Genomic DNA, 53,727 nt, shown 5'->3' on the forward strand with positions numbered 1-53,727 from the left:
ATTTGCTCATTTCGTTCCCGGCCCGGCGCCCCGCGGGGGGCGCGCACCGCCAACCCCAGTGCGAGCGCCTCGCGTTGCGAGGCGCGGCCGGGCTCCGCCCGACCCGGCGGCCTCCGCTGCGCTCCAGCCACCTGACAAAACGCCAGCAACAAGCAAGGGGCGAGTGGGGGCATGGAGCGGGACACGGGCCTGACGCTGGAAGGGGAGCAAGGGCAGGGAGGGGTGACAGGTAGTCGGGAGAGCGGAAGGCCGAACCACGGAACGCGGGGCCGAGGTGACCGGCCGTCAGGGTGCTTTCGGGGGTGGCCATAGGGCAACAGTAACAGAATTCAGCCACATTCGAGGGATTTTCAGGGTTCTGAATGCTTCACTTTGAAGTAGTAGATAGACTCTGGACTCAGCTAGCAGCACCACTAAGGGAGCTGGACCGGTTTCCGATCATGCTTCCGCGCTACTGGTCCGAGGCCGTGACCCGGTTCCGGTGAGGTTCACCGTAGCCGACTACACGACATCTACGTGCAGGTTTCCCGTTTCCTGCCCAGGTAAGAGCCCAGGAGAAGGCAGACGGATATGTCGACCACAAGCCGAACCGATCAGCGTGAGGCGGCCCAACAGGAAGCCGTTGACGCGGTTGTCCGCGCTCTCGAATTGCCTGCAAGATCGCTTGCGCCCGAGAGGGGGCTCCGGACTCAGGTGATCATGGCGACCGGGTCCGGCAAGACCCGGGTCGCGGCCCGCAGCGCTGAGAAGCTCCGTGCGGGCCGGGTGCTGGTGCTCGTGCCCTCGCTGGACCTGCTCACCCAGACCGAGGCCGCGTGGCGCGAGGGAGGCCGTACGGGGCCGATGGTCGGGGTCTCGTCTCTGCGGGGCGAGGACGTGTCCTTCCCCAACACTACGGACGTGGAAGAGCTGGTCGACTGGGTGCGACCGTTCGACAAGGTCACCGTGTTCGCCACGTACGCCTCCCTCGGGCTCGGCACGCTGGAGCGCACCCACAAGGCCGGCCTTCCGGGCTGGGACCTGATCGTGGTCGATGAGGCGCACCGGACGTCGGGTCGGCTGGGCAAGCCCTGGGCGGTCGTCCACGACAACACCCGCATCCCGTCCCTGCGCCGCCTCTACATGACCGCCACGCCCCGTCTGTGGCAGCTGGATGAGGATGCCGAGGGCGCGCCGGGCGAGCTGGTGGCGAGCATGGAAGACGACCCGGACGGGCCGTTCGGCAGCAGGGCGTTCGCCCTGACCCTCTCGGAGGCGATCGACCGGGGAATCTGTGCCCCCTACCAGGTGGTGTGCGTGGACATCACCGACACCCAGCTCCAGGCCGCGCAGCTCCTGGGCGCAGAGGGGCGCTCGGACGAGGTGCGCGGGGCCCGGCTCGCAGCTCTCCAGACCGCGCTGCTCAAGGCGTCCTCGGAGGAGAACTTCCGGCGCACGCTGGTCTTCCACCATGTGGTGAAGGAGGCCGAGGCGTTCGCGGCCGGCCTTCCCGACGTGGCCGCGCAGCTGCACGCCGCCGACCCCGAGCTGTACCCGCGCACGATCTGGGCAGACTGGCTGTGCGGCGAGCACAAGCCGAACCACCGCAGGCGCCTGCTGGGCGAGTTCGACCGGGGCGTCGCCACGGACGGCACGGTCGTGGAGAAGTGCTTCCTGTGCTCGGTGAAGGTGCTGGGCGAGGGGGTCGACACCAGGAACTGCGACTCCGTGTACTGGGCTGACGTCCGCGGCTCGATGCCCGACCTCGTCCAGGCGGTCGGCCGCGCGCTGCGGATGCAGCCCGGCGAGGGCAAGGTCGCCAGCCTGGTCGTGCCGGTGCTGCTCGGGCCGGGCGAGACGGCGGACAACATGCTGACCAGCCGAGCGTTCGGCGGGCTAGCCAAGCTGCTGGAGGCGCTCAGGGCGCACGACGCCCGGGTGGTGGAGCAGTTGGCGCAGCAGCAGGCACCCAGCGCCTACAAGCCCGCCTCGAAGGCCGCGCAGGGCCAGGAGAGCCGGGGCGAGGGGAACGGGTCCGGCGAGTCGTCGACATCCGCGCGGAAGCTGCTGAAGTTCTCCGTGCCGCGCGACCCGGCGCAGCTGGCCGCGTTCATCAACCTGCGGGTCCTCAACCCCGAGCACGAGCACTGGCGGCGCGGCATCGAGGCCGCCGTCATCTACGCCCGCGTCCACGGCGACCTCAAGGTGCCCTTCACCTACCGGGTACCCGGCGGCGAGGACCAGGCGGTGGAGGCCGAAGGGTGGCCGGCCTCTCTGGCCGCGTTCCCCCTCGGGCAGTGGATCGCCGACAACCGGCGCTTCTACGCCCGCGGCGACATGGACGAGGACCGCGTCGAGCAGCTGGAGAAGCTGGGCATGGTCTGGTCACACTTCGACGTCGCGTGGGAGGAGGGCCTGTCCGCCGCGCGCGGATGGGCCGAGGTGAACGGGCACCTGCTCGCGCCGCTGGACGCCACCCACCAGGGCTACAAGGTGGGCATCTGGTTGAAGAACGCGCGGGCCGCCGCCCGCAAGGCGGCCCAGATCGAGCAGCGGCGTGCCGAGGGCCTGCCGGTGGAGTCGTCGGCCGGGGCGCTGTCGGACGAGCGGCGCGAGCAGCTGGAGGACATCGACCCGTCGTGGTGCCCGGCCTGGCCGGTGGAATGGCAGCGCGCCTTCCACCTCGTCCGGCTCCACCTGGAGACCGGCCGCCCGCTGCCCACCGAGTCCGGCGACGTCGTGCACCAGGGCGAGGACCTTGGCCGGTGGGTGCGCTCCGTCCGGTTCGGCTGGGACAACCTGACGACCGTGCAGCAGTGGATGTGCGAGCAGGTCCTCGGGATCGAGCCCGCGGGCGAGGACGAGAAGCCGCAGCCGCGCCGTACGCAGGCCGACAAGTGGGTCGCCAACCTCGCGGCAGCCCGGCAGTTCTTCGAGCGTGAGGGACATCTGAAGGTGCCTCGGAAGCATGTCGAGACCGTGCTCTCCGAGGACGGCTGGGAGCTTCAGTTCCGCCTGGGGGCATGGGTCAGCAACCAGCGGAGCAGGGCCGCCATGCTGCCCCCGGAGCGGGTGGAGCAGCTCTCCGCCATCGGCATGCGTTGGGCGTAGACGTCGCCCGTCACATCTTCCGCTCCCATACCCATAACAACATCGTCGGTACGAAAGCCCGGGCCAGGAGCGCGGGTCTTTTCGGCAGGCAATCGACTCGCTATCCCTATGGAGAAGAGGTGTGAGGCCCGGACCAGGCGTCCGGGCCTCTGGCATGCCCCGCAACTTTTTCTCCGGCCGCTGCTGTCCGTGCGTCGGCTTCCGGCCTTACGGGGTGAAGACGCCGATCCCAAGAGGCCGCGACGCAAGCGCCTGAGACCTGCGGCTGTCCCGCTCTCTCAACCGACTCACCCCGGAGGCAGTACCGATGACCACCCGCCAGACACCCAGGGCAACGAACGCGCCGATCGCCGCTACGCTGAACACGCCACCCTGGGCCAGGGCCGAGCCCTTACAGGGATGCTCTCAGGCAGAGAGCTGCAGGACCGCCGACCGCGAGGCGCCCCCCACGCGGACGACACCGCCAGTGGTGTCCGCCGTTTCTGTTCCTCCGCGTCGTAGGAGACTCTCGATGGCTCGGGACCCGCGCTCCCCCATACCCGCCCGCCCGGAACCGCCCAGCCCGCCCAACACCGGGCTGCCGTCCGAGACGCCGCCGCTCCTGTCGCTGCACGCCACCGTGGTGCTGCTCGTGGCAGCGTTCTTCGGCGTGATCATGGGCGGGCTCATGTTCCTCTCCGAGAAGTCCGTGCCCAAGGCCGTCGCCACAGGCTTGGGCACCTCCGGATTCATCGTTCCCGTGCTCCACAAGCTGATCGGCTGAACGGGCGGCGGGGCCGGGCAGGACGGTCCTGTCCGGCCCCGCCGCCTCTCGGACGTCAGGCGTCGCCGTCGTCCAGGTCATGCCGGCGCTTGGTCGTCAGCCCATCGCGGACGACGTCCTCAAGGGAGAGCTCGCCCAAGCCGCGTTGCGGAGCAGTGAGCTTGTCCACCGGCACATACTCCGGCCAGCTGCCGACATCGCCCGCGTACAGCACGAGCGCGAGGGTGGGCAAGGCGTGCACGAAGGGACGTCTGCTGAGGCGGTCCGTCGGCCACGCCGGTTCGCGCAAGGTGGCTGACCGACGTACGGACTGCATCCACCGCGGCACTCGGTTGTCCCCGAGCCTTCCCGGCTCCTCCGCCCGATCCGGCCGCTTCACCTCGGATTCCTTCGGCTATCGCGTGGGGAAGAGGTGTCGCCACCGCGGACCAGGTTGCCCACGGGGTCTGACCTGCAGAAACGATCGGTGTCCGATTTGGGAGACTCACACCTCCGGTCGTACCTTCGGTCCCCCACTGGGTGCAACCGCCCAGCCAACGGTTCAGCCAACCTTCGGTACACCCCCCTGCCAGGGCCGTTGAGCTCCAACGGGACGGGGCTCGTCGCCGTTGCGGTCCGGCCCGCCGCCGTCGGCCAGGCAGCCGACCAGCGGCCGCCGCAGCCCGCTCCCACGCCTCGTCGGCGCCCAGATCGCTGCGCATAGCCAAACGGGCGCCGGACGGCCGCGCGGGTGAATTTCTCCCTCACGTACGCGGGCGCGAATCTAACCGAATAAGTCCAACTTGCCTTGGTTCATGCGTGCTTGACAGATTTTCAGGTGTTCTGTCACGGTCGTGTTCGCCCGCTCCGGGCTGACCACGAGAGAGGAAGATCCCCATGGCACGACGCACCGAGTACGACGAAAGCCAGGCCGCCGGACGTCTCCGAGTGGCGATCACGGCCTTCCGGTGGGCGCGGCACACCGGCCTCGTCCCGGTCCCGGACGCCTCCTCCTACCAGTGGTCGCGGGCTGCCGTGGAGGCGATGGACCCGGACGAGATCCGGTCCGCATTCCCTCGCGAGCCGATCGCGGGCAGTGCGGCCGCGGACCGGATCGCCGAAGCGCTCGGCTCGCCGAACCCGGCCGTGTACGGCGAGCGGGCGAACGTGACCGCGTTCGTGGTCCGCCGGCTCATCGCGCACGGCTTGCTGACCGAGCTCAGCGGCAACCCGGACGGCTCGCTCCTCAACCCCGACCAGATCGACGCCGTGTGCCAGCACGAAGACCTGGCCGAGCTGGTCGCCGCCGCCATCCCGCTCGGCCCCGATCAGGCCGCCGAACGCCTCGGGGTGAGGCGAGTCGACTTCGACTGGATGCGGCGCCTGGGCTGGATCGAGCCCACCGAGTGGCGCGAGGTCCGGTTCGGCACATCGCGGGCCGGGGCGGTCGACGTACCGATGTTCACCACGGCGTCGGTCGACGCGGTGGTCGCCGCGCATCCCGAGGTCGACTGGGAGCAGCTGCGCAACGTCGGGAAAGGCCGGCGCTCCCCGCTTGCCGCCTTGGTGAAGGCGAAGGAGAGGGAGGCTGCTGCGGCTTGAGCACTGGCAGCCGGATGTACGGGGCGCGGGAAGGATCTCCTTGTCCGCGTCCCGCTGTCGTGCGGCGGTCAACCCTCACCGGGACTTGCCCGGGGTCAGAGCCACGACGCTGTCCCGGTGCGCATGGAACAGCTCTCCGCCACCGGCATGCGGCAGACGTAGCGGAGTACGGACGAACGGCGGGGCCGAGCATGACGATCCGGTCCGGCCCCGCCCGGTTTCACCCGTCCCCGCCCTGACGGGTTGTGCCCCAGTGTTGGAGTCGCTCAGCGTCGTTGTGTCTCACGCTCCGACGGAAGCTTCGTCAGGCAGCGACGCCAGCGGACGAGGAGAGATTCCGCACGTCATCCACAGCCGCAGGGCGTGGTGGGAGAGGAGATGTCCCGTGCCCATACCGTCCTCTCCGAAGCTGAGGACCTTGAGGACCGCGCGTTGCCGGGTGCCTGAAAGGTGTCCCAGGTCGAGGTAGATGGTGCGGCGGCAGGCGCGCAGATTACGCCGGTGGTTCCGCCAGCGGAAGGTGACCAAGCCCGCGTGGACACCGGTCAGGGTGAGCTGGCCGGAGAGGTACGCCGAGCGAGCGTCCCAGAGCCAGACCATGTGGCCGTGGTCCAGTTCGCGGCCACCGATCTTGGTCGGTGACATGCTTGCGTGCTGGACCTCCACCACGCATCCCTCGATGGTGACGATGTCCGCGATGTGCGCGCCGCGGCGCTGCTCCCGTTGGTTGGTGGGGACCATGTTCTTCCAGTAGTCGTGCCAGGCCGCGGAGGAGAGCAGCATGGAAGGCGTGGCCATGGTCACAGCATCACCTCGAGGTTCTCGTCGGCTTCTACCGCGTACGGGTCGAGGCCGAGCTTGGTCAGTTCGTCTTTCCCGGTTTCCGGTGCGGCTTTGGTGCGATTCTTCGCCGCGGTGAGATCGGCAAGCTCGTCTTGCAGGAGCTTCTTCTCGGCCCGAAGCATCTTGCGGACTTCACGGCTGTCGTGCTCCTGTTCCAGCAACCGCCGGTGCTCGGCGTTGATGCGCGCCAGCCGCTCCTTGACGTCCCTGATCTTGGCGTCGATGACATCGATCGGGAACAAGGCTCGCTGTGTGGGCAGCGGCGGGCCACTGCAGGAGATGATGTCGCTGCTCCCGGTCCCCTCGGAGATCGTTGCCGTCGTGGCGATCGCGGTGTCCACGGCGTCGGCGAGCGTGGCCTCGCCGAGCTTGATGCAGCGCTCGGCCATCTCCTTTTCCAGGGCTGCGAGCCCTGGAGCGGTCAGGGCCCGCAGGTACTCCAGGGCGTTGAGCTCGCCATTGCCGGCGCCTTCGATCAGGGAGTCGAAGATGGCCCGGCGGCGCTGGTACTCGCCCGGGTGCTGCGCGAGCAGCTGAAGGTAAGTGTCCATGACCCACTGGCGGGTCGAGGCCGACAGGGCCGACATGCGGGAGGCGCTCACCGGGCGGTCTCCTTCTTTCCGTTCTCGATGGCAGCGAGCCAGTCTGCAAGGGTTCGGAAGATCTCGGTGAGTTCGTCGAGTGTCTCGTGGTCGGCGATGTTGAGGACCTGCTCTGGGTGCATCCGCACCACCTCGCGCACGGTGTTGACGCGACGGCGGAGGCGGTGCAGGAGCTGCTCGTCGCCGCTGTCCGCGCTCTGCTGGGAGGGCAGTGCCGTCTTGCGGGTGGCCCGCTCGACGTGGGCCAGGCCTTCGCGGATGTTCACCTCGGCCATGGGGTCAGTGAGCAGGGTCTCGCGCAGGAAGTCAGGACGGGTCACGCAGGCGAGGACCGCGGCCCGGACATCCTCGCGATCCATCTGCTGCAAGACCTGCTCCGGGGTCAGGTTCAGTACGGGCTGTACCGTCGGCTGGCTGCCGAGCGCCTGGCGGTATCGAGGCACGGTGACCCGTTCCCCACTGCCGGCGGCTTCGTCCAGCAGCTGGAACAGCGTCTGCCACCGCCCGGCGGCGGACGCGCTCCCATCGTCCACCGCTGCCTCACGGATCACCGAGTAGGGGACCAACACACCGGCTTGGGCAAGACGATCCCTGATCTCGCCCGTGCAAGCGGCGGCGACCCTGCGGTACTCCCGGGCTGTATCCAGGCTGATGCCGAGGACTGCGGCGAACCCCTTCAAGACCTCGTAGGTACCGGAGTTCACCCCGTTTCCCGCGGGGGGAGCGACCTCCAGGAGGAGGTCGCCGAGCGCCAGCCGGGTCGTCTGCCGCTCACCGGTGAGCAAATCGTCGCGGGCCACCAGCTGCCGACCCCGTTGCTCCTGCTCAGGATTGAAGCCGTTCTCACGCCGAGCCCGAGGCTCGACCCATTCGTCTTCCATGGCTCGGAAGGTATTGATGGCTACCGACAATTCAGGGCACTTCATCACTCGGATAGTCCAAGCTGTCGCTCAAGCGGCGGCATTTCCGTGCCGCGATTCACGCATACGGCCGAATGATCGCTCCGATTCAGCGCTGCGTACTGCGGCACGCCCACCGGCGAGAGCACCGAAGTCCCGCCCCAGACACCCCCACGATGACCGCGACCACCGCCCCAGCGGTCAGCCCAACGGCCGGCGGTACGCGCCTGGCCGCCTTCCCGCCACCCCCGCAGGCTTCCGGCCGGGCTTACTCGTTCAGCGCGAGAGCCTGCGCATCGCCGAGCGGCTGGCCAGCGAGACGGCAGAGCAACTCCCGGCACTCCGCCCTACCGCGGCGGCACCGCTCAGCGCGGTGCACCGTGACCTCGTCCGGGCTCGCGCGGAAGCTGGCGCTGCGCGTGCTGCTCGTCCTGTCGGCGCCCAGCCGAAGCGTCCTGCTCCTGCGGTGGACTGCTGTTGGCGGCCTGGTGCGTGTCCTTCCTCAACGCGGCGAACCGCTGGCCGACGCGCTCAAGGTGGCTGAGTTGTTCGGTGGTCAGCTCCAGCGCCTCCAGGTCGGTGCGCAGGGCCGCGACATCGACCACCGGGCGGGCCCTCGTCGCGGGCCGCTCCTTCTGGGTGAAGAGGGTCAACTGCTCGGGCATCGCGGCCTGCTGGTGCGCGACCGTGTCGTACAGGGGGCGGCCAGCGCGACGCGCGGTGCGCAGCCGGGCGGTGAGCACAGTGATGGCGATGACGGCGCGGTAGTGGCGCAGCGGCACGCGCGGGATGTCCCACTCCCCCGGCTCCATCGGCAAGACGGGTGCGGCCGGGTCGCCGGCCGGTGGCCGGTCTCCGCCGAGCGCGGCGGCTAGTGCCGGTGAAGGTGGTGGGCTGGTGGGTGCCCAGCGGGCAGTGTAGAGGCGGTAGCTGGGCGATTGGCCGCGCGCGGTGCGGGGCTCGGTGATGTCGGTGCAGTGCTCGGCGAGCGCCTCGTTCACGATGCGGTCGTCCAGGCCGGGCTCGCGGCGCCGGCCGCGCAGAACGAGGGCGAGGTGGCGGCGGGCTTCGGCGAGCAGGTGGCGGCGGTGGAAGTAGCCATCCTTGTGCATCACGAACACGGTGGCGGTCACGGCGACGGCCGCCAGGCCAACGTCGACCATGGCGGCGACGCGGGCCCGGATCGCGGCAGCCGCGGCGCGGGCGCGCTCGAGGAGGGAGTCGATGACGTCGGCGCCGGCGGCGAGGAACGCGCGCGCACTCGTCTTCCAGTCCTCGCGCAGCTGCACGAGGGAGCGGGCCCGCGGCTTGGCCGGGCGGGTCTTGCGGGCGGCGATCCGGTTCAGCTTCGCCCGGGCCCGCTCGGAGACCTGGGGCGCGAACTTCAACTTCCCGTCGTCGTCGGTGGCGGTGACGTACTCGTGCTCCAGGTCCTTCAGACAGGCGGCGATCTGCTCGCTCCGGCGAGCGGTCCAGCCGATCAACTCGTGCGGAACACCAGCCACCTCCATCACCGGGCGGCGCCCGGCGGTGACGATGCGCGGCTCGGAAGCCAGCCCCAGCGCCTCACACGCCTCAGCCATCACGACTTCGTTGTAGAGCGCCGACGCGGCGACGGCCGACTCGTACAGGGCCTCGGTGTGAACCGACCCCCAGGCACCGCCCTCGTTCGGGTGTTCCTCGTCCGGGCGTTGGGCTTTGACCGACAACAGGAGGTGATCGTGCAGCAGCGGCATCCCGGAGCGGGCCTCGTAGTGGCGGAAGCGCGCGGCAACCAGGCCGTGCGCGGGACGGGTGCGTTCCACCCCGTCGGCGCCGTAGCGGATGACGGCGACCTCGTCCTCGATCCAGGCGAGCACCACGGCGATGGCCCGCTCGTGCGCGTCCTCGATCGCCTTCCGTGTCTCCTCATCTCCCAGCGCCCACAGCAGTTGCAGGGTCGGCTGCAGGCGGAAGACCAGATCGACCCCGGTGACCTTCACCTTGCGGCCGAGCGCCCCGGCCCGGCGCGCGGACGCGGGGGTTTTCCCCGCTGCCAGTTGGCCGGCCTCGATCTGGTCGGCGTGCGGGTGCCGGCCTTCGCCGAACAGGCTGCGCAGCTGCTCCTCGGTGGCTTCCTCCCCGAGCGCGAGGCCGAGAGCGGCAAGACCCCGGCCCATCCAACGCCCCACCGGGACCCCGGCCTCCTCCTGCGCCGTACGAAGCGGCCTGTGGGCCGGACGGCGCCCGTCGCCGACGACGACCTGGCGCAGGTAGTACCGGTACATCTGCCCGGCAGTGATCTTCGCGATATCCATCATGCAGACCAGGCCACACCGCCCTGAACTGCAAAAACGGGCGATCAGCTTTACGTCCCGCCAGGCGGGAGCGGCGGCTGAACTCGTCTTCCCGAGTGCCCGTCAGGCGGGAAGCGGCTCCGGCCGGCGAGCCAGTGTCATCGCTCTCCAGCACCACCCTTCACACACCACAGACACCCACCATCACCACCCACAGGCACCCACCAACAACCGTCGAAGAACACCCACCACCACCCGGCACCATCCCTCTCCCACCGACCAACCCTCAGCCCCCGGTTACCGCCGGGGGCTTCGTCGTGCTGCCCCGGAGGAGACCTTCGTGCCCACCTTCGAGACCCTCCCCCGTTTCACCGCCGACCTCCGCCGCCTCACCCCCGCACAGCGTCGACGCTTTCGCCGCGTCGTCCTCGACACGTTCGTCCCCGATCTCCGCACGGGCCGCCCCTTTCGGCCGGGCCTGCGCATCAAGGGCGTGCAGTGCGCGCCTGGGGTCTACGAACTCACCTGGGCGCCGGACGGGCGCGCAACGTGGTCCTACGGCCGGGAGCGGGTCCGCGGCGCCCGCCACATCGTGTGGCACCGCATCGGCACGCATACCATTTTCACCGGCCCGTAGCTGGGGGGTGTGGATCGGAGTTCGCCTCACCGGGCTCGGCACGCCGGTGGCCAGTAGCACTCCGGATCGCTCTCACCGGTTCGCTCCACTACCGCGCTATGGTGCTGCCGTCGCCGCTGTGGCGGCCGCCGCCCGTCCTGACGCTCCGGAGCACCCCATGGCCCCCAACAGCCCGCACGTCGTCGAGGCTGGCCAGTTGTACGTGGCCTGTACGGGGTCGCGGATCGTCCGGGTCCTCGACGACTACACCACCGGTTCCGCGGACGTGCCGGTCGAGGACGCTGAAACGCTGCTGCCGCTTCGTCCCGAGCCCCTGCGCCTGTTCCACGCCAGCCCACGTACCAGCGCGGGCCGGTTCCGCCGTATCGGGTACGCGCTGATCGGCGCGATCCCGCCGTACGACGGGCGGGTGTCCACGATCTACAGCCCGGCCCATGCCGCCCGGCGCCTGCCGGTCTCCAGCCGGTGGTGGCTCGCCTGCGGTACCGACACCGACCGCACCTCCCGGCACCTGCCGCAGGACACCCCGGTCGCCTGCCCCCGCTGCCAGGACGCACTCGCCCCGTAGCTGACGACATGCCGGGGCCCCGGGACGTAATGGCTGTTTCCCGGGGCTCTATTGCCGTTTGGCGGGTCAGTGGTGGTGCTGGAGCCACCACTCGATCCACCAGAAGCCGAAGCCCGCGGCGCCGGTGCCGATGCCATAGCAGGCGCCGCGCAGCAGTTGGGCGGCGATGGCGCGTCGGCGTCGGGCGAACCAGCGTACGAGTCGGTCGATTCGCCGGTTCCTTCCCGATGGTTCGGAGTTGAAGCTATTGTTCACGGAAGGTGCTCCTCTTCTGCGGGGTGCATCGTCGCGAGGGGCCCGTCTCGACCCTGGCCTCGGAACCGGGGGTCGGTGAGCTGGGCTCCTTCGTGTTTCCAGTGGTGTGTCAGTGGCGGCTGGCGAAGGCGTGGAGCCGGTCGGCGAGCTGCTGGTCGGGATGGCCGACGAGACCGCCGTCTTCACACGCGAGGCGATCGACTTCCGCGTCGAGGTCGGCAGTCGGGGCCGCAGCAGCTCCGTCGTGGTGGCGGATGTACCGCTCGAAGGTTTTGAAGAACCTGTCGTCCAAGGCCTCGATGCCCTCGCGGGTCCCCTCCGCGGTGTGCTGGTCCCGCTCGCGCTTGGCCTCCAGCAGCCAGTGGGCCGCTTCGCGATCCTCGCCGCGGCTGAGGTGGTGCAGGTGGAGGCAGTAGGCCGCGCCGCGGACATCCGCGCCGGCGGCCAGCTCCCACCAGAACTGGGCGCTTTCGGGATGGCCGGTCAGGTGGAGCAGGCAGGCGAAGACCTGCGCACCGTGCACATCCAGCGGTGCGATGGTGTAGATGGGGCTCGGGGCGTTCTCGTCCAGTTCGGTGACCAGTTGGTCGACGTGGGCGGCGGCCTTGGGGCTGGTGAGCCACCAGCGGGTGACGGCCTTGAGTCGCTGTCCGGTGTCCGGCAGTCGCTGCGTCTCTGGACCGGGCAGGTGGTAGCCGGCCTCCCGCGCCAGGCGCCGCAGCCCGGCGGCCACGTCGAAGTGGTGTTTGTGGACCGGCGGGGCCGCGTCGGCCAGCAGTTGGTCAATGGCGGTCATGTGCTACTCCCCCTTGTTCTGGTTCCTGGTCTTGCGGGTGGTCCTGCCGGTCTTCTTCATCCGGCCGGGCTTGCCCAGCGCGTGGGCCAGGCGCTCGCGGGCCTTGCGTACGTGGTAGTCGACGGTGCTGGTGGTGACGCCCATGTACCAGGCGACGTCCGCGGAGCTCTTGTCCATCCACGCGCGCATCACGAAGGCGTCGAACTGCCTGGGCGGCAGCTTGGCGACCGCCTTGTAGACCGGGTTGTCGATGGTGGTGAGCCGGGCTTGGGCGTCGATCAGGGCTTGGGATATGACGACGCGTCGCACGATGGCCCAGGTCTGCTGCTGGAGGTTGCCCTCCTTCAGCAGGTCCTCCCAGTGCCGCAGGATCTCGAGGAAGACCCGATGGATCGCTTCCTCGGCGGCCTCGAAGGTCTTCAGGTGAATCAGCGCGTACTGGTGGTACGCCACCTGGTTGGTGATGTAGTGCGCCTCGAACTCCAAGGGGAGGGTATGCGGCGCCCGGACGGACGGGCTCCCATCGTCGAACAGGTCGGTCACGGAGGTGGTCCTCTTCTTCGAAGACTCGTCGGGCGGCGCCCGTTATTCGGACGCCGTAGGCCAAAGGTGGCCTGGACACCAGCTAAGCCGTATTGACGCGTAGAGACGCATGAACGAGCCGACCAAAATCACTACGCGAAACACTACGAATGCGGAAGGTGATATTCATACCCTTGAGTAACCACCCGTGAACTGAGCGTTTGCATGAAACGGCCCTCTTGGGAAATCACGGGAACGCCCCCTTCCGTGGCGCACGTCACAGTCAAGCGGGGGCGCGCATGGGGCGCACGCGCCCCCTGATACCTCCCGTTCGAGTGAATTCCGGCGGAAGTCACCAGACCTGAGGGGGGGAGCCGGACGCTCAGGTGACCGCGCGACTGGCGGCCCGGAGGCGCGGGCGTTTCTCCCGGTGACGCCGGTGCCCGATACCTCAGCATCGCCATCTCGGGCGCTCAGATCCGCCCGTCGAACCCGACTCCCTCATCTTCCGCGTCCCCGCGCGCCTGGTCACGCCGATCGAGGGCACCGACTACTCGGCAGTGCCCACCAAAAGGGAACGTCTTCCTCGGCGAGCACCCCACTCTCCCGCTGCCGTCCCTCAGGGGCGCTGGAGTGTGCAGCATCTGCCCGCGCCCGCCGGGAGCGCCGGCCGCCGCGTCATTCACCACGAATCCTGCTGGGTGCCGACCGACGGCGCGGACCTCACGCACGACCAGGTGCTGCGCGAGCTCGCCCGGCCGGGCAGCGAAGCCTGCACGGCCTGCCCCGCCCGGGACCTCCTGCCCAGCTAACTCCGACGGTGCGGGCGAAGGCGAGGTACGGCCCGCCGCGTTGGGTCCGGTGGATGGTGTCCTCCAGCGCCTTCATCAGATCGACAGCGGGCTCAGGCTCGAACGGCTCGCCCCAAAACAGCCCCTGCAACTTCGCTTCGACAACCTGGTCGAGGGCCGCCCCACACTCGTCATGCAACACGGCGATGTCCACGCCGGCCAGCTGCTCGATCAGCTGGCCGTGATCAAGCTGGTGCGGCGGCGCCTCCTTGCCCCAGATCAAACGCAGCGACGGCACCGGCCCTCGACCAGCCGTCGCTGCGCCTGTCCTCCGAGCCGCCGACCAGTCTTCCGCAACACCGACTTCGGCAGCGGCCGTACAGGCCACGCCAACGGCTGTGCTCAAACGCGGGACTTCACGTCCTTGCGGTTTTGCTCTTCGAGCATGCTGACCAGCTCGAGGCGGTCCGCGAGCGAAGTGCGGTCTCGGATGAGTTCAGCGAGTGCCGACAGGTCCCTCCATGGCACCGTCTGGACAAGGTCTTGCTCATCGCAGTGATCTGCCGATTCCTTCTCTCGCGCGGCGGGCAGTGCGGGCACGGCTGCGGCGGTTGAAGTAGCCGTGGTCTTTGGCCTGGCCTCTGTCGTCCTGGTCGCTCCGCCCGACGACAGCTCTGTGGTCTTCAGGCCTGTGTCCTGCTTTATCACGGCGTGATGATCGTCGGTCTTCTGCTGCGGGCCTTTAGGGGAAGCGTCCTTGGTTGACGCCCTCTTGCGGTCTCGCTTCTGTTCTGCGCGCTGCTTGGATTCTGCAGCTCGGGCGTCCGCGGTGGCCCGTTGTTCTTCTGGAGCGAGCTTGCCGAGGTTCCGTACGTGCTCGACGTGGCGCTGTCCGTTGGCGAGTTCGGCTTGAAGGTCGGGGGAGAGCTTGAGCAGTGACAGCTTGGAGGAGATAGCTGCTTGTGAGAGGCCGAGGCGTTGCGAGGCTTTGGTCTGGCTGCCGTAGAACTTGACCAGTACCTCCAAGGCGTGGGCCTGTTCGAGGTCGGTCATGTCGTCGCGGTGGTAGTTGGCGACGAACGCGGCTTCGAGGAGGGCCTCGTCGGTTGCCACGCGGGTGTCGTCGACCATCACCTTGATGGTGTCCTTGCCTGCGCGGCGGGATGCTTCGAGGCGACGGTGGCCGTCCACGACGACGTACTTGGCGGCTTCGTCCAGGTCGTCGGCGCGGTCGGGGCGTTCTTGTAGGTAGGCGTCGATGCTGGCCACGGTGATGGCGTTGATGATGCCAAGTTCGGTGATGCTCTGCGTGAGGTCGTCGAGATCGCGCAGATGGTCGCGGGGGTTGTCGGGGTTCTGGCTGATCTGCCCGACAGGGAGCTCGGTGGGGTCGGGGACGCCTTCGGTGCGTGCTCCGGTGGCGGCGCTGATCGCGGCCCTTCGGGCGCTGACAGGTCGGGCCTGGCCGAAGGAAGCGCTCGCTCCGAGCTTCGCGGCTTTGGTGCTCATGAAATCTCCCGTGCCAGGGCGCGCATGCCGACGGCCTGGTCGCACTTGGGGGCGTAGGCGAGCAAGGGGCGCTTCATGCGGACTGCTTCTTTCTGTTCCTTGAGATCGCCGATGACGCCGACAACGCGGGGGTCCTTTATGTCCATCCAGGCGTCGAGGGAGGAGGTGGCGATGTAGCCGCGGCGGGCGTCGTAGTGGTTGACGACGATGCCGAGGTAGTCGACATCCAGGGCAAGGTCGGCTCGGAGGTCTTCGATCTGTGTGGTGAGGAGGGTATAGGCGTCGGCTGAGCTGTCTTCGGCCTGGACGACGGTGAGGGCGCCGGAGGAGCCGGGGGGTTCGTTGTCGCGGCGGCGGCCGTAGTAGACGGCGGCGTCCATGCTGAGGCCCAGGCTGGGCGGGCAGTCGACGAGGATGACGTCGAAGTCGGCTTCGACGGGAGCGAGGGCTCGTTCGAGGGCAGCTTCTCGGGCTCGGACGCCGGCGAGTTTGACGTCGAGGAGGAAGGCGTCGTTGCAGCTGGGCAGGAGGTGCAGCCGGTCGCCGAAGCGGTCTTCCTCGATGGGCACGATCAGGTCGCGCAACTTGCCTGCGGGCTCGCCGGCCATGTGCTTGGTGAGGCTGTCGCCGTCCATGGGGAGCGGGGTGTGCCCGAGTTGCTGGGTGAGGTGGCACTGGGGGTCGAAGTCCACGAGCAGGACTCGCAGTCCGAGCCCGGGCCGGTCTTCTGTGGCCAGCGGATCGGGGGCGCCGTCGCCGGGATCGCCTTCGCTCTCCTTGAGTAGGGCGGCGGCGAAGTGCTTGGAGATGCGCACCCGGTACAGGGTGTTCGGGTCCTCGGCCATGGCCTCGCCGGTGCCGGCGGCGACGGCGGTCTTCCCGACGCCACCTTTTTGGTTGCAGACGATGATGCGGCGGGCGGTCTCCGGGCGCTGCACTGTGGGCGCAGGGTGTTTCTGCAACCAGAGCTGAACGGCCTGGGCCAGGGCTTGGATGAGCGAGACTCTGCGGTCCGCTGCGGAGTCCTTGAGGGTTTCCCACTGGCCAAGGGGGAGCCAGGTGGAGAACGAGTCGGCACCAGCGGTGTCAACGGCGGGCGGGGTGGAAGCAAGGCCACACCAGTCGGTGATGCCTTGTTCAACGGCAGTCTGGATCTCGATACCCCGTTGGGCGGCACGAATTTTGAGGTCCTGCTTGAGCCACCCGGGGAGCTTGGAGACGACCTTTTCGCGGTCGCTAGCGGAAGCGGGAGAAACCATGCACGACACCTTACTAACGCTCATGATCGAATCAAGCATCGACGCGTTACCTAGGTAGGTCCATGGTGCGTCTGCTATCACGGCGTGATAATTCGCTCGCTGAGTCCGCGAACATGACGGTCGTACCTCTCCCCCATCGCCGTTCGCTTCTCGCCTGGACTATCACGCCGTGATAGTTCGCCCACCACGCCAGGACCCGCTGTCCGACAGCCCCGCTCACAGCACGAAGGCCAGGGCTTCGGCGCCCAAGCCGTCGAGTTCACGAGAACGTTCTACCGCCCGGGGCCGTCATCGACGTCGCCGGAGGCGGCCAGGGCGGCCGCGATCTTCGGCGGTCTCGTCCGCGTCGACGAGTGATGCCCCGTAGCACGCAAAAAGCGGCCCTCGCCGCCCGGATCGGTGTCCGGGCGGCGAGGGCCGCTGGCGTCGGCGAGCAGTTCCTCCAGTTCCGCCATTGGCTCAGCGCTTTTTGTGGAGGTAGTACTGGGCTAGGGAGATCGCTACGCCGGGGAGCCCCGCTAGTACGGCGGTCACGATCTTGACCGTGGCGATGAGCATGAGCGATACGGCGCATATAGCTGCTGCGACCGCAAGGATGAGAAGCGCCAGTCCGGTGTAGGAGCGGCGCTGGTGAGGTGGTGTCGGCGGCGGGGTGAGGCTGGGTGGGAGCGGGTTGACCGGGTAGTGACGACGCATGATCGATTCCTGCCGAGGATGGCAAGCCAGTAGGGCCCCGCATGGCGTGGGGCCCTGACGGAATGCGGCTTGATGATCAGTGGGCGGGCGCGGGGGCCGACGCGGTCTTGTGCCTGTTGCGGTGCATGGGCTGCTCCGACTCGGCGCGTTAGCTGGTCTCGTCTTCAGGTTCGGGGAAGGGCAGTTGGTGGAGCGTGGTCGTACGAGTGCGGCCCCGGGCGGGGCGTGGCGGGGTGGGCGGCTCGGTGCGGACGAGTTCGGTCTCGGGGAGGAGGCCGAGTTGTCCGGCGGCGGCCGCGCGGGCTGCGAGGGTGAGGGAGCGGGTGACCCGGTGGTGTCCGTGGTCGATCCGTAGATGGCACAGCTGGCAGGCGGCGAGCAGGTTGCTCTCTCGGACGTCTTCGGGGGTGTGGTTGAGGTGGGCGGTGGTGAGGCCGACTTCGGAGCCGGTGTCGGGGTGGTCTTGGCCGTGGACGGCCGGGCAGCGGCCGCCGGGGTGTTCCAGGCCGCACTGCCCGGAGCACTCGCAGCGGCTGCCCGCCCTCACGAACCGGATGCGCGCGCTGATCTCGGGCCAGTCGCGCGGGTAGCGGTGGGCGTTCTCGGGACGGATGGGCACTACTCGCCGCCGGCGTTTTGGTTCTGCTCGAAGGCTTCGAGCAGGGGCCCAAGGTCGCTCGGTTCGGGAGCGGTGCCCACCCAGGTACCGGTCTCGGTCCACACCGGCACCTGGGTGCTGTCGGCGTCGAACCAGCAGATATACGGTCCGTACCGCTCGATGACGGCCGTGGCCGCGGGGGCCGGGTCGGATAGGAGTGGCGCGGACTGGAGAACGGTCAGCGCGGTGACGATCAGCCGCATCGGTTCGTCCGGTGTGCGGGGCAGCTGGAGGTGGCCGGTGACACGTAGCTGGTCGCCGGGGGCCAGGTCGTGAAGCACGGTGGCCGCCATCACCGAGTCGGCGACGCTGCACGGCAGGATCATCTCATCGGCCCGCTCGTCCGTGGGCGAGACGATGAGGCGGATGTGGGCCGTGCTCCCGTGCAGGTCGCCGGGCACGATCTCGTCGTCGAGGAAGCCGTCCTGGACTATTGGGTCGGTTTCCATGGGTCAGCTGGCTTTCGCGGCCGGGCTCTGGTGGGCGGCGTCGTACGCCGCCATCACCGACTTGCGGATCATGCCCGCGTCGGCGACCTGGTGGCCGTTGGCGCGCGCCCAGGTCCGGATCGCGGTGAGTTCCTCCCGGGTGCGTCCGCTGCCGAGGCCGGGCCGGATCGGGGTGGGCGCGGAGGTCGCCGAGGTGCTCGCCGGGCGGGCGACGGAGTTCTTCAGCGCGCGGAGGTCCTCCTGGGCCTTCTCCAGCTTGGCCTTGAGCTTGACGACGCGTTCCTCGGCCTCGCGCTGCGCGTCGTCGGTGGCGCGCCGGGTGGTCAGCTCGGCCAGGTCGCCGCGTACCCTCACCGCCTTGTTGCGGATACCGGCCGTCGGGTGGGCCTCGGCCCACGCGAGCAGCTGCTCCACTGCCCCGTCGACGGCGGCCTCAGCGGCGGCTGTGGTGGTGTCGGTGGCCGTCGTCTGCTCGTCAGCGTCGACCGGCGCCTCGATCTTGTCCTCCTGGGCGCTGACAAGGGCGGTGATCTCGTCCTCGGACAGGCCGGTGGCCTCGGTGATCTCGGCGGTGCTGGCGTCGGCGTAGTACATGGACAGCGCCATCGCTGCGAACGCGGAGGTCTTCGGGGTCTGCTGCTCGGGCATGTCGCGGTCTCCTTCGAAGCTGGGCAGGAGGGGGAAAAGGGCAGTGAGGGTGTCGTCACCGCCGGGCAGGCCGATGACGTCCAAAAGGAGGGCGAGGTCCTCCTTGCTGCCGGCATGGCGGGCGGTGGCCCGAGCCGCGGCGGCCTGCTGCTCGGTGCTGGTGGGGTTGAGGGGCAGGCCCTCGGCTTCGAGGGCCTGCTGCCAGTCGGTGAACATCTACGCGACCGCCTTGGTGGACAGGGCCGCCTTGAGGACCGCGAGGTTCTGCGCCTGTCGGGCCGGGGTCATCGGCTCGCGCCACGGCTCGTACGGGGCGGGGCGGGTGGGGATGAGTTCCAGCTCCAGCCGGGCGAGGGCCTGTTCGCGGACCGTGGGTGGCAGGACGCGCGGGGCCTGCTGCCGCTTCTGGGCCTTGCGGTCCTGTTCGGCGACGACGCCGACCCAGTCAGGTCCGAGCCGCTCGGTGAGCTGCTTGCGCAGCTGCTTACGCTGGCGGGCGGTGGTGGCCGCCCAGACGCCGGTGGGTGTCAGCGGTTCGTTGGCGAGCGACCACTTCAGGCAGTCCTTGACGATCGGGCAGGCGGAACACGCGCCCTTCGCCTGGGCGAGCGCCTTCTCCCCCTCGACCCGGTCGGTGACGTCCTCGATCGCGAAGAGCTGCGGGTCGGTCTGGCAGCGGAGGGGAGCGTCGGTGTGAGGGAAGGGAATGCGGTCGTCGGCGAGCGTGATGGCCGGCGCGTTGGGGACGCCGGTGCGGTTGCCGCTCATGAGGTGCCCTCCGGTGCGTGCAGGTGGGGGAGTTGGAGGCGGATCTGCTCCACGAGGTCCTGGGTGGGCTTCCACGGTCCGAGCGCACCCGCTGTGATGGGGACCGGGAGGGCGAGCTCCTGGACGTCGGCGAGGACCAGGTGCCAGGCGCCGGGCTGCGCCCACCGGGAACACGGTTCGGCGCCGTCGGGGTCCTGGTGGCAGTCGGTGAGGCGGGCGACGCCGATGATCGAGCCGACCTCCAGCGGGCGGCCGCGGATCGCGGTGGCGACCAGGGGGTCCCGCAGCGGGGCCCGCTCGGTCTGCAGTCCGGCGTGCAGGAGCAGCCAGCCGCGCCAGGACCAGGGGCGCGGCCTGTTCTCGATGTCCTTGCCCGCGAGGATGCATGCCGCCCAGGGCTGGCGGATCGTGATGCCCCTGATCCAGCTGCCCGGTTCGGGAAGGGGAGGAGTGCTCATGCCGCACGCCCCAGTGCGTCGGTGCCCGGCCGTCCGGCGCGGCGCCCGTTGATGGACGGCACGGCGGCGTGCTGCGGTCCGGCGAGCACTGCGTGCCCGGAGTGCTTGCCGTCATACATCGCGGCGTCGGCGGCGCGCTGGAGCAGCGACAGGTCATCGATGCCGAGGACGTCGGGGGAAGCGGCGCCGATGGACGCGGCGACGTCGGCCAGCGCCCCGTCGTCGACCTCGACCGGCTGCGCAAGCAGCGTGGCGAGCTGCGCGAGACGCACTTCGCGGCAGGCAGGGCCGATCCGGGTCACGGCGGCGAACTCGTCTCCCCCGAGGCGGCCGACCGATGCGCGGCTGCCCGCCCAGGCAGTGAGCCGCCGCGCGATGGCGGCCAGGACGCGGTCGCCGGCCGCGTGGCCCAAGGTGTCGTTGATCTGTTTGAAGTGGTCGACGTCGACCAGGACCACCAGGGCGTTGTCGCCGTAGCGGCGAAGGACCTGCCGTGCCTTGATCGTGTAGCCGTCGCGGCCGAGCAGCCCGGTCAGCGGATCACGGCGGGCGGCGGCGAGCTGGCGGTGCAGGCTCACGGCGTGCACCGTCCAGCCGGTCAGCGGAACGGCCAGGGTGGTGATGAGCAGAGCGCGTTGCCCTAAGGGGCCCTGCACGCGCACGGTGGAGGCCATACTGGTGACTCCCTCTCGTCTCGTACGGGATGGGTGGCCCGAGGCAGGCGTCGGTTTCCAGACCTGGTGCGTCTGCCTCGGGGCGTATCTACAGCTCGTAGCTGCTCTTGCTGGTCCAGCTGAACGGGTTGGACCAAGGGCCGGCCTTCGCGGCCCGCCAGTCCGGCTCCCAGCCGTCGCGGACCCCGCTCGCTCCCCAGCCGCCGTCCTGGCGACCGGGGTTGGCGAGACCGGCCTTCCGCGCGGCGAGCGCCTGGTCGTAGACCTGGTGGGCGCGGGTCAGGGCCTCGCTGGGCGAGGTGGCCTGGCCGGTGAAGACGTGCAGCCCGTGCAGCGTGCGGGTGGTGTCGCGTATCGGGACGTCTACCTCGTAGAACTGCGGCTGCGGCATGACGCCCATCTCCTTCCTGTCGCTGGTCGTGGCGGAACACCGCGACCGCCCCGGCCGGGAGGGCCGGGGCGGCACGGAGGAACGCCGCGTCCGCGCGGGCGGAGTCAGCTGGTCACGGCGCCCGCGAGGATCTCGGCGTGGTCGAACGCCAGCTGCGGCAGGGAATTCAGAGGCCACCAGCGGGCGGTGGTGGCGTCGTCCCCCGCCGTCGGCGGAAGGGGCGAGGCCAGGGTGGCGGTGTAGGCGACGCTGACGTACCGGCCGCGGGGGTCGCGGCCGGGGGCGTCGTAGGCGCCCGCCTGCCGGAGGTCGGTGGCGGAGACGGTGATGCCGGTCTCCTCCTCCAGCTCGCGGACGGCGGCGGCCAGACTGGTCTCCCCGGCATCGCGTGCCCGCCGGGCAGGGCCCAGCAGCCCGCGTACGGGTCGAAGCCCCGCTCGATCAGCAGGACGTGGCCAGCCGCGAGCAGGACGACGTCGGCGGTGTAGCGGATCGCCTCGTCGGTGGTGCCGGTGATCACGAGGTGTCTCCCGATCTCGAAGAGGGTGGAGAAGTGGCCCGGACCCGTGCCGATGCACGGCCGTCCAGCGGTCCGTGTCGGCCTGCGTGGCCCGGGGCGGTACGGGGCGTCAGGCCGCGGTGGGGGCCGCCGTGTCGAGTCCGGCGCCGAGCAGCAGGCTGCGGATCGACTGCTCGTACTCGCCCGACCGGATCCGGTCGTGCATGAGCTGACCGGCGACCAGGCAGCGGGCCCGCAGCCGGATCAGGGCGACGGCGTGAGGTGCGGCACCTGCGCAGGTCGCGGCCTGTGCGGCAGCGTCCCCGGCGAGCTGGTTGGCCGCCTGGAGGCCGGCCGAACGGCGGGAGTACCGCGCCCGCCAGTACGCCCAGTCGGTCAGTGCGCGGGTGTCGTCCACCCGCTCCTCCCACGCCTTGTACGTGCGGCGGGTGCCCTCCGGGTCGGCGGCCCACTCCTCGGCCCACTGCCGAGCGAGGTCGGGCAGCTGGGCGATGGCGGCCAGGACCTGCGCGCCGCGGTGCCCGAACGCACGCCACGCCTCGGTCTCCGACACGACGCGGATCTGGTGGGACATCAGCCAGTACGGGGCGAAGTCGTCGCCCCAGTTGCCGGTCTCACCCAGCGGCTCGACGACGAACAGCCGCACCGGCCAACCCGACTCGATGCGCTCCAGGATCTCGCCGGGCCGGGTGTACATGTGGAAGTAGCTGAACGGCTTGTCGGTGTACCACTTCTTCCCGGGGCTGGGATGGTCGACGGTCTCGCCGATGTGGTCGGCGAGGTTGACGGTTGAGATGCTTTCGCCCCGGGCGCTGTAGTACCCGGCGAGGTGGGGGCTGGTGGGCGGGACGGTGCCGTCGGGCCGGGTCGCCATGTAGTGGACGACGGGCCGGGCGCTGCGTGTCATGACTTCCTCCGTGTCGGTCAGGATGTGCCGGGTGCGGGGTGGCTGGGTCAGCGGCGGGGGCCCTTGTAGCCGCGCAGTTCGTCCACGCGGGTGGCCCTGTGCGCGAGGTGCTGGGCGAGGGTGGAAAGCCGCTGGGCGTCGGCGGCGACGGGCTGGGACCAGACGAGGCCGCCGGCGAAGTGGGAGGCGTGCGCGGCCAGCTCCTTGGCCTGCTTGGCCAGCTGGTCGAGTTCGTGCTCCAGCGGGTTGGTATGCGCGGCGCGCTCGGGGAGGGGCTGTTCGACCAGCCGCTCCAGGATGACGGCCAAGGCGCCAGCGACCGTGTCCAGGTCCCCGTCGGCGAGCCAGCTGTCGATGGTGTCGTGGCCGGTCAGGTCGGGGGTGTACTTCGCGAAACGCTGCCGGGCGAAGTCGTCGGGGTTATCGGTCGACGCGACGACGAACACGAGCCGGTGGTTGAGCCGGTCCGGGTGGGCGGTGAGCTGCCGGTCGGCCGTCTCGTTGGTGAAGGCGGCGGGCCAGTCCGGCGCGGTGTGCAGCGTCCAGTCGGCGCCGAGGACGTCGGCGATGACGGCCGTGAGGCGTTCAGCCGGAGCCGTCGTGGTGATGGTGCGGGTCAACGGGTCCTCCTGCAGTACGGGCTGACGGGGCACCGCGCCGTCCCGGCCGGGGCGAGCTGGGGCGGCACGGTGCCGGGTCAGTCAGCGCTCTGCGGGATGACGGACTCCTCGCGGGCGGCGGCGGCCTCGGCCTGCCGGTTCTGCCGGATCACCTTGCCGACGATGTGGTGGGTGACCTTCTCGGCTTCGGTCTCCAGCTCGGCCTCGGCCCGGTACAGGCTCCGGGCCTTGCCCTTGGACAGGACGTAGGTGCCCATCTCGTGCCGGGTCAGGGCGATGCGGCGGTCCCAGGCGCCCTTGCGGCACAGCTGGTCGACTTCGACCATCGCGAAGACGAGGGTGGCGCCGAGCTCGCGGGGGCGGCGGCGCAGCCGCTTGGCGTTGAGCAGGATGCGGACCGTGTTCTTGGGGGCGATCACGGTGGCGGAGTACAGGTCGTTCGGCTTGGCGGTGAAGCTGAGGGTCTTCTCCATGTGGACCTCGCGGGGGATGCTCGCGGCCGCGCCCTGGGCCATGGCGGCGAGGCGGGCAATCCGGGTGGGGGAGGTGACCACCAGCTCCACGGCGTTGAGGGGGCGGCGGCCGAAGTGCTCCTTCACCAGCTTCTGGGCGGTGGGAGCGGCGTCGGCGATGTCGGCGGTCAGGCGGCGTGAGACGAACGCGCCGTCGCGGGCGATGGACAGCTGGCTGGGACTGGATATCGGCATGCTCGGTGTCTTCCGGCTCGGTGGGTGTGCTGATTGGCAACCGCACCGCCCCGGCCGGTGAAGGCCGGGGCGGAACGGGCAGCCCGTCAGATCGCGTGCAGGCCGGTGAGGTCCTCGGCCAGGACGTCGTCCTGGCCGCGGTCCTTGGTGGTGTCGGCGGTGGCCGGGGCGGCGGGGAGGCCGGCGGCGCGGGCGGTCAGGTGGTGGCGGATCTGCGCCATGCTGTTGATGGCCACCGGCGTCTCGCTGTCGCCGGTCAGCAGCGTGAAGTGGGGCTCGCGACCGTACCGGTCCACGGTGCTGGCGTAGTGGAGCCAGACGCCGGGGGCGAGGAAGAAGCTGGCTTCTCCGTCCTCGTAGCCGCGCCACCGGTCCTGGCCCCGCAGGAAGTTGTCGCCGTGGTCGATCCGGATGGCGGCGCTGGCGGCGCGGTACGCGGCGTCGTCCTCGGTGGCGGCGGTGACCTGGGCCAGGCCCTCGTCCAGGGTGTTCGGAGCGGCGGGGGCGGTGTGGGTGGTGGTCTGCGGCCGGGTGTGGCGGGCTGTGCTGATCAGGCGGCGCAGCGGCGCGATGAGCAGGTCCGCCATGCCGTTGAAGGCGACGGCGGTGACGACCGCGACGGCGCCGGTGGCCGCCAGGCGCCAGTCGCCGGACCAGGTGTCGGGGTAGTAGGTGTAGCCCGCCCAGGCGCCGATGGCGCCGCCGATCAGGACGGTCGTCATGTCTAGGCCCTCGGTGGCTGCGGCGGCGATGTCGAGGGTGGCGCGGCGTACGGTTCGGTTCATGATGGTGGGGCTCCTTCTGCTGTCGGATGTGCTCTGGCGAGGGAAGGGGTGGTGCTCCGGGGCGGCCGGGTTCTCAGGCCAGCGGCCGCCCCGGGCGCTCAGTGGCCGGCGGGGTGCGCGGCGGTGGCGCGGACGGTGTCGGCGAGCAGCACGGTCAGCTCGTGGCCGTGGTCGACGGCGTCCTCCAGGCGCTCGATGAGCTCCTGGGGCAGGCGCCGGTTGCGGGCGCCGACCAGCAGGCCCTCCAGGTAGAGGACCTCGTCCAGGACGAGGACGCGGGCGTTCAGGACGCCGGGCTGCACGGCGAGGGCGGTGGTGTTTTTCATGATGGCCTGGGCCGCGTGGTCGGCTGCCGCGGTGTAGGCGTTCTCGGCCTGCTCGGTGAGCAGGGCCTCGACCTGGGTGGTCTCGCCGTAGGCGCGGCGCCAGCCGAAGCGGGCGGCCGCGGCTTCCAGCAGGGAGCGGCGAGTGAGGGACAAGGGGGACCTCCAGCAAGGGGGTCGGTCGCCTGGTCTCGGATGGCCGGGCGGACACCGCGCAGCCCCGCACACCTCACTCCTGGGGGAGGGTGCGGGGCCGACGGAAACCGCGCGGATCGGTGGAGGTGGGTGGTCAGGACGCCTTGGGCTTTCGCAGGCGCCGGGGCTGGGCGCACCCTGCGGGGTTGTCTCCGGGCCGTCGGCCACTGTGGCTCCAGTCGCCGGGGCCGGTGCCTGCCGGGTTGACCGGTCCGGGGTCGGGGGCTTTGATCTCCTGGCCGCGCGAGGTGATCTCGAACCAAACGCCCATGGTGCTGTTCCTTCCTGTTCAGAGGTTCCGGGCGGACACCGCGCGGCCCCGCGCAGCCGTGAGGGGGCGGCGGGGCGGGGCCGTACGGAGAGCGCCGGGTCAGCTCTCGGGGTAGCGCCGGGCGTAGTACCGGATGCGGTCGCTGTACTCGCTGCGGTCGGTGCGCAGGATCTCCGGCTGGTCGACGGCCAGCTGCTGCAGCGCGGCATCCAGTTGGTCATCGGTGCGCTGAAGGGTGAGCCGGATCAGGTCCAGCGACTCGATCCAGATCTGCTCGTCCTCCACGCGGGTGCGGGTGCCGCTCACCCACTTGCTCAGCCGCTCGCGCACGGTGTCGTCGTCCGGGCGGGCCGGGATGTCACGGGGGAGCGCGCGACAGGTGGTGGCGTGCTCGTTGGCGGCCTCGGCCGCCTCCTTGAGTTCGAGCCACGAGCGGCTGGAGTACTTGTTGCTGGCCTTGACGAAGTGACAGCCCAGGCAGGCGACGACGTGTCGGTAGTCCTGCGTCGCGGTGTAGACGAGGACGACCGCGTGCGCCTGGTTGTAGTACCGCTCGACAACGGTGACGCCCTCGGGCTTCCAGGTCTCACCGATCTCCGGCCACGACTCGGGGGCCAGGGGTTCGACGGGCTCGGGGCGGCGGGCGAACAGGGTGAGTGCCATGGGTTACTGCTCCTTCTGGTCAAGCTGGGCGGGTATGCGAGCGACGGTGCGGCGGGCGGCGACGATGACGAAGGGAGTGGCGATGGCGCCAGCGATGCTGGCGAGGGAGAGGAAGAAGCCGACGGCGTATTCGAAGTTGCTCATGCCAGCGCTCCGATCACGGCGACGGCCAGCAGGGCAACCGCGGCGAGAATGACGTCGACCGCGCGCGCCAGTCGCTGGTACTTGCAGACCGCGAGGACCGACAGGCCCTTCACGCGGGCGCGTCGGGTGTCCTGGGCCATCGCCTCCTGGAGCTCGTTGTCCTCCAGCTGCGCCCACTGCGGGAACGTGCCCGGGGCGGGGCGGCCGCGCACGTTGAGGCAGGGCCGCACGACCAGGAGGAGCAGGACGGCCGCAGCGGCAAGGGCGAGTACGACCAGGCCACCGACGGCCTGCGTGAACAGGGGCAGGTTCTTGTCGGCGACGCTGGCCAAACCGGCGAGGACCGCGCCGTCGAAAGCCAGCAGCAACGACGCCTTGCTGTCGGTGCGCCCGATCTCGTTGGTGACCGAGGCGCACGCGGCGTCCAGGTTCCGGTCGGCGGTGGGAACAGGGGCGGTGGTCACGGGCGGCTCCTGGGTCGTCCGGGCCGGGCTATCCGGCTCCCCGTCACCACCCGTCCCGCGCTGGCGCACGGTACGGGTGGATCAGGCAGCCGTCAGGACCGGTGGAAGACGTTGACCACAGGGCGCAGGGAGAGGCCGCGCAGTGCGAGCGAGGACAGGATCGTCCAGGCGATGACTGCGAGGCCGGTGGCGACGGTGCGTCCGGCGGCGGGGGAGGCGTCCCAGACCATGAACGCGGTAGCCGCGCCGTAGACGATCCAGGTGATGCGCGGTCCGAAGCTGGTGGAGACCCACGAGCCGATCAGTGTGCCGACGCCGACGGTCTGCCAGATGACGAACACCGTGGTCGCGGTGATCGGCAGGCCGACCGTGTGCGCGCGCAGGTAGGCGTGCACGGGGTCGGTGATGGTGGCGGCCCACTGGGTGGCCCATGACCAGTCCTGGTGGTGGTACCAGTCGATGCCGTTGGGGACGCCCCAGGTGAAAGTGAGGACCAGGGCGATGATGCCGATGACCGCGATGGCGGCGATGGCGCCGGGCGGGATGTCGTCGACGGTCTTGATCGGCTCCGCGCGGGGCGAGGCCGGCCGTCGGGGTGGCGGTACGCGCCGGTTGTCGTTGATGGTGTTCAGCGGCGGTACCCCGGGGTTACGGGGCTCGGTGGGCTCACTCACCGTTCTTCTCCTTCGCGGTGTTGCAGGACGCCGATTTGCGACGGGCGGCGTTCTCCATCGGGGTGGGCTCTCCCAGGCGGCGGGGGGGCACGTCGTGTGCGGGGCCGGGCTGCCCGGCTCCCCGTCACCACCCGCCGTGCGGCGGGTGGATCAGGAAGCCGGTAGGCGCAGTTCAGGCGGCGGCAGCGAGCTGGCCGCCGGGCGGGGGCTGGTAGCTGCCCGGGGCGGCGGGTGTGCCGTCGTAGCACTCCAGGCAGGAGCCCAAGGTCTTGAGCGGGAGGCAGTGGTGGTATCGCCTCGCGCAGGAGGGACATGTCTGCCGTTTCGCCATGGCCTTGTCGAGGGCGACTTCTTTGGCGAAGGTCATCGGCCGGATCGGCAGCGCGCGGTCGATCTGGTACAGCCAGGCCCTGCGTGTGCCGCCGCGGCATTCGATGACGGCGACCGGGTCCTGGCCGCCGGGCCGTAAGCGTCGCTCCCGCAGCTGGCGCCGGGTCGCGAGGCCCGTGGGGGCCTGGCGCCAGCGGTAGACGGGTAGGGCGCCGGACGTAGTGGCGTAGACGTCGATGTCCCGGACGGCCGGCGGGGACGCGGTGTCAGCGGCGGCGGCCACGGTTGTGTCCGAGGCCGGTGTGGACCTGCACCTTGGCGCGGCCGCGGGCTTGGACGTTGATCGGGCGGCCGCTGCCGGGGCCGGTGGCGAGCATCTTGATGAGGACGAAGCCGCCCACGACGACGATGCCCAGAAGCACGAGCGCCTTGGCGAACTCCAACAGCGCGGCCGCCAGGAAGTAGATGCCGACGCCGGTGACGCCCAGGATGAACGCGACCAGCGCGATCTTCACCAGGAGCGGGGAGACGTAGGGCTGCGGGGCCGGTGCGGGCGGCGCCGTGTAGTAGGCGACGTGCTGGCCGTTCGGGCCGGGCACCATGACGACGCCGTCCATGCCGGCGGTCGACGGGTAGACGACGCTGCCGTGGGGGAGCGGGACGAGGTGCTGGCCGTACTGCGGAGCGGGCGTCTGCCCGTAGGGGGGCGGCAGCGGCTCGGGGAAGTAGGTGGGCTGGGGCTGCTCGCCGTAGGACGGCATGATGGATCCTCTCCTCGTTGGGGAGCTCGGGCGGTGTCATTGGCGTGAGAATTCGCCCGGGGAGGCTTCGGCCTCTTCACCGGCCCCCGAGGTGGCTTCAACATCTCGGGGGCCAGTGGAGCCGTCGAAGCGAGGGCTCAGTCGACGGTGCCCTGGTAGCGCATCGGCATCAGCGGCTCGCTGCGGTCCAGGATCGTCGGCGGGTGCTCGGGACCGGCCTCGGGCAGCAACTCAACCGGATCGTTCTTCTGCTCCGTGAAGTCGAACGTGAACTCCACGGTGCTCTCCTCTTCTTCGGGGTTGCGGGTCATGCCGCGCCCGCGGCGTCGCCTGTGGTGTCGTCGGTGAAGCCGTCCAGCGCGTCCTCGATCACCGAGGTCTCGAATCCGTCCTCGTCCGCGATGCGCTGCTTCGCGGTGCGCATGCGGTCGCCGACCCACGTCTCGGCCTTGCCGTAGTGCGCGGCGAGTCCTTCAAGATCGGGCGTGAGGCCGGACAGGATGCACTTCGCGATGTACCGCTCGGCTTCGTCCCGCTGCTGCGCGCGCACTTCGCGAGGGACGCGGCCCTCACTTTCCGAGGCGGTCAGGGCCGGGACCGCGACGAGCGCGGCCCCGTTTTCCGAGGAACTTTCCGAGGCCGGACCCGCAGAAATCGAGGTGCGGGCGGTGCCGGTGCGCGAGGCACTTTCCGAGGCGGGGCGGGCCTTGGCGGCGGCCCGCTCCAGAGCCCGCTGCCGCTTGATCTTCTCGGCCTCCTCCAGTGCGCGGGCTTCGGCCTCAGCCTGGATCCGCTTGGCCTCCGCGTCGGCCTCAGCCTGCGTGCGCAGCGCTTCGGCCTGGGCTTCTGCCTGGGCGATCTCCGCCTGGCGGGTGGCCTCCCGATCGCGCTCAGCCTGCTCCAGCTCCCACTGGGACCGGCGCTGCTGGGTCTCGATCTCGGCCTGACGGCGACGGCGCTGGTCCTCGATTTCTGCGGTGCGTTCGGCCAGTGCGACCCGCTCGCGTTCCGCCTCGATTTCTGCCTGGCGGGCCCGGGCGGCTTCCTCGTTTTCTGCCTTCCGGCGTTCGCGTTCGAGCCTCGCGTTTTCCTCGCGTTCTTCGCGGGCGGCCTCGCGTTCTTCACGCTCGCGCTCGCGCTGAGCCTCGCGTTCTACCGCTTCGCGCTTCTTGGCGTCCTCGCGTTCGCTCTTCTCGCGGGCTCGTTTTGCGGCGGCCTCGCGTTCCGTGGCCGCCGCGGCCTCGAACCGGGCGATGATCGCGGTGAGTTCGCCGCGCCGCCGGGTGGCGTACTTGCGGTAGCCGGTGGCGGCTTCGGCGAGCAGGATCAGCAGGGCGGGGGCGACGGAGTGCAGCAGGATGCCGCCAGCGTCCGGCTTCTGGGGCACGAAGTGGAAGTGGCCGTCGGGGTAGAGCGACGTCCAGCAGTTCATGACCCAGGTGGACAGCCCGGCGGTCCAGCGGAGCAGGAACGGCCAGCCCCCGGGCTTGTAGTCGCCGCCGTGCTCAGCGAGCACGCCGTCGACGTACAGGACGGTGATCAGGGCGAGGCTGGCCAGCGGGTCCAGCATCCAGGCGATGTACCAGGGGATCTCGTGAGAGACGCCGAACCGGGTCACATTTACGCAAGTGAAGATCAAAGCGCCGCCCCCGAGGGTGAGCAGCGCCTTGGTGACCATGGCGAGGACCTCGTCCAGCTTGGCGATGGACTTACGGGCCTTGGTGGCGTCGTCGGCGGTGACGGGCGGGAGGGTTCGGGGCGGGTCGGCCGCCTTCGGCCGGAGAGCGGTCGGGGCGCTCATTCTGACTACCTTCTGTAGTGTTCGCCGGGGTGTTCGGAGGACTGTTCGCCCCGGTGTCCGCTAGAGACAAACTGGTATGTTCGCGACTTATTACGTCGCTGTACGGTGCATTCCCCTAGGGAGAGAGGGGGTGCGAACAGTTCGCGGCCTGCGGACTGTTCGCACCCCGACTCTGCCTACTTTCCGTCACCTTCGGTGAGGGGGGAGCGGATCAGGTCGTACGATCCGTAGCCGTCCTCGGAGTCGTCCTTGGCGATGACACCGTCGTCCAGGAGCTGGCCCTTGAGGCGGTTCCACCAGGACCGCTGACCGGTCAGATCGACCTTCATCCAGAGGTCGTTGAGCTCCTTCGGCTCGAATGAACTTTTGCCATTGCGAACCCACTCGTCCAGGCGAGCAAAGATGGCGGCCTTGGTGTCCTCGGGCGACATCCGCTCCTCCTCGGCGACCAGGCCGGGCAGCGAGAAGACCGGCGCGTCGTCGGCCGGCGCCTCGATCTCCTGCTCCACCGTCAGGCCTTGGTAGGCGCCCGGCTCGGGGTCCTCCTGCTCGAGGATCTGCCGCAGTGCGTCGTCCAACTCCTCGGTCTCCTTTGCCAGCAGTTCCTCATCGACCTCGATGGCCACGTCGTCGTCCTCCTCGTACTGGTCGTCGTCGTACTCGGAGCCCGGGTCCGCCTCGGCTGCGGGCGCGGCCGGGGCGGGCTCCTGGGGGAAGGCGCCGTGGCCGTCGGCGTCGCCCTCCAGCAGCGGGGTGGTGTAGAAGGTGCGGTTGGTCCACAGCGCGCCGAACGCGGCCGCGGTCGTCTCGTCCATCGGGGTGCGCACGTTCATCCCCGCGGTGATGGCGGCCGCCAGCTGGGGGCGGTCCGCGTTGTAGGTGCGGGCCTTGACCGGCCACCGCTCCTCGGCGATGCCCATCCCGGCCGCGTACAGGTAGCCGGGCTTGCGGTTGCCCCAGCCGGGGAACGCCCCGGCGTCGATCGCCTCGGGCGGCAGCACGTACTGCGCGTCCGCGCCGTCCGACAGGCCGTAGGCCATGCCCGCGGGGTGGTTGCTGCGCGCCGTGGTGTCCATCTGGTCGTGCGTGGCGCGCTGGATGGAGGACAGGAACCATCCGCCGGTCGACCGCAGGGTGCGCAGCACCTTGCCGTAGGCGTCGCCGTCGGCGAAGTCCGCGGCCTCCTCACCGATGATCAGCAGGAAGTTCAGGCCGCAGCCGGGCTTCCATTTCGACAGGCCCTTGGCCGCGAGGTAGTCGCCGCGGGCCTTGATGACGGGACCCATCTGCTTGAAGAACCGGCGGGCGTCCTTCTCGTTAGTGATCACCATGTCGGCGGCGTGCCGGACATGCCCGTAGTCCTGCATGAACTTCGAGCAGTTGATGATGATGACCGACACCTCGGAGCGGGTCGCGGCCTCCGTGGCGATGATCGCGTTGCCGACGGTCTTGCCCGCGCCGTTGACGCCCTGGGCGACGCAGTGCTCGACGTTCCCGCCGCCCGCGACTTCCTGCGGGTCGTTGAGAATGCCGGGGAGGTTGAGCTTGAGCGTCTCACCGTCCTCGTAACGTCCGAGGTTGATCGGCACATCGCCGAACCCGGCGCCGAACGCCGACGGACCGGGCCAGGGGAAGCCCTCCTTGAGGAGGTCCGCCACCTGCACCCGCATCGTGATGTCCGAGCTGTCGTCGTCATCGACGGTGTGGGTGACCCGGCCCTGCCCCAGCTTCAGCACCGAGGACAAGGCCGGGACCCGGCGGGCGAACTCGTCCGCCGTCGCCCCGTCTTTGGCCTCCACCTTGGCGATGACCGTGCCCTTGCCGTTGGAGGTGACCTCCTTCAGCTCGTGCTTGGCCAGCCCGATCTCGGCCTCGAGCTTGGCCCACTTGCCGTCGCTCTTCTCGCCCGCGCTCTTCTTGTACAGGGCGGACCAGAGGTTGTTGCCGATGGAGAGCCCGGCGCCGGTGAGCATCCAGGTGCCCATCGTGGCCCCGGTCTCCAGCCCGGCGATCGTGCCGAGGGTGACCCCGGCCGTTGCCGCCGTGCTGTTGACCAGGTGCCGGATGCGCACATCCCGCTCCCGCTTGGCCTTGGTGTCGATGTGGTGGACCAGCTTGGTCAGCGCCGCACCGGTCCCAGCCAGCCCGAGCGCGGCGAGCGCAAGGCTGGCGGGGGTGGCCGACAGCAGGACGTGGCTGGTCTCGGCGACAGCGGCGCCGCCGATCGTGACGGCCCACGGGCCGCCGTAGGTGATCCATGCCTGCTTCGAGGCCTGCTGCTCTTCCTCCGTGCGGGTGTCGATCTTCTTCGCACGGGACGCCCTGCGCACCATCAGGCAGCCCTCCCGCCGGCCTCGCCGGGACGGCCCGCAGCGCCCTTGGGCTTGTCACCGATGCTGAAGCCGGGCCGCTTGCCCTTGCCCTCGCGGGCCTTCTTCTCCGCCTCGATCTCGGGCTGGATGAAGTGCCTCACGAAGCTCGCGTACATCTTCACGCCGGACAGGCCCAGCACCTTCGCCGCGCTGGCACCGGCCCGCAGCTGCGCGCCGACGAGCTTCCCGCGGATCTTGGACTGGGCGCCGAAGGTCCACCACTTGCCCTTGTACTGGGACAGGATCGCGCTGACCATGTCGGCGTCCATCCCGACGCGCATGTGCAGCTCCAGGCCGATCGCGCGCAGGATCCGGGCGTACTGGTACAGGTCGCGGTCGGTACGGAACTCGATCTTCTCCAGCTGCTTGATCAGCTGGGCGAGGTTCGATCCGAGCTTCTCGTCGCCATCGCCGTGGCTCTCGCTCATCGCGGAGTCCTTTCATCGAAGTGGGGGGGGGATTGCGGGGTTGTACGGGTCGGGGCTGCTCGCCTCCCCGCGGCCCCAGGCCAGGCGGCCCGGCACCACAGGCAAGCGAGCAATCACTTGCTGGCGTTGTTGTTCGCGTTGTCGACCGCGGTCGCGACGCCCTGGCCGAGGCCGTCGATCGCCCCGGACAGCGGGGAGGTCGCCAGCGCGTAGCCGCAGACCAGAGCGGCCAGCAACAGTCCGGCACGGCTGTCCAGGCGCCAGAAGACGTACGTGGCGGCACCGGCGATGATGAAAAGAGGCAGGCTGATCACAGGTCCTCCAGGGACGGGGAGTTGGGGACGTTCTCCTCAGCCGCGAGGGCCGAACAGAGCAGTGGCTGGTGCTCCAGTGCTCTCCACCGCCACCGGACCGGCGTGCGGGCCGGTGGCGTCTGGGCAACACGGGAAGGCGGAGCTGCGGGCCGGGCGGCGGTTCAGGCCGCCGCGGCGATGTACTCGACGCCGAGCGGCCGGTGCGGGGCGACGACGCTGTTGTCGGGCAGCAGCTCGCCGGTGTCCTCGAAGAGCAAGACCCCGTTGCACAGCAGGCTCCAGCCCTGCTCCGGGTGGAAAGCCACGAGGTGCGCGGCCTCACGGTCCGGGGACTCAGCGGGCGGGCACGGCGGCTGGTGCTGGCACGTGGACGGCACGGTCATCGGGATCACTCCTCATTTCGCGGGGCCTGGGCGCGGGTGGTTCTGTCCCGCGCACCCGGGCTGGGTGCACGGCATTCACGGGATGGCCTTGGTCCCATGCCTCGGCAGCCGTCATCTCGGCCGCTCTCAGCAGGGCAACGGCCTCCGGGCAGCCCAGGCCCCGCCGTCCTATGGCATCGGCGGCCGCGGCCTGGACAGCCCGGGCTCTTTCAGCGCTGGTCAGCGGGCGCACCTCTTGCAGGCCGACCCTTCCTCATTGCTCTCGTGGCAGTACGGGCAGTTCACTTCGCCCGTCGCGATGTGCTCGGAGATCGACGTGGTGATCACGCCGTCCGTCCAGGACCCGCAGAGCTCACCGTCCTGCGGCTTGATCGGGTCGTGGTCCCCCTGACCGCACCAGTCGCACCCGTACGCCACGCAAGGCGCCGTACGGGGCTGCGGAATCACCACCCGCAGCTCGGTGTCGGTCTCGTCCCGCATCGGACCCTCCGCCGTGTCCTCACGGTCCAGGTCCTCAATCACCTCTCGTAAACCGAGAGATGGGGATGAGAGCATGCTGATCACAGGTGCCTCCTACTCAGGTGCCTGTATGCGCCGTCCGGGTGGCCCCCCGGGCGGCGCGCCTTCGTTAGGGCGGTCCTGCCACCCCCTGCCGTCCCCGGCCCGCGTCGTACAAGCGCGTCCGGGGAGGACAGGCAGAGCAGGAAGCTCAGCGTTGAGTTCAAGGCGTGTTCTCCTCCGCGCTCTCCACCGCTCACCGGCCGCCCCGAGGGGCAGGCGGTGAACGACTGGGCAGCGCGGGGCTGCGAGTTGCTTGGGGTGCGCGGCCTCTTCCGCCGCTGCGTGGTCGTCTTGCGAGAGCCGGAACCTCGGCTCCGACGCGCCCGAGGGGCGTGTCCGGTGGTGCGGGACAGGGAGACGACGTGCCCTGCGGTGCTGTGCGATATGGACCTGTGCCTCTGTCCCGCTCGCCCGAGTTATCGCTCTCGGGGTCCTCGCGCTACCGGCGTCCGTTCCCTCGGCCAGATCCGTTCTTTTGAGTCGGCTCGTATCCCTGACGGGAGGTGGCCGACTGGTCTCCACTCACCTCGGCCGGTGTGGTCACAGCCGTCGTATCCGTGGTGGATCACTCTGTTGAGTTGTGCTGGTCACCGACGGTTCCGGCTCCCACATCCGGCGCCGCCAGGGGCGGTTCCGGGTGAGGGAGCCGGGTCCGAAGACCCGGCGGGGGAGATCAGGCCGCGAGCGGCACCGGCTCAGCGGGCGGCGGCGCGATGCGCAGCTGCGCGGCGTAGGGGAGGAGCACGTCGACCAGGCGCTCGCGCACGAAGCGGGCGACGCTCGGGTCGGCGGCCGCGATGTCGCGGGCAGCGGTCATCCGGGCCTCCCGGGCCTCGATCGCCTCGATCGCCGCTTCCAGGTCCAGGCCCTCCAACCGCTCGTGGGGGAGGGGGCCGGCCTCGTACATCGAGAGCGGCGTACCGAACGCGACGTCCGGGGCGACGTCGCCGAAATCCGGCAGCTCCACCTCGATCTCGTCCAGCAGCTCCTGGGTCTCCACGTCGAAGTACTCGGTGGCGAGGCTGGCGGCGGGGCGGCGGGTGAGGTTCATGAAGTGGTGCTCCTCTCGAGGCCTGGACAGCAAAGATCAGCCACTACGCATCACACAGATGATGCGCATTGACCAGACAATGCCTGACGCAGCGATGCTGGCACTGTGAGTCAGCAGACGTCAAGGCGAACGCACAGATCGTTTCGATTGACTAGACAATGACGATCTCGGCAGAGTAGAACTTGGGTCATGAGGCCGACGACACCGATCTACCAACGCATCGCGGACGACCTCCGGGCGCAGATCGCCGACGGCACGCTGCCGCCGGGCAGCAAGCTCCCCACCGAGGCGGAGCTCGGCGAGAAGTACGAGACCACCGCTCGCTCGACCGTCAGGCAGGGCCTGTCTGTGCTGGTCAACGAAGGGCTGATCGTTGCGCAGCGGCCCAGAGGCTATTTCGTTCGGGAGATTCGGCCGCTGGTCTACCGGCCTCAGAGCGAGTTCCGGCGCAAGCCGCCGGAAGTTGATATTTACACCCATCTATTGACCACGGACGGTGACGAGCGTCGTCCCAGCCAGGACATCGAGGTGTCGATCGTTCAGGCCGCCCCTCGAGTGCGTGAACGCCTTCAGCTTGGTGAGGGCGCCTTGGTCGCCACTCGGCGCCGCACGCGTCGCTTGGACGGCGAGGCCTACAACCTCAATGACTCGTATGTGCCGCTTTCCCTTGTGCAGGGCAGCGACTGGATGACTCCTGCCGACGTGCCCCGGGGTACCAATCAAGTCCTGGCGGAGCTCGGCTCGGAGCTGGTCCGAGCACTCGATGAGATCTACGTGCGAATGCCCACGCCGGAGGAGGTGCGCCGACTCCAGCTTGGTCCCGGCACTCCAGTCGCCGAACACATCGTGACCTCGTTTACCGCCGACGACTCGCCTATGCAGGTGACCGTCAACGTGGTGCCGGGCGACAGACATGTGATCGTGTACGAGCGCGTCAAGAACCCCGCGGACTTCGAACAGCGCCCCCGTACCGATTGGGGTGCTGAATGATCATCACTCGCGCCGAAGAAGCGGACATCGACCGGCTTTTGCGTTTCCGAACGGACAGCGCAGCCTGGTTGGCGCCGAAGGGCATCGATCAATGGTCAAAGCCGTTCCCTGCCGAACACATACTCTCGAGCATCCGAGCTGGAGAGGTGTTTCTGATCAAGGAGTCGATGGAGGCTGACGCAGCGGCAACGGTCACCCTCGACCAAGACGCGGACATCCGACTCTGGACCCCAGAAGAGCGTTCGGAAGCAGCTCGCTACGTCCATAAATTGACGGTCGACCGCAGCCACGCTGGGACAGGACTCGGCGCTCGCATTCTCGACTGGGCGGGGGATCGGGCCGCCCGAGAAGGCGCTCAGCTACTCCGCCTCGATGCCTGGACGACGAACCCCCAGCTCCACAATTACTACCTGAACCAAGGGTTCGAGCATGTTCGCACGTCACAGGACCCGAGCGTCGTCTCCGGCTGGGCGGCTCAGCGGCCGGCTGTCCGAAGTGACCATGGCTTGAGCGAACACTTCGACACCGTGGCAAAGCCCGAGTGCACCATTTCTGGTGGCCCGAATCGGTCCGAGAACCAATGACGATGCGACCAGGCGCACGGGCGGAGAGTGTTGGCTGCTGGGTGCCCCACTTTCCCGACGAACGGTCAATTTCGCTGGGCATTCCGGGCCTTCTTGGACATGCAGCGTTTCCGTCGCTCGTGGTGTCGACGCCCGGAGGTTAGGGTGATCGGTGACTTGATCAGCAATGCAAAGAGCCCCCGCAGGCCGGGCAAGGCCATGGGGGGCTCGTGGGCGGGAATTCCCGTCCGGGCGAGGCACCTGTTGGGAGGTGATCGCGGAATGCAGCGTACCCGTTGCCGGGAACCTCAGCGCACATCTTCGTCGTTGATCATTAACGTGATCACGCCACCTCACCGGCAGGTGTTTGGGCGTACTGACGCCAGCCTCCGGATCAGGGGGGTTGGGATGACCTAGGTCATCGGCCGGGGCCGCATTGTGGCTGCAACCACATAGCGGCCCGTGCGGCCCGTCTGGCTCGGTCCGGGTTGGCACCCGGCTCTGAGCGAAGTTCCGGAGCCCCTTCAGCAAGGGCTCCCTCGCGACTCCTTGGCAGGAGTCGCGTCCGCAGTACCCGGTCCCTTGGCAAGGACTGGTTCCGCAGTACCGGCCTGGCAGGGCCGGCAGTACCCCGCTCCTTTCGGAGCGGGCCTCGTGTCCACCGCTTAGTAAGAACAGGAGGTCTTGTCATAGTGCACGACCTCGGGCTGACTTGTCAGCTCCGCCATGGCGTCCGGCGGATCCCGTCGGGCGGAATGCCCGTGTGTGGTGGCGTCCCTTCCCACGGGAACGTGACATACATCACACACTCTCGGCGTCACACGGGCTCCGCACACCGAGCGTCCCGCTCGTCCGTGCTGCGGGGCCGAGCGCCTCGCGGGCCCCTCCAGACTCATGCCCTGTCGGTTGCTGCTCGGCGAAATCTGTCCACAGGCGATCCGGTCCAGGGTCGTCAGATGATCGTTTACACGTTGGTGCCCGTCCCCGTCGTCGTACGGGAGATCGGGTGAGTGCCGTGGCGGCGCGGGCCGCCTCCCCAAGGTCCGTCGACAACTCCGTCGGCGGCACCGCGCCCGGGCGGCCACCTCGGCATCGGTTGCGGTCGGTGCCGAGGCAGGCCGGTCCGGCAGTTGAGCTGGAGCTGGGCAACCCTCTCCAGCTGACGAAGACGATGCGTGCCCGGTTGCTCGCGGCGGTGCTCGCGCTGCTCGGGGATCCGTCGCTGGCTGGTGTGCCGGATACGGGGCGGCTCGGGGCGGTGGTGCTGTATGCGAAGTCCCGGGCGCCGCAGGGCCGGCCGGACGACAATCTGACGTCGATCTGGGGGGCTGAGCTGGGCCGTTGGCTGGGTGTGTCGGAGTCGACTGCTCATCACGCGGCGTTGCCGTCGTTGCGGCGGTCGGGTGCGGTGCGTACGCGGGTGGTGAGGGATGCGGAGGGGCATCCGACGGGGCTGGACTGCCTGGTGATGCCGTTGTGGCGGGCCCGTCAGGTGGGTGCCGGGCATCCGCTGGCGCTGTCGAAGGCAGAGCTGGCGGTGTTGCTGCGTTTGTGTGAGGTGCTGTTCGGTCCGGGGTGGGCGCCGAAGGACAAGGAGCCGGTTCCGGCCGGGCTGCTGGCTGCGCGTACGGGCCGGGGTGCGGCCACGGACCGGCTGGGGTTGCTGCTGATGGCGCTGTCGACGAACCGGCGGGGCTGGCTGCAGCTGTGCCCGGGGAGGGTGGACACCTCGAGGGGGCGTCCGGCGGCGACGGTGGCGCGGCTGCTGGGCTGCTCGGCGGCGGCCGGGGCGAAGGTGCTCTCCCGGCTCGAGGAGCACGGCGTCGCGGACGTCGAGCGACGGAAGACCGGCTCGGGCCTGAACGGGAAGTCGCGGGTGCGTTTGATGCCGGTTGCCGAGGCTCACGGGTATGGCGTTCGGGAGGCTCACTCGGCCGTCAAGGCGCTGTTTTCAGACCTCGCCGGTACTGCATGCGGAGATCATGGCGCCGCCGGGGATTCTGAGACCGGTGCGGATGCTGGGGATTTCGGTGCCGGTGGGGGCGAGTCGGCGGCTGTTGCAGACCTCGCCGGTACTGCAGAGCTCCACGCTGACCACGCTTCTGTGGTTACTGAGGATGTTAATGGTGCGGATGATGGTGGGTTTTCCGGCGAAGCCGTTCGGAGGTCCTGCCGTCGGCCGGAACGCGCGGGCACGCGCGAGGACCAGGTCCACCAGCAGGCTGCCACGGTGCCTCGACCCGATGGTCCGGGGAGCGCGCTGCGCGCGGAACAGACCAACCCCCCGCATTCGCCCGCTTTCTCCTGTCTGGGGGCGCTGTCGCGTCGGGTCCCGCAGGTAGCTGCTGGGTTGTCGGCGATCATCCCGTCGCCCAACAGCTACCAGCAGCAGGTCCTGGCGCGGCTGGTGCGGGGTCTGCTGGCCGAGGGCTCGACCGATGCGCTGATCGCGGAACGGTTGTGGGAGCGGCTGCGGCCGCTGGCCACCGGAGATCCGGACCGGCCCTACGCCTTCCGCAGGGATGCCCTGTCCTGGGCCTTGAGCGTTGGTCTGCCCCGCGCCCGCGGCGGGATGACGCTGGTGCCGTGCGCCCAGCGTGGCTGTTCGAACCTGACTCGCGGGCGGGCTACTGACCGGGTCCGCTGTGACGAGTGCGAACTGGCCGTGTGGCAGACCCGGAAGGCTCGCCAGGCCCTGGAAGGCGCCCTCGTGGCCCCGCTGCCGCAACCCGCCGCCCCATCGGCGCCCGTGCCTCCGGTGTCGTCTCCAGCAGCATCGTCTTCCTCGGTGAAGGCTGAGGACGTACCGGTTGACGGTCGTGTTGACCAGGACGCGGTCCTGCCCGGCCCGGTACGCGAGCAGCTGCTCGCCCTGGCGGACATCGCCCCGGATGCGGTACCGGCCGCCCGCACCGCGGCCCACGCCGCCTACCAGCCCGCCCAGGAGTCCGAATCCGCCCAAGCGCACGCCCGCCGGGTATCCGCCGCGACCGCGACCTGGTGCTCCATCACCACCCGCTTCGCTGACCAACTCGCCTCCGCCCACCACGCCGGGAGCGCCGCATGATCTTGCACCGCAACACCGACCGCCCCCTCGTCCGGTGCGACCAGTGCCCCGGGCGGCCCATCCTCCACACCCACCGCGAGGACACCGACACCCGCAAATGCGTGCGCTGCCAGGGCGAACACCGCTGGCTGCCGCAACCGCACCCGGAGGACCACCTGTGCCAGGTCTGCCGCCGCGAGTGTCCGGTGTGCCAGGCGGTCACTGATCAGGAAGGCCGCCCCTGCCGCGGCTGCCAGGGCCGCTGCCGCACCTGCTCCGCCCCGCTCCCGCCCCGCCCGGCATCCGCCGAGACCACCACCCGCGTCGAGCCCAACCAGCGCAAGGACAAGAGCCGCCGCTGGGCCCGCATCTACTACCCCCGCACCTGGGACCAGTGCGCCGCCTGCCAGCACACGGCCACCACCACTGATCCGGTCCGTGCCGTCCTCACCGCCCTCCCCGACAAGCTGCTGCACGCCTGCGGCGGCGGCGTGCCGCCCGCCGTCGCGCAGACGGTCCGCGACGAGCTGCTCCGCCACCCCGCCGCCCGGATCATCGCGCGGATCGAACGCCGCTGGTGGACCACCTGGGCCAACCGGCCCCTCGAACGCAAGGCTGACGCGGGAGACGACCCTTACCGGCCCGACGACGTCGCGATGTGGCTGCTGGCCCCCACGGCGTGTGCCGGGCGATGCGAGGACGGCTGGCACCCCGCCCCCGCCGACCGGCCGACCGAGGACGACCAGCCGTGCAGCGTCTGCCGCGGCGGATGGCTCCTGCCCGGCCACGGCCCCCACCACGACAACCAGCTCGACGACGACCAGGCGCCGGCCGCCTCCGTGGCCGCAGACCGCACCCCCGCCCAGGCGATCGTCTACCGGCCGCCGCACCGCGAATGCGAAGGCCGCGGCGGCACCTGCGGCCGACCCGTCGCCGACCCGTATACCCAGTGCCCCACCTGCCTCGGCTGGCCCCGCTGCGGCTGCGGTGCCCCCTACGACCCCGCGCAAGGCGACGCCTGCCGTACCTGCCGTACCAGTTAGGTGAGTTAGCGGAACCGAGATCCCGCACACCTGGTGATGCTCACCTCCAATGATCTCGGCCCCGGCGGCCTGTGCAAGTAGACCGCCAGCGGCCGTGATCTGTGTGGTCAGGAGCCGTCCGCAACATGTGGCGGAGCTGACAGCCGGTGCCGTACCACGGTTGCGAGGTCCAAGCCCATATGAACCTGTTCTAAGTCTCCCCGCAGCCGCCAAGGGTTTGTGGCCATGCCAAAGGGAGCCTTGCCGAAGAGGTGAGTGCCCAGATGCCCCTCTGGCAGGACACAAGATCCTGCGCTTGACGTGGCGGCGCACAAAGCGTGTCGGGTCAGGTTGTCGGCCTGCGATTCCCAGGAAACCCAGGCCATGTCACCCTGTTTGAGCTGGCACAGCGACAAATGCTGCCCAAGATGACCTCGGTATCGGGAGCACCCAAGCAACCAGATTTGGAGGCCCTCTCGCTCTCGGTTGTGATGTGCCGAGCAGGACGGCGAGCGCGGTTTTTTCCACTTCGGTCTGCCCGGCAAGCGGGGAACGGGAGACGGCTGTTGCGGCGTCTCCGCTGGAGCAGCTCGGCGCTTCCGGTAGGCAGCCTGTCGGCAGGCATCCGAGCAGAACCTGCGGGGACGTCCACCGCGCGGTGAGTTTGACGGCACGAATGGCCCCTCGCATTGGGCACACTGGTGGAACAGTGCTGCGGAGATCTCGCGTGCCCAACTGCGCAACTCGGCCGAGACGGGGATTGGCCCGTCGCTGAGTTCATCGTTCATCTTCTGGGAACGGCTGGGGTGCCGCAGTCGCGATGTGACCCTGGCCAGCTTCGCTTCCGCCTCCTTCTCGGACATCTGGAGCAGGCGTGTCACGCGTGAGAGTGGCTGGTCCAGCACGACCACCAGGAGACATAGAGTGGCTTCGGCTTCGTCGAGGGTGTCCAGTACATCGCTGATGGGGCTGACATCAGCGCGGGCAGCAGTCGGATCCCGGAAGATGCGTTGCCGCTTCACCGTTCGTTGCCTCCTTCCGCGGCGGGGAGTTCGACCACCACGTTGCGCTGCTCCGGCAATGCCGGCTGGGTGACCATCAGCGCTCCGGTGTTGACTGCGATTGTCGGAGCAACCCCAGCGGTGGCGCCAGGCCCAGTCTCTGCGGCTGTCTCCGGCGAAGCTGGGGTCTGCCCGGAGACGTTCCGCCACTTTCCCCAAGGCAGAAAGCATGAGAGGGCTCCGATCACATGGCTCAGGCCGACCAGGACGAGCGGAAGATCTTCAGATCGGGCCTTCTTTAGTACTGCCCGAATGGCCCAGGCCACCAGGGCCGTGAGCGTGATCACTACCGCGCCTACGCAGAGCACATAGGCCAAGGGGCTGGTCAGCGGACCGGCTGACAGCGCATGCACTACAACCTCCAGGAACACGAAAAGCCCCGGCCTGTCGACCGGGGCTGTGGATAAGGCATTGAGCAGGGACGGGCGGGACGCGACCGCGCGGGGCATAAAAAAACTCCCGCGCCCAAGGGGAACAGGAGTGGTGCGGATACACGTGTGTCCGCTGCAGACAGCAGTCTGCCACGCCAGGCGCTTGGGGACTAACGGCTTATCCATGCAGGTCGTTGACCTGCGGCGCCGCCTCGGCTGTCTGCGGGTTTCGTAACACTCTGAATCCCCGCGCAGCGGTACAGACGGATTCTGCGGACAGTTTCCACGTGTTGCCGCTCTGCTGACGACGCCGCGCTCGCGGCCGTGACTACCGTCCAAGACACCCTTTCGACGGCTTGGCCGAGGTTCCCACCGCCTCCGACTGGTGCCAGCGGTGGAACGGTCGACGGCACTCCTTCCGTCACGTCGGTGAGGGCGGGTTCGACATCCGGCGGTACGCGGTCGAGCTGCTGCCGGAGAAGGAATCGAAGACCTTCGTGGTCGAGCACCACTACTCCGACTCCTTCCGCCGCGCGGTTCCGCTTCGGTCTGTACGACATTGACGCCGACGAGGCGTAACTGCGCGGGGTGGCCGTGTTCGGGGTGCCGGTCACCGCAGCCGTGCTGACCCGGCCGCTGAACCCGTGGGCTTCCCGCCGGGGCGCACGAAAATCGGTGCGCTCGGACCCCGGCTGCTCCGATACTGCTGGTGACGAAAGTGAGGTCCCGTGCAGCAGATCAAGCCGAGCGCGCTGACAGCGCTCATGGCGGCGGCGAAGGACGCCGTCTCCAACGCAGCCGCCGCGTTCTCCCTCGCGGCCATGGACGTCGGTTCGAGTATGGCCGTTGAGCAACGGGATGCGCTGGTCGCGGCCTTGCGCCGCCGGCCGTCTGAGGTGCTGAAGGCCCGGAAGGAGGCGGGGGAGGTGCCGCCGATTCCGCCCACCACGCCGGCCCAGTTGGAGATCTGGAGCCTGTACGCGGACTGCGTGGGTGATCCGCTCCTTCGCGGCCACCTTCATCATCTGCTGCTCGATGCCGGCCACGGCCGCAAGCCCGACCGCGTCCGTGGCGCGGCCTCCGGCTACCTCGATGGGGCGCAGCTTCTACTGGCCGCTTCCCAGGACAGCTACGGGTGGGCACGGGCCGCCCTGTGCCTGAAGAGGGCCGGGGAGCTGGCCCTCAAGTTCAAGCAACCCGACCTTCGTGACCGCGCGACCACGGACGCCCTCGCCCTCGCCGAGCTGCTCTTGGCTGGAGCCGAGGACGACGGGCGGGCCCTGCTGGTCGTCCTGCAGGCGCTGCAGACCCTTGAGTACGACGTCGCGGACCTTGCCGAGCAGGCGGGCAGCCTCTGCACCCACGACGTGGACGCCCGGATCGGCCTCCTCGATGTGCTGCGGAAAGACGCGCCCCAGAGCCGCCACACGGAGATCGACACTGCTGTGGTCCAGACCCTCCTGGACGCCGCGGAGGCCGCCGACGCCGGGCACCGCCGCCTGTACTTCCTGACGGGGGCGGCGACCGAGGCGCGGAAGCGGGGCCTGCCCGAACTGCGGGCACGTGCCGAGATGGCCCTGCAGCAGACCAAGCTGGAGTGGACTTCCATCCGCACCGAGGGCACCATCCCGCGCGCGGTGATCGCCGGGCAGCGGGCCCGGGTCGATGCTGCCCCGGATCTGCTGACCGCGCTGTGGGCAACCGTGGCGGACGTCCACCCCGTGCTGCGCGCGCAAGCCGAGATCGAGGCCGAGACCGACAGCCCGTTCAAGGGTTTGCTGCAGATCCCGCGTTCGCGCGTCAACTCGGCCGGACCGGTCTTCGTCCGTCCGCCCGTCGAGGCCGACGACGACCTCGCCGTGGCGATGCAGGTCCGCGGCCTGGGGCTGTTCGGGATGCTGACTGCGTTTCAGCTCGACCGCATCCACGAGCGCTTTCGTCCCGACGAGTTCGAGATGATCGCCGCTCTGGTGCATGAGACGGTGTTGCCCGAGCCCCGCGCGCGAACCCTCGCCCGGGCCTTCATCTACTACTGGCTGGAGGAACTCGACGCCGCGGCGTGCGTCGCGCTGCCACAGGTCGAGCAGATCCTCCGGGAACTCCTGCGCTCCCGGGTTCCTGTCGTCTCCGTGGCCCGGGGGCAGAGCCCCGGTGGAGTCGACTTGCTGGGCAAGCTCCTGCAGAGCATGCCGGAGGCCGGGTATCCGGCGGACTGGAGCAGAGCGCTGGAACTTCTCCTGGTCGACCCCGACCGCGGGATGAACCTGCGCAACGACATCCTCCACGGCCTGGCCGACACCCCGCCCAAGCACCACGTCGCGCTCATCTTGCAGGCGGCGCTGTACCTGCTCAGCCACGCGCACGGGCAGCGCATGGCACTTGACCCGACGGCCTGATCCCTGGGACCGCAGGGCAGCCGCTCCTGGGCCGCTCCGCCGGACCCGGGAACGCACGCCACCCGTCGCCCGGCGTCGTCCGGAGCGGTTCCCTCGTACGAAACGGGCTGAACCCGGCAGCCGGCTCGGCGACAATGAAGGCCGAAGCACCACGCCGAGCACAAGGACTGACGTTGGGTCACGAACGTGAGGTAGCCCCGCCCGGGCTGCGCCGAGTACTCCAGGAGGTCGTGCACGCCCGGGAGGAGGAGGCGGTCGCGACCCTCGCCGCCTGGCTCGACATCCCGGTGCCTTCCGGCCTGTGGGGCAGGGACCTGCCCGAATGGATCAACGAGCAGCTGCAGCGGCTGCCGGACCCCAAGGTCTTCGACCTGCTGGAGCAGGCCCTGACCTCTAACGGCATGTGGGGATCGTCGACCTACGACGAGCGGGTCAACAAGATCCTTAAGGAGGCCGAAATCGCGCTCGTTATGGTCGACGGCTCCTTCCTCGAGGACGACGAGGGGGCCGAGGAACTGGACGTCCAGGACGCCACCGTCCGCCCGCTGACCCTGCTCACCGGGAAGTACGCCGCCGCCCGGAGCAACTGGTCCAAAGCCCTGACTGCCCAGAAGGCCGGGGACGACCGCCAGGCCGTCGCGTTGGCTGTCAACACCCTGGAGGGCGTCGTCAAGATCGCCTCCGGGCAGAAGGACATCAACTCCGGGCTTCGCCGGCTGTTCCCCGAAGGCGAGCGCACCCCGCTGTGGCAGGCGATCAACCAGCTGCACAACTACGGCTCCGCGATGCCTTGGGTGCGCCATGGCGGCGGCCAGAAGGACGTGGAGCTGACCCGGATTGAGGCGCTGGGCGTGGTGCGGGCCGCCGCCGTGTGGATCGTCATGCTGATCAACCTGGACAAGGAGGGCCGCTTCTAGGCCCGCCGGAGGTCCGGCGCGGACGTCCGCGGCGCCGACCTGAAGTTGCGGGAGGGCGCTAGTGAGTCGGTAGACACGGGAGGGCGAGTTCGGGCCGCAGGCGGCCGGGCTCTTGGCCGGATGCACGCACCGCCTGGGCCCTGGCGCGGCTGCGGCGGCACCCGGAGGAAGACGAATTCGCGAAGCGGCACCTGGCCGCCGGGGAGCCCGAGGGCTGAGGCTCCCTATCCACATGGTCTTGAGAGCGGTTGGATTCGTACTCCTGCGCACGCCCTTTGGGGTGAAAGCCGCTCAAATGAAGACTTCGGCGTGATGGTGCACGCCACGGTGACGGTCATGATGATCCGTTGCTGGGCCGCTGCCGCGGCCACCGTGCTGGCAACCACCGGCCTCACCGTCACTGCTCCCTCAAGCTGGGCTTCCCCCAGCACCGCGCCGCTCGCACACGTTCCAGTCTCCGCGGCGGAGCTGCCAGAACCGCCCACCCCCGAGGAAGCCCGGGCGGAGCTGGCCGAGCTGACCGTCGCGCCCGAGGACGACGTGCCTGGATACAGCCGGGCGAAGTTCCCCCACTGGATCATCCAGCAGGGCACCTGCGATACCCGCGAGACCGTCCTCGCCCGGGACGGCGAAGACGTCGCCAAGGACGATCAGTGCCGCGCGACCTTAGGGCGCTGGGTCTCGCCGTACGACGGCGTGACGGCCGACGCGGCCGCCCAGTTCGACGTCGACCACGTCGTCCCCCTCAAGGAGGCCTGGCGGTCCGGCGCGGCGGAATGGAGCACGCAGGACCGCCGCGCATTCGCCAACGACCTCGTGCACTCGCAGCTCGTCGCGGTTTCCGCCCGCTCCAACCGGTCGAAAGCCGACAAGGACCCCGCACGCTGGCAACCGCCGCTCGCCAATTACCGCTGCACCTACAGCCGCGCCTGGATCTCCGTGAAACACGCCTACGGCCTGACCATCGACACCGCCGAGCGCTCGGCCCTGGAGAGCATGCTCGCCACCTGCGCCTGAGGAAACTTCCCGGCGCGCCAAGCCCTCAGCGCGCCGGGAGGATGCCACCGCGTGGACAGGCTGCGGTCGGCGGAGAAAAGCAGGGCGACCGGCCGCGCCGCAGCCGCCGAACCCCTCGGCTCGCCAGGCTCGCCCTGTCCGATTACTGCCCGCCCGGTCCGCCGCGGGTCGCCGACGCTGGTCGTGTCGAAGGGCAATCTGGTGCCACACCGCTCTATCGTCCGCAGTTGGGCGGCAGAGGCCGCGAACGCGTAGCTCGGCTCATGGAGGAGTCATGGACGAAACCAGGGGATGGCTCGATCTGTGGCGAGGAGTGTCAGCGGACGATGCCAAGGACAGTCGGCGACTGATCGGTGACGTCTGCAGTGGAATTCGTATGGTGACCGATGATGATGGTCCTGATGACCCAGACGAGGTGATCGCCATGGCAATCGCGGGAGCTGAGGCAGCTGAGGCAACCGCTGATGGCCTGGACCATGAGTGGGCGCTCTACACACCGCAGCAAGCCGCTGTCGTTGCCTCGGCTCTGTTTGCTCAGATCGAAGCGGCCGGCACCGCCTTGGAGAAGCTGAGCGAGTACTTGCACGTCATGGACGCCCGCCAAGACGTTGTAATCCCGGAATTCAATGACAGTGAGCATCCGAACCTCAACGACGCCGAGATGGGTCTAGGAGGCGCCGGTCAAGAAGCGCGGGCCACCACCGTCGCTGCGGAGCGGACAGTCCGAGCGCTCGCCGAGACCCCTTACCTCGGGCGGCTCCCGGCACACGCCCACGAGACCATCGCAGCGGTGGCTGAATTGCTGGGCAGCGCTGCGACGCTGTGTACGGACCACCATGTGCACGACGAAGCCGAGCTCGCAGAGAACTACGACGGCGGCTTCGGGTGCGGTTGCTCGATCGCGCTGTCGGACAACACAGGCTCGCCGTGGGAGTTCCGCCGCGGTGATTCGTCATGGAACCTCGTGCGGCTTGCCGACGTCGGCGATGACGGCGTCCTGCGGAGTTGGGTGGATCTGGACGCCTCGGAAGCTTGCGCTCACCCGGGGCACCTGACGGCGTTGATTCGGGAGTGCCTTCCGACGGGCACGTAGGCGTCGGCATCTGCGCCCCGGCTGGGTCAATCCGTGCCGATCGGTTCCACAGATCAGACCCGGACTCGACATAGTCCATTCCTGCGTTTAGGTGAACGGCGTCGCTAACGTCGGCGGGCCATGTTCCAGGAAAGCGCTCATCTCGATATGGGTCGGTTCATGAATCTCAACGACATCCTGGACCGTGCGGAACTACAGGCCGAATTCGTGCAGCGACTCGGGTCCATTCCAGTGGGTGGAGGGAGGCCGCGCCTCGATGAGCAGTGGAAGCCCGTTTGGAGACTGTTTGAAACGGCATGCCAGTTCTATGGTGCGTCACAACCGGAATCTTTGGCGAAGGCTGTAAAGCTCGCTCACGAGCAGTACATGACTCCGGGAACCCTGAAGACTGCAGGGTTCCTCCACTTCCTCTACTGCACTCTCTGCCCGCAGGTCTCAAATGATCATCCCATCCCTAGTCGGACGGAGTGGGCGGCCCGGGTAATGGAGACAATCTGGGCCGGGCTCGGAGATCGGGAATTCACAAGGTTCGCCGAAGCTCTGGACGATGCTTTTGCGACCTTGTCAAACCCGGAACTGAGTCCCAGCTGACTCAGGTACTCGTCCCGGAGACCGGTTCATCCGAACGCCTGGAATGCTTCCGCCACAGCTCGGCCTGCGCCTGGAAGCACAGCACACGGCAACGCCCTGGCGCGCACGGGCGAATCTCCAGCCGCACGAGAGCACACCGTCCAGGACCTCTCGACGTGCGCTGGGAAGCCGGTTCATCGCTCAGCGAGCGCGATATCGTGGGGGACACGACAGGGAGCGAGGCAGCATGAGCGAGGCAGTAGCCGATGGACACGGCCCCCTGATCCCGCAGCCCAAGGCGACCGCGGAGGAGTTGCGTGCCGCGCTGGTGCGGATCGCGCCGAGCCAGGTGGCCGCATTCGACGCCGACCGGACGAAGGCGATGGCGGCCGCTCGTGAGCATGTGGACGCGGCGCCGATGCGGCGATTCCTGCGGCAGTGGGCGCTGACCGTGGCGATCGAGCGCCACCCCGCCCGCGCAGCACGCCTGCGCGAGCTGGAGGCACGCGCCGCGCAAGTGGAGGACCTGACGGAGGCCCGCGCCATCGCCGCCGAGGTGTCCGCCATCCAGAACGAGGCGGCGGACGAAGCGGGTATCGACCGGCGGGCTGGCGGGTGACCGGCGAGAGCGGATGGCGGTGGGAGTACGACCCCGACTTCGAGCACGTGGCGAAGGGACTTCCTGACCGCGTTGTCGCTGAAGTGGAAAGGCTCGCCGGACAGCTCGTCGACCTGGCCGAGATGGGGATCGACGTCACGGACATCGGCGAAGGCCCGCGTCCAGGAGTCGCCGGCGGCGTACGGCGCCTTCCCCTCCTCGAGGACGGGTTCATGCTGGCACTGCCGCTGCCCCGCTTACAGCTGATCGCCATCACGTACATCTGCCCGCCGTTCGCGGACCTCTAGCCCCCTCCAAACTCTCCTCGCGCTCGCCGCCGTGCCCTCCGGCCGCCGGGAACACTTCCTCCACAGCTCGGCCTGCGCCCGGAAGTACAGCACACACCCTGGCGCGCCCCCATGGCCGCCGCACGAGAGAGCCCCGCTCAGCTCTCTGGGAGGGGCGTGTGCCCGAGCGGCTGATGATGGTCGGCCGGGGCGGGGAGTCTGTCAGGATGGTGGACATGGCGAATGAGACGGCGACGCACGATCAGCGGCTGCGGGACCTGGAAGCGGAAGCATTCCGCACCGGCCGGACGCTTGCGGAGCACAGCGAGCAGCTGGCAACGATCGGCGAGCAGCAGCGTACGGCGTTCGGGAACATCGACTCCCTCGCCAACGCCGTCGGCGCGCCGGGGGACCGGTCCATAGCCCAGCGTCTGGACTCGATCGAGCGAGTCCTGTTCGCCCTCGCACGTGCGCAGGGCATCGACCCCGACACCGCTCCCTGACCCAGCCGAATCCGGTCACCCTGACGGGCATGACTACGGGCCCCGGGTCCGGCGTACTCGACCCGTCGGGCGAGACCAGGATGGCCCGTTCCGGCTCCGCCCTCGTCCGAGGGTCGGTAGCTTCCCTGGGTATGAGCGCACACCGAGCTTCGCCGGGTGAGCCGTGGCCGGGCTGGGCGACCAGCCGGGCAGCTCAGGCCGCGTACGGGAAGCACCTGGTCCGCATCGGGGAACTCGTCCCGGCCCTGCTGTACATGCACGCCATGGAGCGTCAGCGCCTGACGGCCGCGAACTCCGCCGGTCAGCAGCAGCTCATCAACGCCGAGGTCAGCGGCCTGGCCTTGGAGTGCCGGGACGACCTGCTGGAGACCGCGGCCGTCCTGGACGCGCTCGCCCTGTGCCACGGGCACGGCAGCTACCTGCCACGCCCTTACCAGGAAGACGACCGTGACCCGCCGAGGGACGTGCAGCTGCGCACCGACGCATCCGATGTCGCCGACGAACTCGTGTGCCACGACCATCAGCACGGGACCAGCACCACTGGCGATATCCCGCCTGCTCTGAAGGACGGCTGCACTGACGCCGAACGGGATGCGGTCCGCGCCTACGCCCGCAAGGAGTGGATCATTATCCAGGAGAGATGGCCTGGCCTCTGACGCCGACTGTGGCTGCATCGCGATCAGCACGACGATGAGGAACCGGCCGGGCGCGCCGGATGAGCGTGCCACGTGGTCAGTTCCGGCGACGGCGCATGTGCGGGGAGGATGGTCCGCCAGGATCTTCGGTATGGAACTGGATTCCACTGTTATCACCGCAGCCCTAGGCGCTGCTGGCATCGTCGGTACCCTCGCCGCCGCACGTATGCAGGCCCGGGCGGGACACGTCCAGGCCGAAGCAACCCGGATTGGCGCCCTCACACAGATGCAACGCGTCGGCCGCCGAGATGCGTACGCCGCGTTCCTCACTGCTGCCGACGACCTCGATCGCGTTTCGCAGCAGTACAGCGGCGCTGGTCCGTTCAGTCCCGACATCGGTACGACGTCACCTGCCACTATCGCCTGGCGTGAGCTGACAACGCACCTTGTCGAGGTCGAATTAGAAGGACCGACAACCGTATCTGCTATCGCTCATGAGGTCCGGGACGCCTGCTATGAACTCCTGCTCGCCCTTGCTGAGCTTGTCCCTATACGCCAGGCTCGCGCAGCCCGCGACGAGGTGTTCGACACCTCCCTTGACGCGATTAGGCAAGCGGAGGCCGGGTTCCGGATATCCCAGAAGCTCCATACCGCTGCGGCCGAGTCGAGAATCACCGACATGGTCAGGACTCCACCTGGGGCCCGACCCCAGGTGAGCAGCCTCGTCACTCGAGCTGCGGACCAGTACGACGCCGCCGAATTCCAGACGGAATTGCAGTCGGCTGTGCATCGTGCGGAGACCCTGAAATCTCTCCTTGTCGAGGTTGAGGCGCTACAGGCGGCCCGTGAACAGCTCAACGAGGGAAGCCTTAGTACCGCCGAGTTCGAGCAAGCTGTCGAGGAGGGGACGGAGCGCATCGAAGGACACCTCGGACTCTATGCACTTGACCGCGATCATGTGATGGCGCTTGTACGCGACGCTGCCTACGATGCGGGGGCCGAAGCCGAGGCACGCGTCGAAGCGGCGCGCTCGGCGCTCCGCGGGCCATACCAAGCGTTCCTCATGGCGGCCGCCGGCGTTCTCAGTGCAGATCCAGCTGCTGAACGCCGAGGGTTGAGGTAACGGCATGGACTGGCCAGCGGAAGGTCGTCTGTCACTGTGCTGCGCGTAGGTGGTCACGTCGGGCCGTGACCAGGCCGTGCCATCGCCGGCGGGTTTGCTGCTCTCCGTCCAGCCACCGTGCCTGTGCGGGGGGCTCTGCGGGGAGGTCGAGGCCGCCCATGAAGTGGGCCAGGTCGAGGTAGTAGGCGTAGTCACCGCTGCGGGTCAGCTCGCGTAGCCGGGAGACTGCGGCGAGCAGGGCGTCGTGGTCGCCGCCGACCCCGTAGTGGAAGGCCATCGCAAGCTCGAGGGTGGCGCCCGCGGAGGTCAGTCCGGCGACGTTGATCTCGGTGCGGAGCATGCTGGCGCGGTCCTCGATGTCGCCGGTAGTGGTTCCAGCGTCGCGGAGGATGGCGGTGATCTGGGTGGTGAGGCCGGTGGCGCGCAGGTCGAGCCCGGACAGCATCTGCTGGGCGAGTTCGAGTTCGTCGTCGGCGAGGTCGGGGTCGGCGAAGGAGAGGACGAAGGCGCGCTGCGCTTGGCAGGTGGCTCGCTCCCCGGCGATGCCGTGCTGCTCGGCTTCGCCGCGGGCGGCCTGATATGCGGCGGCCGCGCGGGTCATGTCGCCCTGGACCCACCACAGGTCGCCCATCACGCGGTGGTGGCGGCCCGCCCAGCCGAGGGTCTGGGCGGTGGCCAGGGCGGTGGGGAAGTCGCCAGCGAGGCGGGCGAGGTGGGCCAGGCCGCGGCGGGCGGCGGCGGCGAGGCGGCCGCCGCCGTCGGCAACGAGCTGCATGCCGCGGCGGGAGTCGTCGGAGCGACCGAGGTCGCGTTGGGCCTTGGCCCGGTAGTAGACGGCCATCTCGTGCAGGTCGGTGGGCAGCAGGCCGGTGTCGACGACCGTGGTGAGCCGGTCGACGGTGCGCTCGCGGTGCTCGTGCTGCCGGCGGCCGAGCGCACTGAGGGTTTCGACCAGAGCGTCGGCCGATGTCTCCAGCCCGGCGGCCGGCTCGTGTGGGGCGGGTGGGGCGAGCGGTTCCCAGATCGAGTCGCTGACGTAGGACCAGGCCGCGTCCGCGAGCCAGCCGAGCTCGAGACGGTGGTCACGGGCGAGGCGCAGGCCCTGGCGCAGGCAGCCGATGAGCAGGAGCCGACCTTGGGTGGGGCTGGTGTTCCACTGCTCGCCCAGCGCGTCGAGGGCCCGCTGGGCGGCTTGGGCCCAGTCGCGGGGTGACCAACGGTCGTCGGTGCGGTCATCCGCGGTGCGGATGGTGGAGCGGATCAGCCCGTGCAGGTGGAACGGCCACAAGCCGAAGGCGTCTTCGCTGACGAACGGCCGCTCGACCAGCCGCGTGGCCGGCGCCTCGTGGGCCATGCCCGCGGCCCGGGTCGCCAGCGCCACGTCGAAGGCGTCCAGCAGGGCGACCGAGCGCAGGACGTGCCGCTCGTCGGGGGTGAGGTCGGACAGGGTGCGGGCGATCAGGGCCGGGAAGTCCTGGTCGAAGTCGTCCGGCCTGGGGGCGTGGCCCGAGCGGCGGAGCTCCAGGAACCGCATCACCGACAGGTCGAGGTAGAGAGGCAGGCCGTGCGAGCGGCGGGTGATGACCTCGCGCACGGACGGGCCGATGAGGGGCTGGCCGTCGCGGGAGAGGCGGCGGGCGAGGTAGTCGTCGCAGTCCTCGGGGGAGAAGTCGCCGATCAGCACCTGCCGTGCGCGGCCGCCGACCGATGACGAAGGGGTGCGGGCTGCTGGGATGTCGTGGGCGACCAGGCCGGGCCAGGCCGCGGGGCCAGTGAAGTCGAGCTGGCCCTGAAGGGCTTCGTCGGCCCATTGCAGGCGGGAGCGGCCGGTGATGACGAAGAAGGCGTTCGGCATCAGCCACACCACCCGCTGGATGAGGCGTTCGAGGTCGCGGTGGGTACGGTCGCCGGTGTCTTCGAAGGTGTCCAGCAGGATCACCGGCGTCACGGCCTTGTCCGGCGGGAGCTGGGCGAGCTCCCAGGCCAGAAGATGCGGATAGTAGGAGAGCGCATCGAGGTCGGGCTCGGCCTCCAGGAGGTCGGTCAGCCGGGTGCATCCGGCGAGCGCGCGGACGGTCTGCCGCCGCTCGCGCAGAGCCCCCACCAGGGCACCGGTCACCTGCCCGAT

The 53,727-nt window shown here is 69.5% G+C and carries 62 protein-coding genes and 1 pseudogene (1 of these 63 only partly in view); 20 read left to right on the forward strand and 43 right to left on the reverse strand.

Features of this window, described 5'->3' with window-relative positions; translation table 11 throughout:
• Positions 1 to 570 precede the first annotated feature (570 nt).
• Both ACWC5C_RS38580 and ACWC5C_RS38585 read left to right on the forward strand, forming a co-directional pair.
• Positions 571 to 3,090, forward strand: a complete 2,520-nt coding sequence (locus ACWC5C_RS38580; RefSeq protein ID WP_450883430.1) for a Helicase associated domain protein — start codon at positions 571 to 573, stop codon at positions 3,088 to 3,090.
• Positions 3,091 to 3,601: 511 nt separating this feature from the next.
• The gene (locus ACWC5C_RS38585; RefSeq protein ID WP_450883432.1) at positions 3,602 to 3,853 is read left to right on the forward strand and encodes a hypothetical protein; all 252 of its coding nucleotides are present in this window, start codon (positions 3,602 to 3,604) and stop codon (positions 3,851 to 3,853) included.
• A 55-nt stretch (positions 3,854 to 3,908) separates the two neighbouring features.
• Here the strand turns inward: ACWC5C_RS38585 and ACWC5C_RS38590 are convergent, their stop codons facing one another.
• Positions 3,909 to 4,094, reverse strand: a complete 186-nt coding sequence (locus ACWC5C_RS38590; RefSeq protein ID WP_450883434.1) for a hypothetical protein — start codon at positions 4,092 to 4,094, stop codon at positions 3,909 to 3,911.
• Between the two features lie 635 nt (positions 4,095 to 4,729).
• Here ACWC5C_RS38590 and ACWC5C_RS38595 point away from each other — a divergent pair.
• Complete coding sequence (locus ACWC5C_RS38595; protein WP_450883436.1) at positions 4,730 to 5,434, forward strand: hypothetical protein; 705 nt, start codon at positions 4,730 to 4,732, stop codon at positions 5,432 to 5,434.
• Positions 5,435 to 5,716: 282 nt separating this feature from the next.
• Here ACWC5C_RS38595 and ACWC5C_RS38600 read toward each other — a convergent pair whose 3' ends face one another.
• The 4 genes from ACWC5C_RS38600 to mobF all read right to left on the reverse strand — a co-directional run bounded on the left by ACWC5C_RS38600 (position 5,717) and on the right by mobF (position 10,078).
• Positions 5,717 to 6,232 carry a hypothetical protein gene (locus ACWC5C_RS38600; RefSeq protein WP_450883438.1) on the reverse strand — a complete coding sequence of 172 codons (516 nt, stop codon included), beginning with the start codon at positions 6,230 to 6,232 and terminating at the stop codon, positions 5,717 to 5,719.
• Between the two features lie 2 nt (positions 6,233 to 6,234).
• Positions 6,235 to 6,879: a hypothetical protein gene (locus tag ACWC5C_RS38605; RefSeq protein WP_450883440.1), complete on the reverse strand. Its 645-nt coding sequence runs from the start codon at positions 6,877 to 6,879 to the stop codon at positions 6,235 to 6,237.
• Positions 6,876 to 7,805 carry a hypothetical protein gene (locus ACWC5C_RS38610; protein WP_450883442.1) on the reverse strand — a complete coding sequence of 310 codons (930 nt, stop codon included), beginning with the start codon at positions 7,803 to 7,805 and terminating at the stop codon, positions 6,876 to 6,878. Before ACWC5C_RS38610 ends, ACWC5C_RS38605 begins: the two co-directional genes overlap by 4 nt.
• Before the next feature lie 338 nt (positions 7,806 to 8,143).
• Positions 8,144 to 10,078: a MobF family relaxase gene (mobF, locus tag ACWC5C_RS38615; RefSeq protein WP_450883444.1), complete on the reverse strand. Its 1,935-nt coding sequence runs from the start codon at positions 10,076 to 10,078 to the stop codon at positions 8,144 to 8,146.
• 316 nt (positions 10,079 to 10,394) lie between these two features.
• On the opposite strand from mobF, the gene ACWC5C_RS38620 reads away from it, so the two are divergent.
• Positions 10,395 to 10,691 carry a hypothetical protein gene (locus ACWC5C_RS38620; RefSeq protein WP_450883446.1) on the forward strand — a complete coding sequence of 99 codons (297 nt, stop codon included), beginning with the start codon at positions 10,395 to 10,397 and terminating at the stop codon, positions 10,689 to 10,691.
• Positions 10,692 to 10,848: 157 nt separating this feature from the next.
• The gene (locus ACWC5C_RS38625; RefSeq protein ID WP_450883448.1) at positions 10,849 to 11,259 is read left to right on the forward strand and encodes a hypothetical protein; all 411 of its coding nucleotides are present in this window, start codon (positions 10,849 to 10,851) and stop codon (positions 11,257 to 11,259) included.
• A 66-nt stretch (positions 11,260 to 11,325) separates the two neighbouring features.
• Here the strand turns inward: ACWC5C_RS38625 and ACWC5C_RS38630 are convergent, their stop codons facing one another.
• The 3 genes from ACWC5C_RS38630 to ACWC5C_RS38640 all read right to left on the reverse strand — a co-directional run bounded on the left by ACWC5C_RS38630 (position 11,326) and on the right by ACWC5C_RS38640 (position 12,853).
• Positions 11,326 to 11,514, reverse strand: coding sequence for a hypothetical protein (locus ACWC5C_RS38630; protein ID WP_450883450.1), 189 nt, complete (start codon positions 11,512 to 11,514; stop codon positions 11,326 to 11,328).
• Positions 11,515 to 11,623: 109 nt separating this feature from the next.
• Positions 11,624 to 12,310 carry a hypothetical protein gene (locus ACWC5C_RS38635; RefSeq protein WP_450883452.1) on the reverse strand — a complete coding sequence of 229 codons (687 nt, stop codon included), beginning with the start codon at positions 12,308 to 12,310 and terminating at the stop codon, positions 11,624 to 11,626.
• A 3-nt stretch (positions 12,311 to 12,313) separates the two neighbouring features.
• Positions 12,314 to 12,853: an RNA polymerase sigma factor gene (locus tag ACWC5C_RS38640; RefSeq protein WP_450883454.1), complete on the reverse strand. Its 540-nt coding sequence runs from the start codon at positions 12,851 to 12,853 to the stop codon at positions 12,314 to 12,316.
• A 539-nt stretch (positions 12,854 to 13,392) separates the two neighbouring features.
• Here ACWC5C_RS38640 and ACWC5C_RS38645 point away from each other — a divergent pair.
• Complete coding sequence (locus ACWC5C_RS38645) at positions 13,393 to 13,644, forward strand: DUF6233 domain-containing protein (protein WP_450883456.1); 252 nt, start codon at positions 13,393 to 13,395, stop codon at positions 13,642 to 13,644.
• Here ACWC5C_RS38645 and ACWC5C_RS38650 read toward each other — a convergent pair.
• From ACWC5C_RS38650 to ACWC5C_RS38810, 33 genes and pseudogenes are all read right to left on the reverse strand, one after another.
• Positions 13,556 to 13,921, reverse strand: coding sequence for a hypothetical protein (locus tag ACWC5C_RS38650; RefSeq protein WP_450883595.1), 366 nt, complete (start codon positions 13,919 to 13,921; stop codon positions 13,556 to 13,558). The genes ACWC5C_RS38645 and ACWC5C_RS38650 overlap by 89 nt on opposite strands.
• A gap of 104 nt (positions 13,922 to 14,025) precedes the next feature.
• The gene (locus tag ACWC5C_RS38655) at positions 14,026 to 15,132 is read right to left on the reverse strand and encodes a ParB/RepB/Spo0J family partition protein (protein WP_450883458.1); all 1,107 of its coding nucleotides are present in this window, start codon (positions 15,130 to 15,132) and stop codon (positions 14,026 to 14,028) included.
• Positions 15,129 to 16,391: a ParA family protein gene (locus tag ACWC5C_RS38660; RefSeq protein WP_450883591.1), complete on the reverse strand. Its 1,263-nt coding sequence runs from the start codon at positions 16,389 to 16,391 to the stop codon at positions 15,129 to 15,131. The genes ACWC5C_RS38655 and ACWC5C_RS38660 overlap by 4 nt, the downstream gene beginning before the upstream one ends.
• 272 nt (positions 16,392 to 16,663) lie before the next feature.
• The gene (locus tag ACWC5C_RS38665) at positions 16,664 to 16,846 is read right to left on the reverse strand and encodes a hypothetical protein (protein ID WP_450883460.1); all 183 of its coding nucleotides are present in this window, start codon (positions 16,844 to 16,846) and stop codon (positions 16,664 to 16,666) included.
• Between the two features lie 4 nt (positions 16,847 to 16,850).
• The gene (locus tag ACWC5C_RS38670) at positions 16,851 to 17,087 is read right to left on the reverse strand and encodes a hypothetical protein (protein WP_450883462.1); all 237 of its coding nucleotides are present in this window, start codon (positions 17,085 to 17,087) and stop codon (positions 16,851 to 16,853) included.
• Positions 17,088 to 17,235: 148 nt separating this feature from the next.
• Positions 17,236 to 17,706 carry a hypothetical protein gene (locus tag ACWC5C_RS38675; RefSeq protein ID WP_450883464.1) on the reverse strand — a complete coding sequence of 157 codons (471 nt, stop codon included), beginning with the start codon at positions 17,704 to 17,706 and terminating at the stop codon, positions 17,236 to 17,238.
• Positions 17,706 to 18,194 (reverse strand): hypothetical protein, encoded by a 489-nt coding sequence (locus ACWC5C_RS38680; RefSeq protein WP_450883466.1) that lies wholly within the window; start codon positions 18,192 to 18,194, stop codon positions 17,706 to 17,708. The genes ACWC5C_RS38675 and ACWC5C_RS38680 overlap by 1 nt, the downstream gene beginning before the upstream one ends.
• 3 nt (positions 18,195 to 18,197) lie before the next feature.
• On the reverse strand, positions 18,198 to 19,058 hold the full coding sequence (locus ACWC5C_RS38685; protein ID WP_450883468.1) for an Lsr2 family DNA-binding protein: 861 nt from the start codon (positions 19,056 to 19,058) through the stop codon (positions 18,198 to 18,200).
• Positions 19,059 to 19,610 (reverse strand): WhiB family transcriptional regulator, encoded by a 552-nt coding sequence (locus ACWC5C_RS38690; protein WP_450883470.1) that lies wholly within the window; start codon positions 19,608 to 19,610, stop codon positions 19,059 to 19,061.
• The gene (locus ACWC5C_RS38695) at positions 19,607 to 20,068 is read right to left on the reverse strand and encodes a hypothetical protein (RefSeq protein ID WP_450883472.1); all 462 of its coding nucleotides are present in this window, start codon (positions 20,066 to 20,068) and stop codon (positions 19,607 to 19,609) included. Before ACWC5C_RS38695 ends, ACWC5C_RS38690 begins: the two co-directional genes overlap by 4 nt.
• Positions 20,065 to 20,742: a GGDEF domain-containing protein gene (locus ACWC5C_RS38700; RefSeq protein WP_450883474.1), complete on the reverse strand. Its 678-nt coding sequence runs from the start codon at positions 20,740 to 20,742 to the stop codon at positions 20,065 to 20,067. The genes ACWC5C_RS38695 and ACWC5C_RS38700 overlap by 4 nt, the downstream gene beginning before the upstream one ends.
• Before the next feature lie 88 nt (positions 20,743 to 20,830).
• Positions 20,831 to 21,133 carry a hypothetical protein gene (locus tag ACWC5C_RS38705; RefSeq protein ID WP_450883476.1) on the reverse strand — a complete coding sequence of 101 codons (303 nt, stop codon included), beginning with the start codon at positions 21,131 to 21,133 and terminating at the stop codon, positions 20,831 to 20,833.
• A gap of 104 nt (positions 21,134 to 21,237) precedes the next feature.
• A pseudogene (locus ACWC5C_RS38710) lies at positions 21,238 to 21,653 on the reverse strand (NUDIX domain-containing protein).
• A 109-nt stretch (positions 21,654 to 21,762) separates the two neighbouring features.
• Complete coding sequence (locus ACWC5C_RS38715) at positions 21,763 to 22,560, reverse strand: hypothetical protein (RefSeq protein WP_450883478.1); 798 nt, start codon at positions 22,558 to 22,560, stop codon at positions 21,763 to 21,765.
• Between the two features lie 47 nt (positions 22,561 to 22,607).
• Complete coding sequence (locus tag ACWC5C_RS38720) at positions 22,608 to 23,180, reverse strand: hypothetical protein (RefSeq protein WP_450883480.1); 573 nt, start codon at positions 23,178 to 23,180, stop codon at positions 22,608 to 22,610.
• A 77-nt stretch (positions 23,181 to 23,257) separates the two neighbouring features.
• On the reverse strand, positions 23,258 to 23,887 hold the full coding sequence (locus tag ACWC5C_RS38725; RefSeq protein WP_450883482.1) for a hypothetical protein: 630 nt from the start codon (positions 23,885 to 23,887) through the stop codon (positions 23,258 to 23,260).
• A gap of 86 nt (positions 23,888 to 23,973) precedes the next feature.
• Positions 23,974 to 24,672 (reverse strand): hypothetical protein, encoded by a 699-nt coding sequence (locus ACWC5C_RS38730; RefSeq protein ID WP_450883484.1) that lies wholly within the window; start codon positions 24,670 to 24,672, stop codon positions 23,974 to 23,976.
• 98 nt (positions 24,673 to 24,770) lie between these two features.
• Complete coding sequence (locus ACWC5C_RS38735) at positions 24,771 to 25,151, reverse strand: hypothetical protein (RefSeq protein ID WP_450883486.1); 381 nt, start codon at positions 25,149 to 25,151, stop codon at positions 24,771 to 24,773.
• Positions 25,152 to 25,284: 133 nt separating this feature from the next.
• Complete coding sequence (locus ACWC5C_RS38740) at positions 25,285 to 25,461, reverse strand: hypothetical protein (RefSeq protein ID WP_450883488.1); 177 nt, start codon at positions 25,459 to 25,461, stop codon at positions 25,285 to 25,287.
• Between the two features lie 99 nt (positions 25,462 to 25,560).
• Entirely contained in the window at positions 25,561 to 26,124 is a 564-nt protein-coding gene (locus tag ACWC5C_RS38745; protein WP_450883490.1) for a hypothetical protein, read from the reverse strand.
• Between the two features lie 3 nt (positions 26,125 to 26,127).
• Complete coding sequence (locus tag ACWC5C_RS38750) at positions 26,128 to 26,268, reverse strand: hypothetical protein (protein ID WP_450883492.1); 141 nt, start codon at positions 26,266 to 26,268, stop codon at positions 26,128 to 26,130.
• The gene (locus ACWC5C_RS38755; protein WP_450883494.1) at positions 26,265 to 26,732 is read right to left on the reverse strand and encodes a Pycsar system effector family protein; all 468 of its coding nucleotides are present in this window, start codon (positions 26,730 to 26,732) and stop codon (positions 26,265 to 26,267) included. Before ACWC5C_RS38755 ends, ACWC5C_RS38750 begins: the two co-directional genes overlap by 4 nt.
• Before the next feature lie 92 nt (positions 26,733 to 26,824).
• Entirely contained in the window at positions 26,825 to 27,406 is a 582-nt protein-coding gene (locus tag ACWC5C_RS38760) for a hypothetical protein (RefSeq protein WP_450883496.1), read from the reverse strand.
• Positions 27,407 to 27,578: 172 nt separating this feature from the next.
• On the reverse strand, positions 27,579 to 28,019 hold the full coding sequence (locus tag ACWC5C_RS38765; RefSeq protein ID WP_450883498.1) for an RRQRL motif-containing zinc-binding protein: 441 nt from the start codon (positions 28,017 to 28,019) through the stop codon (positions 27,579 to 27,581).
• Positions 28,003 to 28,497, reverse strand: coding sequence for a hypothetical protein (locus ACWC5C_RS38770; RefSeq protein ID WP_450883500.1), 495 nt, complete (start codon positions 28,495 to 28,497; stop codon positions 28,003 to 28,005). Before ACWC5C_RS38770 ends, ACWC5C_RS38765 begins: the two co-directional genes overlap by 17 nt.
• Before the next feature lie 137 nt (positions 28,498 to 28,634).
• Entirely contained in the window at positions 28,635 to 28,808 is a 174-nt protein-coding gene (locus tag ACWC5C_RS38775; RefSeq protein ID WP_450883502.1) for a hypothetical protein, read from the reverse strand.
• The gene (locus tag ACWC5C_RS38780; RefSeq protein WP_450883504.1) at positions 28,805 to 30,298 is read right to left on the reverse strand and encodes a hypothetical protein; all 1,494 of its coding nucleotides are present in this window, start codon (positions 30,296 to 30,298) and stop codon (positions 28,805 to 28,807) included. Before ACWC5C_RS38780 ends, ACWC5C_RS38775 begins: the two co-directional genes overlap by 4 nt.
• A 176-nt stretch (positions 30,299 to 30,474) precedes the next feature.
• Complete coding sequence (locus tag ACWC5C_RS38785; RefSeq protein WP_450883506.1) at positions 30,475 to 32,631, reverse strand: hypothetical protein; 2,157 nt, start codon at positions 32,629 to 32,631, stop codon at positions 30,475 to 30,477.
• Positions 32,631 to 33,098 (reverse strand): hypothetical protein, encoded by a 468-nt coding sequence (locus ACWC5C_RS38790; RefSeq protein ID WP_450883508.1) that lies wholly within the window; start codon positions 33,096 to 33,098, stop codon positions 32,631 to 32,633. Before ACWC5C_RS38790 ends, ACWC5C_RS38785 begins: the two co-directional genes overlap by 1 nt.
• A 113-nt stretch (positions 33,099 to 33,211) precedes the next feature.
• A complete protein-coding gene (locus ACWC5C_RS38795) occupies positions 33,212 to 33,412 on the reverse strand; it encodes a hypothetical protein (RefSeq protein ID WP_450883510.1) in 201 nt (66 codons plus the stop codon).
• A gap of 161 nt (positions 33,413 to 33,573) precedes the next feature.
• Positions 33,574 to 33,795, reverse strand: coding sequence for a DUF5999 family protein (locus ACWC5C_RS38800; RefSeq protein ID WP_450883512.1), 222 nt, complete (start codon positions 33,793 to 33,795; stop codon positions 33,574 to 33,576).
• A 219-nt stretch (positions 33,796 to 34,014) separates the two neighbouring features.
• On the reverse strand, positions 34,015 to 34,275 hold the full coding sequence (locus tag ACWC5C_RS38805) for a hypothetical protein (RefSeq protein ID WP_450883514.1): 261 nt from the start codon (positions 34,273 to 34,275) through the stop codon (positions 34,015 to 34,017).
• Between the two features lie 754 nt (positions 34,276 to 35,029).
• Positions 35,030 to 35,407 (reverse strand): hypothetical protein, encoded by a 378-nt coding sequence (locus tag ACWC5C_RS38810; protein ID WP_450883516.1) that lies wholly within the window; start codon positions 35,405 to 35,407, stop codon positions 35,030 to 35,032.
• A gap of 189 nt (positions 35,408 to 35,596) precedes the next feature.
• On the opposite strand from ACWC5C_RS38810, the gene ACWC5C_RS38815 reads away from it, so the two are divergent.
• The 4 genes from ACWC5C_RS38815 (at position 35,597) to ACWC5C_RS38830 (ending at position 41,049) form a co-directional block, all read left to right on the forward strand.
• Complete coding sequence (locus ACWC5C_RS38815; RefSeq protein WP_450883518.1) at positions 35,597 to 36,397, forward strand: GntR family transcriptional regulator; 801 nt, start codon at positions 35,597 to 35,599, stop codon at positions 36,395 to 36,397.
• Entirely contained in the window at positions 36,394 to 36,981 is a 588-nt protein-coding gene (locus tag ACWC5C_RS38820) for a GNAT family N-acetyltransferase (RefSeq protein WP_450883520.1), read from the forward strand. Before ACWC5C_RS38815 ends, ACWC5C_RS38820 begins: the two co-directional genes overlap by 4 nt.
• A gap of 1,084 nt (positions 36,982 to 38,065) precedes the next feature.
• Positions 38,066 to 40,027: a hypothetical protein gene (locus ACWC5C_RS38825; RefSeq protein ID WP_450883522.1), complete on the forward strand. Its 1,962-nt coding sequence runs from the start codon at positions 38,066 to 38,068 to the stop codon at positions 40,025 to 40,027.
• Positions 40,024 to 41,049 (forward strand): hypothetical protein, encoded by a 1,026-nt coding sequence (locus ACWC5C_RS38830; RefSeq protein WP_450883524.1) that lies wholly within the window; start codon positions 40,024 to 40,026, stop codon positions 41,047 to 41,049. Before ACWC5C_RS38825 ends, ACWC5C_RS38830 begins: the two co-directional genes overlap by 4 nt.
• 997 nt (positions 41,050 to 42,046) lie before the next feature.
• Here the strand turns inward: ACWC5C_RS38830 and ACWC5C_RS38835 are convergent.
• Complete coding sequence (locus ACWC5C_RS38835) at positions 42,047 to 42,538, reverse strand: hypothetical protein (RefSeq protein ID WP_450883526.1); 492 nt, start codon at positions 42,536 to 42,538, stop codon at positions 42,047 to 42,049.
• A gap of 278 nt (positions 42,539 to 42,816) precedes the next feature.
• Between ACWC5C_RS38835 and ACWC5C_RS38840 the strand changes: the two genes are divergently transcribed.
• From ACWC5C_RS38840 to ACWC5C_RS38885, 10 genes are all read left to right on the forward strand, one after another.
• On the forward strand, positions 42,817 to 43,023 hold the full coding sequence (locus tag ACWC5C_RS38840) for a hypothetical protein (RefSeq protein ID WP_450883528.1): 207 nt from the start codon (positions 42,817 to 42,819) through the stop codon (positions 43,021 to 43,023).
• Positions 43,024 to 43,188: 165 nt separating this feature from the next.
• A complete protein-coding gene (locus ACWC5C_RS38845) occupies positions 43,189 to 44,856 on the forward strand; it encodes a hypothetical protein (protein ID WP_450883530.1) in 1,668 nt (555 codons plus the stop codon).
• Between the two features lie 173 nt (positions 44,857 to 45,029).
• Complete coding sequence (locus ACWC5C_RS38850; RefSeq protein ID WP_450883532.1) at positions 45,030 to 45,773, forward strand: hypothetical protein; 744 nt, start codon at positions 45,030 to 45,032, stop codon at positions 45,771 to 45,773.
• Between the two features lie 312 nt (positions 45,774 to 46,085).
• On the forward strand, positions 46,086 to 46,790 hold the full coding sequence (locus ACWC5C_RS38855) for an HNH endonuclease family protein (RefSeq protein ID WP_450883534.1): 705 nt from the start codon (positions 46,086 to 46,088) through the stop codon (positions 46,788 to 46,790).
• Between the two features lie 274 nt (positions 46,791 to 47,064).
• A complete protein-coding gene (locus ACWC5C_RS38860; protein ID WP_450883536.1) occupies positions 47,065 to 47,883 on the forward strand; it encodes a hypothetical protein in 819 nt (272 codons plus the stop codon).
• An 817-nt stretch (positions 47,884 to 48,700) separates the two neighbouring features.
• The gene (locus tag ACWC5C_RS38865) at positions 48,701 to 49,072 is read left to right on the forward strand and encodes a DUF6247 family protein (RefSeq protein ID WP_450883538.1); all 372 of its coding nucleotides are present in this window, start codon (positions 48,701 to 48,703) and stop codon (positions 49,070 to 49,072) included.
• Complete coding sequence (locus ACWC5C_RS38870; protein ID WP_450883540.1) at positions 49,069 to 49,359, forward strand: hypothetical protein; 291 nt, start codon at positions 49,069 to 49,071, stop codon at positions 49,357 to 49,359. Before ACWC5C_RS38865 ends, ACWC5C_RS38870 begins: the two co-directional genes overlap by 4 nt.
• Before the next feature lie 215 nt (positions 49,360 to 49,574).
• Positions 49,575 to 49,841: a hypothetical protein gene (locus ACWC5C_RS38875; RefSeq protein WP_450883542.1), complete on the forward strand. Its 267-nt coding sequence runs from the start codon at positions 49,575 to 49,577 to the stop codon at positions 49,839 to 49,841.
• A 131-nt stretch (positions 49,842 to 49,972) separates the two neighbouring features.
• Complete coding sequence (locus ACWC5C_RS38880; RefSeq protein WP_450883544.1) at positions 49,973 to 50,497, forward strand: hypothetical protein; 525 nt, start codon at positions 49,973 to 49,975, stop codon at positions 50,495 to 50,497.
• 130 nt (positions 50,498 to 50,627) lie between these two features.
• Positions 50,628 to 51,599: a hypothetical protein gene (locus ACWC5C_RS38885; RefSeq protein ID WP_450883546.1), complete on the forward strand. Its 972-nt coding sequence runs from the start codon at positions 50,628 to 50,630 to the stop codon at positions 51,597 to 51,599.
• Between the two features lie 31 nt (positions 51,600 to 51,630).
• Here ACWC5C_RS38885 and ACWC5C_RS38890 read toward each other — a convergent pair whose 3' ends face one another.
• A protein-coding gene (locus tag ACWC5C_RS38890; protein ID WP_450883548.1) for an ATP/GTP-binding protein crosses the window boundary here: on the reverse strand, positions 51,631 to 53,727 show its 3' portion. 588 nt of this gene lie beyond the right edge of the window; 2,097 of the gene's 2,685 nt are visible here — the last part of the coding sequence; its start codon lies off the right edge, out of view; the stop codon is at positions 51,631 to 51,633.

This window comes from Streptomyces sp. NPDC001700, from assembly GCF_053596435.1.

What these genes read in the sequence shown, in the direction of transcription:
- ACWC5C_RS38625 (WP_450883448.1), top strand. Translation starts at nt 10,849, where the DNA reads ATGGCCCCCAACAGCCCGCACGTCGTCGAGGCTGGCCAGTTGTACGTG.
- ACWC5C_RS38700 (WP_450883474.1), bottom strand. Translation starts at nt 20,742, where the DNA reads ATGGCCTCCACCGTGCGCGTGCAGGGCCCCTTAGGGCAACGCGCTCTG.
- ACWC5C_RS38810 (WP_450883516.1), bottom strand. Translation starts at nt 35,407, where the DNA reads ATGAACCTCACCCGCCGCCCCGCCGCCAGCCTCGCCACCGAGTACTTC.
- ACWC5C_RS38800 (WP_450883512.1), bottom strand. Translation starts at nt 33,795, where the DNA reads ATGACCGTGCCGTCCACGTGCCAGCACCAGCCGCCGTGCCCGCCCGCT.
- ACWC5C_RS38610 (WP_450883442.1), bottom strand. Translation starts at nt 7,805, where the DNA reads ATGAAGTGCCCTGAATTGTCGGTAGCCATCAATACCTTCCGAGCCATG.
- ACWC5C_RS38670 (WP_450883462.1), bottom strand. Translation starts at nt 17,087, where the DNA reads ATGCGTCGTCACTACCCGGTCAACCCGCTCCCACCCAGCCTCACCCCG.
- ACWC5C_RS38600 (WP_450883438.1), bottom strand. Translation starts at nt 6,232, where the DNA reads ATGGCCACGCCTTCCATGCTGCTCTCCTCCGCGGCCTGGCACGACTAC.
- ACWC5C_RS38885 (WP_450883546.1), top strand. Translation starts at nt 50,628, where the DNA reads ATGGAACTGGATTCCACTGTTATCACCGCAGCCCTAGGCGCTGCTGGC.
- ACWC5C_RS38690 (WP_450883470.1), bottom strand. Translation starts at nt 19,610, where the DNA reads ATGAGCGGCAACCGCACCGGCGTCCCCAACGCGCCGGCCATCACGCTC.
- mobF (WP_450883444.1), bottom strand. Translation starts at nt 10,078, where the DNA reads ATGATGGATATCGCGAAGATCACTGCCGGGCAGATGTACCGGTACTAC.
- ACWC5C_RS38830 (WP_450883524.1), top strand. Translation starts at nt 40,024, where the DNA reads ATGATCTTGCACCGCAACACCGACCGCCCCCTCGTCCGGTGCGACCAG.
- ACWC5C_RS38740 (WP_450883488.1), bottom strand. Translation starts at nt 25,461, where the DNA reads ATGGGCGTTTGGTTCGAGATCACCTCGCGCGGCCAGGAGATCAAAGCC.
- ACWC5C_RS38875 (WP_450883542.1), top strand. Translation starts at nt 49,575, where the DNA reads ATGGCGAATGAGACGGCGACGCACGATCAGCGGCTGCGGGACCTGGAA.
- ACWC5C_RS38880 (WP_450883544.1), top strand. Translation starts at nt 49,973, where the DNA reads ATGAGCGCACACCGAGCTTCGCCGGGTGAGCCGTGGCCGGGCTGGGCG.
- ACWC5C_RS38660 (WP_450883591.1), bottom strand. Translation starts at nt 16,391, where the DNA reads ATGGTTTCTCCCGCTTCCGCTAGCGACCGCGAAAAGGTCGTCTCCAAG.
- ACWC5C_RS38750 (WP_450883492.1), bottom strand. Translation starts at nt 26,268, where the DNA reads ATGAGCAACTTCGAATACGCCGTCGGCTTCTTCCTCTCCCTCGCCAGC.
- ACWC5C_RS38790 (WP_450883508.1), bottom strand. Translation starts at nt 33,098, where the DNA reads ATGAGCGAGAGCCACGGCGATGGCGACGAGAAGCTCGGATCGAACCTC.
- ACWC5C_RS38775 (WP_450883502.1), bottom strand. Translation starts at nt 28,808, where the DNA reads ATGACCCGCAACCCCGAAGAAGAGGAGAGCACCGTGGAGTTCACGTTC.
- ACWC5C_RS38725 (WP_450883482.1), bottom strand. Translation starts at nt 23,887, where the DNA reads ATGCCGATATCCAGTCCCAGCCAGCTGTCCATCGCCCGCGACGGCGCG.
- ACWC5C_RS38585 (WP_450883432.1), top strand. Translation starts at nt 3,602, where the DNA reads ATGGCTCGGGACCCGCGCTCCCCCATACCCGCCCGCCCGGAACCGCCC.
- ACWC5C_RS38805 (WP_450883514.1), bottom strand. Translation starts at nt 34,275, where the DNA reads ATGCGGGACGAGACCGACACCGAGCTGCGGGTGGTGATTCCGCAGCCC.
- ACWC5C_RS38730 (WP_450883484.1), bottom strand. Translation starts at nt 24,672, where the DNA reads ATGAACCGAACCGTACGCCGCGCCACCCTCGACATCGCCGCCGCAGCC.
- ACWC5C_RS38635 (WP_450883452.1), bottom strand. Translation starts at nt 12,310, where the DNA reads ATGACCGCCATTGACCAACTGCTGGCCGACGCGGCCCCGCCGGTCCAC.
- ACWC5C_RS38855 (WP_450883534.1), top strand. Translation starts at nt 46,086, where the DNA reads ATGGTGCACGCCACGGTGACGGTCATGATGATCCGTTGCTGGGCCGCT.
- ACWC5C_RS38745 (WP_450883490.1), bottom strand. Translation starts at nt 26,124, where the DNA reads ATGGCACTCACCCTGTTCGCCCGCCGCCCCGAGCCCGTCGAACCCCTG.
- ACWC5C_RS38785 (WP_450883506.1), bottom strand. Translation starts at nt 32,631, where the DNA reads ATGGTGCGCAGGGCGTCCCGTGCGAAGAAGATCGACACCCGCACGGAG.
- ACWC5C_RS38685 (WP_450883468.1), bottom strand. Translation starts at nt 19,058, where the DNA reads ATGTTCACCGACTGGCAGCAGGCCCTCGAAGCCGAGGGCCTGCCCCTC.
- ACWC5C_RS38770 (WP_450883500.1), bottom strand. Translation starts at nt 28,497, where the DNA reads ATGCCGTCCTACGGCGAGCAGCCCCAGCCCACCTACTTCCCCGAGCCG.
- ACWC5C_RS38595 (WP_450883436.1), top strand. Translation starts at nt 4,730, where the DNA reads ATGGCACGACGCACCGAGTACGACGAAAGCCAGGCCGCCGGACGTCTC.
- ACWC5C_RS38665 (WP_450883460.1), bottom strand. Translation starts at nt 16,846, where the DNA reads ATGGCGGAACTGGAGGAACTGCTCGCCGACGCCAGCGGCCCTCGCCGC.
- ACWC5C_RS38820 (WP_450883520.1), top strand. Translation starts at nt 36,394, where the DNA reads ATGATCATCACTCGCGCCGAAGAAGCGGACATCGACCGGCTTTTGCGT.
- ACWC5C_RS38695 (WP_450883472.1), bottom strand. Translation starts at nt 20,068, where the DNA reads ATGAGCACTCCTCCCCTTCCCGAACCGGGCAGCTGGATCAGGGGCATC.
- ACWC5C_RS38680 (WP_450883466.1), bottom strand. Translation starts at nt 18,194, where the DNA reads ATGGAAACCGACCCAATAGTCCAGGACGGCTTCCTCGACGACGAGATC.
- ACWC5C_RS38705 (WP_450883476.1), bottom strand. Translation starts at nt 21,133, where the DNA reads ATGCCGCAGCCGCAGTTCTACGAGGTAGACGTCCCGATACGCGACACC.
- ACWC5C_RS38815 (WP_450883518.1), top strand. Translation starts at nt 35,597, where the DNA reads ATGAGGCCGACGACACCGATCTACCAACGCATCGCGGACGACCTCCGG.
- ACWC5C_RS38780 (WP_450883504.1), bottom strand. Translation starts at nt 30,298, where the DNA reads ATGAGCGCCCCGACCGCTCTCCGGCCGAAGGCGGCCGACCCGCCCCGA.
- ACWC5C_RS38580 (WP_450883430.1), top strand. Translation starts at nt 571, where the DNA reads ATGTCGACCACAAGCCGAACCGATCAGCGTGAGGCGGCCCAACAGGAA.
- ACWC5C_RS38715 (WP_450883478.1), bottom strand. Translation starts at nt 22,560, where the DNA reads ATGACACGCAGCGCCCGGCCCGTCGTCCACTACATGGCGACCCGGCCC.
- ACWC5C_RS38835 (WP_450883526.1), bottom strand. Translation starts at nt 42,538, where the DNA reads ATGCCCCGCGCGGTCGCGTCCCGCCCGTCCCTGCTCAATGCCTTATCC.
- ACWC5C_RS38860 (WP_450883536.1), top strand. Translation starts at nt 47,065, where the DNA reads ATGGACGAAACCAGGGGATGGCTCGATCTGTGGCGAGGAGTGTCAGCG.
- ACWC5C_RS38865 (WP_450883538.1), top strand. Translation starts at nt 48,701, where the DNA reads ATGAGCGAGGCAGTAGCCGATGGACACGGCCCCCTGATCCCGCAGCCC.
- ACWC5C_RS38655 (WP_450883458.1), bottom strand. Translation starts at nt 15,132, where the DNA reads ATGAGCACCAAAGCCGCGAAGCTCGGAGCGAGCGCTTCCTTCGGCCAG.